Consider the following 50,391-nt stretch of genomic DNA (forward strand, 5'->3'; position numbering starts at 1 on the left):
CCCCCGGTCCGTCCCCCTACCTGCCTCCCGCCACCCAGCCGGTGCGCGGCGTGGTGTGGGGCATCCACCTCGTCCTGCCGCTGCTCGGCCTCTGGCTGCTGCTGAGCCAGCCGCACATCAACATCTCCTGGCAGCACAACGCCAGCCACTTCTGGATGATCGTCCTGGTGGCCGGGGTCAACGTCGTGCTCGGCGTCATGATCAGCGAGGCGTCACGGCGCCGCGACGACGCCCGCCTTTTCCTCGTCTCCATGGTGTTCCTGAGCAGCGCGGGTTTCTTCTTCCTGCACGGCCTGGCCACCCCCAAGATCATCCTGCCGACCGGCTCGCTCGGCTTCGACCTGGGCCAGCAGCTGGGGTTGTCGATCGCGGCGGTGTTCGCGCTCGGCTCGGCGCTGCCGATGGGTGAGGCTGCGGCCAAGTCCGTGCTCGGCGCCCAGCACTTCATCCGCGGCGCGCTCGCCGGCGTCATGGTGTTGTGGGGTGTCACGTCACTCGTTCCCGGCCTGACACCGCTCAGCGAGCCGCCGATGGTCACGCCGATCGGCTGGCTGGTGTGGGCGTCCATTCCCGGTCTGCTGCTCTACGGCGCGGCGAGCGTGCTGATGTTCCGGCTGCACCGCCGCCGTCCGTCGGCCATGCTGATCAGCCTCATCACGGCGTACGCGCTGCTGGCCGAGAGCATGGTCGCCGGGATGTCGCAGCTCAACTGGCACCTGTCCTGGTGGGAGTGGCACCTGCTGCTCACGTTCGCCTTCGTGTTCGTGGCCTACAGCGCCTACCTGCAGTTCAGGCGTGAGGGGGCGAGCGGCGGGCTGTTCGACTCGGTGGCCCTGGCCGCGACCGTCCGCCGCATCCAGCAGGACTACGACAAGGCGCTCGAAGAGCTGGTCGAGCACGTACGCCGCGGCGAACCGCTGGCCGCTGCCCGGCTGGCGGGCAAGTTCCGGCTCAACGAGGGCCAGGCGGCGGTGCTCGACCGGGCCGGCGAGGCGCTGGTCAACGAGCGTGAGCTGTCGGAGCGGCTGGCCGCCCTGGTCTCGGTGAGCGCCCAGACCCGGGTCGGCCTGCCCGAACAGGAGCTGCTGGCCTCGTCGCTGGAGCGGGTGCGGCAGGCGTACGGCGACGTCAAAATCGGGCTGGTCGCCGACGGGAGCACGCAGATCGGCTCGCGCGACTACCGCTTCGACGGTGACGCCCCGATCCGGCGCGACCGCCTGCTCGCCTTCCCCCTGACCGTCAAGGGCAGGCTCGCCGGTGTGCTGGAGGTGCCGATCGGCCGCACCAGCCAGGACGAGGCGCTGGCCGCCACGCTCGCGGGGCAGCTGTCCATCTCCCTGGAGAACGCCCGCCTCTACCAGGAGCTGCACACCCTGTTCCACCAGTACATGTCGCCCGACGTGGCGCACGCGCTGCTCGCCGACCCGGGTCAGGCCGCGCTCGGCGGTGAGGTGAAGGAGCTGAGCGCGCTCTTCGCCGACCTCAAGGGCTTCACGACGTTCTCCGAGAAGGTGGCGCCCGGCGAGATCGTCGAGATGCTCAACCGCTACCACACGGCGGCCGTGCCCTGCATCCTGAACAACGGCGGCACGATCGTGCAGTTCGTCGGAGACGCGCTGCTCGCCCTGTTCAACGCGCCCGCCCTGCAGGCCGACCACGCCAGGGCCGCCTGCCGGGCCGCGCTCGACATGCAGCGCGCCGCGGCCGAGGTGGCCGAGGAGATGGCGTGGAAGCGGGTCGACGACGTCGAGTGGCCGACGTTCCGGGTGGGCGTCAACACCGGCCCCGCCCTGGTCGGCAACATCGGCAGCCCCGAGCTGCGCGGCTTCAACGCGATGGGCGACTGCGTCAACGTGGCCGCCAGGCTCCAGGGCGTCGCCGAGCCCGGCACGGTCGTCATCGGCGAGACGACGTACAGGCAACTGGGCCGTGACGCGACGGTGCGGTCCCTGGGGCGGCTCAACCTCAAGGGCAAGGAGGAGCTCGTCGCGGCGTACGTTCTCACCGATCTGCCGTAGAAGGTCGTCCTCTATACCGACATAATCGGGCCATGAACGCTGAGCCCGGCGAGTTCCTGTCCCTGCTCACCGACGAGGAGGTGGCGGCGCTGCGCGCGGCGGGACGGCGGCGCCGCTGGGACCGCGGCACGACCGTCATCACCGAGGGCGACACGTACGACTGGGTGCTCGTGCTGCTGGAGGGCCGGGTGAAGGTCTCCTCGCACACGAGCAGCGGCAACGAGGTGGTGCTCGCCGTACGCGGCCCCGGCGGGCTGATCGGCGAGCAGTCGGCCATCGACGGCTCACCGCGCTCGGCCACGGTCACCACGCTGGAGCCCGTCACCGGCCTCGTCGTGCGCGACTTCGTCTCCTTCCTGGAGGCGCACGGGCGCGTCGCGGTGCTGCTCATGAAGCTCGTCAGCGAGCGGCTGCGCGACTCCGACAGAAAGCGCATCGAGTACGGCGCGTTCGACACCACGGGCAGGGTGGCGACGCGCCTGCTCGAACTGGCCGACCGGTACGGCGAGCAGACCACCAGCGGCCTACGCGTCGCGCTCCCGCTGTCGCAGGACGAGCTGGCCGGCTGGACAGGCTCGTCCCGCGAGGCCGTCAGCAAGGCGCTGCGCACGCTGCGCGACCGCGGCCTGATCGAGACCGGGCGGCGGCGCGTGACCATTCACGACGTCGAAGGGCTGCGCGCACGTGCCCGCTAACCTCGGCGCGCGCTGAACACGACCTCCTCGGTGAAGCGCTCGGGCCCCAGGTAGAAGGAGGTCGACAGGGTCCGCTCGGCGGTGTCGAAGAAGGTGCTCCAGAGCGTGGGGTACGGCGTGGGTTCGGAGGGCCGCACCGCTTCCAGGCTCTCCCGCAGGTCGCGGCCCGACAGCGTGACGCCCTTGCTGCGCTCGTACAGGGTGCGCAGCCGCCCGTACGTGCCGAACGTGGTCTCGGTGTCGGCGGGCAGCACCATCGGGTCCGAGTGACGGCGCAGCGAGTGGTTCGTGACGCAGAGCGGCGCGTCGCCGAACTGCACGATGTGCTCGGCGCCGTCCCGGCCGCGCTCCCACACGAACGCCTCGCCGTGCGCGTCGGCCACCAGGTAGTGCAACGGCGCACCGTGGTCGTACTGCTTGGCGCCGAGCAGCGCCTGCTTGGCCTGTTCCACGTTCTCGCAGGTCTCCACCAGGAACCGGGGCAGTTGCACGCTGCTCAGCCCGACCTGCGGGGAGACGTCCTCCGGCGGGGATCCCTGGTCGAGGTCGGCGTTGAGCAGCGTCACCGCCAGCCCGGCCTCATTCATCCCGTCCATGCAGCCGTCCAGGTCGGACATGGTGATCACGGTGGAGGCGAGGCCCTCGTCCGGAATCGTGGTGATCACGTACGGGCGCGACGCCATCGGCAGTTCGCCCGGCACCGGCTCGGTCGCCATGACCTCGCTGGTGGTCATCGTGAAGAAGTCGTAGTTGCGCCCGATCCTGCCGTGCCCGTCCGCCGACGCGGACGGCGGGACCCACAGGGCCGAGCAGCCGAAGCCCGCCGGGATGTACCACAGCCCGTCGAGGGCGAGTTCGTCCTGGCCCGGGTCCAGGCCGAGCGCCTCGGCCGCGCCGTCCATCCGGGCGTGATGCTGCGGCCAGTGCCGCTCGAACCAGGCCCGCCTGGCCCTGTTCACGGTGGGGTCCGACGGCTGCGGCCGCCAGCCGAGCCGCAGCGCCTCCTCGGTGAGCCGCCGGCCGATCTCGGCCTGGCCGCCCTCCAGGGTCATGTGACGGACGAGCTGGAAGTCGTCCCTGCTCCCCGCGATCTGGGTGATATTCATGCCGGCGAGACTGCCGCCCCCCGCTGACCGGGCTCCTACCGGCCACTGACCGACCGCTGGTGGCGCTCTGGCACATGTCTCATCCGAGGGCGGGGGCGAGCAGGCGTTCGACGTCGCGGTAGCGGGAGACGGGGATGAGGTGCACGCCGTCGAAGGCGCCGGAGTCGCGCAGGGCGAGCACCTGCTCGCAGGCCGCCTCCACACCCGCCTGGCGGTCGCCGGTCACCTGCTCCACCAGAGCGTCGGGCAGCGCGATGTCGGGGATCGTCGTGGCCAGGCTGCGGGCGTGGCCGGCGCTGGCCAGCACCATGACGCCCGCGTAGACCGGCGCGTCCACCGGGTGCGCCTCGCGCCAGCGCAACTGGGCCTCCACTGAGAAGGAGACCTGGAGGAAGAGGAAGTCGGCCGCGCGTTTCCAGGCCGGCAGCGGACGCAACCCCGCCGCCGCTCCCAGGCGGGAGCCGGGTGAGAACTCCCTGGCCTCCTCGATCATCGATCGCACCGTGAGATCGCTCGTACGGTTGCCGCTCGCCGGCTTGTCGCCGTAGACGAACAGGAACTGGTCGACGCCGTACGCGGCCGCCGTCAGCAGGTCGCGGCGGAAGCCGAGCAGGTTCCGGTCGCGCGAGTTGAGGCAGGCGATGCCTCGCCCGCCCATCGCCTCGACCTCGTGCGCCACCGCGACGCTCGACACGGTGGCGCGGCCGATGTGGTTGTCGGGGATGAGGAAGGCGTGGGCGACCTTGCTCATGGTGCCGATCTGGTGCCTGACGTGCTTCATGTCGGGCTTGGTCGGCGGTTCGATCTCGCAGATCAACTCAAAGGCCATGAACCACGACCCTAACGCCGGGCAGCCAGTGCTTCTATGCCGCTGAGCACCAGGTCGACGCCGAACGTGTCGTACAGGTGCGGGTCTTTCCGCTCGACCAGCGGGCCGGCCATCTCCACCAGGTGCGGGTAGCTGTCGGCGGGCAGTGACTGCAGAGAGAGCCGCTTGCGCCTGACCCGCTGCGCATCGTCCTCGCCGGACGGGGACGCCTGCTGGATGACCGGGGCGTCGGCGATGGCGATGGCGCTGTGCAGCAGGTACTGCGTGATCAGGCAGCTCTCCTCCACGCTGAACCCCGCCGCGCGGGTCAGCCTGAGCGCCTGGTCCCAGACGGCCAGGAAGTTCGGCACCGCGACGGCGTCGATCTGCTCGATCACGTCCTTGGCACAAGGGTGAGCGCGCAGGGTCCTGATCAGGCCCTCGACCAGGTCGCGCAGTTGCTCCTGCCATGGGCGCTCGTCGGCAGGCTTGGGCGCGAAGCCGCGGATCAGATGGTCGGCCATGCCGATGATCAGCTGTTCCTTGTTCTTGTAGTGCCAGTACAGAGCCATCGGGGTGACGCCCAGGTCGGAGGCCAGCCGCCGGATCGTGACGGCGTCGAGTCCTTCGGCGTCGCCGATCTCCAGGGCTCGATCCGCGATCGCCCCCGCGGTCAGTTTTCCCATCACGGTTGACAACTGTACAACGTACACGCTCAACTGTACATCGTACAAGTACGGCGTATAGGAGGAAATATCATGCGATGGTGGGCGCTTGGCGCGGTGACCCTGGGGACGTTCATGACGTACCTGGACAACAATGTGGGCAACGTCGCCCTGCCGACGATTCAGCGCGAGCTCGGGTTGTCGATCAGCGGCCTGGAGTGGATCGTGAGCTCGTACATCCTGCTCTTCGCGGGGCTCATGCTGGCGGGCGGCCGCCTCGCCGACGTGTACGGCGCCCGCAGGGTGTTCCTGACCGGCCTGACGATCTTCACGTTGTCGTCACTGGCCGCCGGCCTGGCCACCACGGGCGCGACGCTCATCGCGGCGCGGGCCGTCCAGGGCGTCGGCGCGGCGCTGCTCACGCCCACGGCGTTGGCGCTGATCGGCCAGATCTTCCCCGACCCCGGCGAGCGCGGCCGCGCCGTGGGCGTCTGGAGCTCCGCGGGGGCGCTCTCCATGGCGCTCGGCCCGTTCGCCGGCGGCTTCATCAGCGAGCACCTGCACTGGGGCTGGATCTACCTGATCAACGTCCCGATCGGACTGGTGACCTTCGGCCTCGCGCTCTGGGCCGTCAGGCCCGCCTTCACGCGAGTACGGCGCAGCCTCGACCTACCCGGACTGGCCACCTCCGCCGTCGCCCTGTCCTCCCTGACGTACGCGCTCATCGAAGGAGAGGCGGCGGGCTGGACCTCGCCTCCGATCCTGGCCGCGTTCGGCGTCGCCGCGGCGGCGGCCACGGCGTTCGTGCTGGTGGAGTCCCGGGCCGCGGAGCCGATGGCGGCGATGGTGTTGTTCCGCTCGCGGGTGTTCAGCGGCGGGCTGCTCACCAGCGGGATCTGGTCGTTCGGTGTGTTCGGCATCTACTTCTTCAGCGCGCTGTGGCTGCAGAACGTGCTGAGCTTCTCCCCCACCGAGGCCGGCGCCGCGTTCGTGCCGATGGCGCTCGTCATGGCCGTGGTCGCGATGTCATCGCAGCGCATCACCTCCTGGCTCGGCATCGGACGTACGGTGGCGCTCGGGATGGCGCTCATGGGCGTCGCGATCTACCTGATCTCCCGCGTCGGCGCCGACGGCGGCTACACGGACGTCCTGCCCTGGTTCCTGCTGTACGGCCTGGGCGGCGGCATGCTGGTGCCCCTGACGGCCGCTGTGCTCAACGGCATGCCCAAGGACAGGGCGGGCGTGGCCTCGGGCATGTTCAACGTGTCACGTGAGGTGTTCGGGCTGCTCGGCGTCACAGTGCTGGGCGCGGTCCTGAGCGTCAGGCAGGCGGCCGGAGACCGGGCGCCGCTGCTCGCCTTCCTCGACGGCTACCGGTTCGCCCTGGTCGTCGCGGCGGTCGTGATGCTCGTGGGCATCCCGGTCGCGCTCCACTCGCTGCGCAAGCCGGCCCCAAGCGACGAAGCCGCCGAGCCCGCCGAGCCCGCCGAGCCTCAGGCCACCGCCTCGGCCACCGCCGGCTCGGCGAACTGAGTGCGGTACAGCTCCTCGTACCGGCCCCCGGCTTCGAGCAGCTCGGTGTGCGTGCCGCGCTCGACCACCCGCCCGTCCTCGATCACCAGGATGACGTCGGCGGCGCGGATCGTGGAGAGCCGGTGCGCGATCACCACCGCCGTACGCCCTTCCAGCGCCTCGCCGAGCGCCGCCTGCACCGCCGCCTCCGAGGTGGAGTCGAGCGCCGCCGTGGCCTCGTCCAGGATCACCACCCTGGGCCTGGCCAGGAGCAGCCGGGCGATCGTCAGGCGCTGGCGTTCGCCGCCCGACAGCCGGTAGCCGCGCTCGCCCACCACCGTGTCGAGCCCGTCGGGCAACGACTCGATCAGCGTGGCCAGGCGGGCCCTGGTGAGCGCGTCCCACAGGTCGTCCTCTTCCGCCTCCGGCCTGGCCAGGAGCAGGTTGGCCCTGATCGTGTCGTGGAACAGGTGCCCGTCCTGCGTGACCATGGCGAGCGTGTCGCGGATCGAGTCGGCGGTCAGGTCGCGTACGTCCACCCCGCCGAGCCGTACGGAGCCCGCGTCGACGTCGTACAACCTGGGCAGGAGCTGCGCGATCGTGGACTTGCCCGCGCCGGACGAGCCGACCAGCGCCACCATCTGTCCGGGCTCGGCCCGGAACGAGACGCCGTGCAGCACCTCGACGCCGCCGCGCGTGTCCAGCGTGGCCACCTCTTCCAGCGAGGCGAGCGAGACCTTGTCCGCCGACGGATAGCCGAAGCGCACGTCGTCGAACTCGACCGACACGGGGCCCTCGGGCACCTCGCGGGCGTCGGGCTTCTCCTGGATGAGCGGCTTGAGGTCGAGCACCTCGAAGACGCGCTCGAAGCTGACGACCGCGCTCATGACGTCCACGCGGGCGCTGGCCAGCGCGGTCAGCGGGGCGTACAGGCGGGTGAGCAGCATGGCCATCGACACCACCGCGCCGGGGGCGAGCTGGGCGCGCAGCGCGTAGAAGCCGCCGAGCCCGTACACGAGGGCCAGCGCGAGCGCCGACACCAGGGTCAGCGCGGTCACGAAGACCGTCTGCGTCATGGCGGTGCGTACGCCGATGTCGCGCACCCGGCGGGCCCGGGAGGCGAACTCGGCCGACTCGTGCGCGGGCCGGCCGAACAGCTTGACCAGGGTCGCGCCCGGCGCCGAGAACCGCTCGGTCATCTGGTTGCCCATGGCGGCGTTGTGGTCGGCCGCCTCGCGCCGCAACCTCGCGATCCGCGTGCCCATGCGCCGTGCGGGCACGATGAACACGGGCAGGAGCACCAGCGCGAGCAGCGTGATCTGCCAGGAGATGGCGACCATGGCGACGAGCGTCAGCGCGAGCGTCACGACGTTGCCCGCCACGCTGGACAGGGTGTCGGTGAACGCCCGCTGCGCGCCGATCACGTCGTTGTTGAGCCGGCTGACCAGCGCGCCCGTGCGGGTTCTGGTGAAGAACGCGATCGGCATCCGCTGCACGTGGTCGAAGACGGCCGTACGCAGGTCGAGGATCAGGCTCTCCCCCAGCCCCGCGGACAACCAGCGGCTGAGCAGCCCGATGCCCGCCTCCGCGACCGCGAGGCCCGCGATCATCAGCGCCACCACGACCACCACGCTGAGCGGCTCGGCGTTGAAGATCGCGTCGACCACCCGTCCCGCCAGCAGCGGCGACCCCACCGCCAGGCCCGCCATGACCACGCTGAGCAGCAGGAACAGCGTCAGCATGCGGCGGTGCGGGCGGGCGAACGCGGCGATGCGCCGGAGCGTCGCCCTGGAGACGGAGCGACGCTCCTGCCGGTTGTTCATCGAGTACAGCTGGTGCCACGCGGTCATTTCCATGCTCATGGCGTGGAGACTAGATCCTCAACTTAACTTGAGGTCAAGAGCCGATCTTGAGGCCCTTCCTGTGCCAGACCACGGCCACCGACGGGCGCGGCTGGTCGCCGTCGGGCCAGCGGCTGCCCGGGTTGTCCGGGCTCGCGCCGTCGACCTCGCCCGGGTGCTGCACCGCGACGAACACGCTGCGCTGGTCCTTCGTGACCATCGGGCCGCAGGTCTCCGCGCCGAGCGGGACCGTGAGGAACTGGCGCAGATGGCCGCGTTCCCTGCCGCGTACCGGCATCACGAACAGGCCGTCGTTCGTGCCGAGCGCGTTGCCGTCCGTCGAGATCCAGAGGTTGCCGTCGCGGTCGAACGTCACGTTGTCCGGGCAGGAGATCGGCGAGACCTTCTTCTTGTCGTAGCCCGCGAAATAGGTGTTCGCGTCGTCGGGGTCACCGCAGACCAGCGGCACCGACCAGGAGAACCTCCTCGCCCCGGCGTCGTCGCGCCGCTCGACGATCTCCAGGACGTGGCCGTGCTTGTTCGAGGCGCGCGGGTTGGCCTCGTCCGCCTGGGCCGGGGTGCGGTCGGAGTTGTTGGTCAGCGCGACGTACACGCCGCCCGTGACCGGGTTGCGCTCCATGTCCTCAGGGCGGTCCATCTTGGTCGCGCCCACCTTGTCGGCCGCCACCCGCGTGTAGACGAGCACCTCCTCCGCGGTCATGCCCTTCACGTACGACCTGTCGCCCGAGACCAGCGGGATCCACTCGCCCGAGCCGTCGAACTCGCCGTCCTTCGGCAGCTTGCCCGACCCGTCGATCTCCTTCTCCGGGCTGTCGCCGGTGAACTTGGCGACGTAGAGGGTGCCCTCGTCGAGCAGGTCGCGGTTGTGCCGGTCGGCCCCCTGCCGGTAGCGCTCCTTCGAGACGAACTTGTAGATGTACTCGAAGCGCGAGTCGTCACCCATGTAGACGACCAGGCGGCCGTCACGGGCCAGCGTCGTGGTCGCCGCCTCGTGCTTGAACCGGCCGAGCGCCGTACGTTTGACCGGCGTCGAGTCGGGGTCGAACGGGTCGATCTCCACGATCCACCCGAACCGGTTGCACTCGTTGGGGTGCTTGGCCAGGTCGAAGCGCTCGTCCACCCGGTCGAACCTGCGGCTGATCTCCGGAGTGCCCTCCGCGATCGTGTAACGCTTGACGTACGGCCGCTGCTTCGCCGGCACCTTGTCGGCGTTGACGAAGTACTGGTCGAAGTTCTCCTCGGCGGTCAGCACCGTGCCCCACGGGGTCGTGCCGCCCGCGCAGTTGTTCAGCATGCCGACGGGCTTGCGGCCCTTGGGGTCGGCATCCGTCCTGAGCAGGGCGCTGCCCGCCGCCGGCCCGGAGAACATCATCGGCGTCTCGGCCGTGATGCGCCGGTTGTAGCGGCGACGCCCCTTGGTGACCAGTTTCCACTCGCCGGCGCCGCCCTCCCGCTCGATCTCCACGACCGAGCCGCCGTGCCCCGCCAGGCCGATCCTGATCTGCTCCTCGGTGGCCTCCGCGCCGCCGGGGTAGCCGCGGAACATCAGGTTCTCGTCGGTGTACTCGTGGTTCACCCAGAGCAGCGCCCGGTCGCGGCCCATCGGGAACATCGTCACGTAGTCGCAGTTGTACCCGAACTGCTTGCTCTGCGCCTCGGCGCTCTGGTTGTCGAAGTCGAACTCCGGCGCGTCCGGCAGCACCGGGTCTCCCCAGCGCACGACCACCGAGGAACGGTAGTTTTCCGGAATGGTCAGCTTGTCGTCCTTGTTCGGCCGCACCGGCGTGAAACGCAGGTCACCGCCCCGTCCGCCGTGCCGCTCGGCGGGCGCCGGCCTGGACGCCTCGGCAAGCGCCGGCGCCGCCCCCGCCGCGCCCACTCCCGCCACGAGAGCGCCCAGCGCCCCGGCGCGCAGCACGCCGCGCCGCGACAGCGCCTCCTTCACCACATCGCCGAAATAGGCATTGCCAGTGGTGTTGGCCACGTCATGCGCGCACGCGTTGCCGCAGCGGAACTGACAGGTCAGCGCGGATCGGCCACCACTGTGCGGGGTGGAGATCAGCGGAAGCAGCCGACCTCCCGCTTCGGGGTTCGACACAGGTCCTCCATCGAAGTGCGATCGTACGGCGGGGACGCTACGGCCACCGGCGAAACCTCAGGTGAACGAAGACCTCCGCCTTGATGAACGCTTCCCGGGAGACAATGGTCGCGTGTCACCACGCAAGCTCGACCAGGAAAAGCTCAGATCGGCCCTCGACGGCCAGCTCGTCGCCCTCGACGAACCTCCCTACGACGGGCCCCCTTCCGCCCTGCCCGACGCGCTCGTGTCCGCCGTGCTGGCCGCCTACGACCGCGGGCTCAAGCCCGAACGCGACGCGGCCAGGCAGGCGGTGCGCCACCTGCTCGACCGGCTGACGAGCGCCGCGCCAGGCAGGACCGTGGAGGTGCGCGTGCCACCATACGCGGCCGTGCAGGCCATCGACGGGCCCCGCCACACGCGCGGCACCCCGCCCAATGTGGTGGAGATGGACGGCCGCACATGGATCGAGCTCGCGCTCGGCCGCCTCACCTGGGACGAAGCCCTGGCCAGCGGCGCCGTACACGCCAGCGGGGCACGCGCGGACCTGTCAGCGCACCTGCCGCTCTAGGCGCCGCCGCCCATCCAAGGAAAGTGGCTCTCGAAACAACGGTCGGCGAGCTGGGGCGGCAGGCCGGCGCACTCCTGCGCCACGTTCCACAACCAGAAGGCCACGACCGCGAACAGGACCAGCGACAGGGCGCTCAGCACGATGCCGGCGATGGCGCGGCCCTTGCCGGCGCGTTTGGCGAGGGCCACGCAGCCGAAGACTATCGACAGAATGGCCGTGATCACACCCGTAAAACACACGAACACCAGGAACGGGCTCGCCACGCCCAGCACCAGCGAGGCGGTGGCCAGGCCGCTGCCCGGCCTGGCCTGCTGGTAGCCCGGCATGCCGTACGGCGATCCGGCGCCTGGACCGTAGCCGGGCGGACCGCCGTACGGGCTGGAGGGGACCGTACCGGGTACGGTCGGCTCGTCGTCACGCGGCCCCCCACCCGGGTACGCGCCTTCCTGGCCCTGCCGCTCCTCGCCCGGCCGCCCCTGCCGGCTCTGCCACCCTTCGTGGTAGCTCTGACCGAGGCCACCCTGACCGGAGCCGCCCTGCTCTTCCTGACCGCCCTGACCCTCCTGACCGCCTTGGCCCTCCTGGGGGTTCTGGCCTACCGGGTCCCGGGGGGCCTCATGAGCCGGGGTGCCGCCCCCGGGTGCCGGGGACGCTCCGGGCGTGCCGCCTCCCGGCGGTTCGAAGCTCGGCTGGTCGCCCTGCTCGTAGCGTGACGGCGCGGGTCTGCCCGGCCGGTCCCCCTCCGACGGGGTCGACGTCCAGCCCGGGTACGGCGGAGTGCTCCCAGGGACCGGGAACGCCCGGGTCTGCTCGGCGTCGCTCCCCGTCGGCTGCGGCACCTCCGGTGAGGTGGGCAGGTCGGGATGACGAGGTTCGCCGACCGGCTCGTGCGGGGGCGGCACGTCCGGGCGCGGCACAATGGGCGGCGCGGGAGCGATCGGCTCCTCACCCTCCCCACCAGCACCCTTCTCGGGCTCTGCGTGAAGGTCCGGGGCCGCTGGGTCCGGTGCCGCGGGGTCCGGGGCCGCGCCACCCGTGGGGCCGGCGCCGGGCAGGCCGCCGGCGGACCACTCCTCCGGTGGCTGGTCCCCGCCCGTCGGCCCCGGCTCGTACGGCCGGAGCACGGGTCCCCGTTCCTCTTCGTCCAGCGCGCCCTCGCGCCACCACTCGGGCTCGTGGTGCGGCGGAGCTTGGCGGGGCGCGTCCTCTTCCGGACGGCCTTCGCGCGGATCCTGCCCGCGGCGGGTTTCGTCCGGGTCCCCAGGTGTGGTCACGTCTGCGTCTCCCGACGGGTCTACATGCCGGATACTTCACCCTTTCGCGCAGGGCGACGCCTAAACCGCGCGACACGGTAAGAGGCCGCTCATCCTTGGGTCACCGTGCGCCAAAAATCCTGGCCGCAGGCAAGATGGGAGGATGCTGGACGAGACCCTGTCGTATGCGCTGATCAAGGTCGTCAAGACGCAACGCAACCGGATGGCCGCCGCGCTGGCCCCACTCGGCCTGCATGTCGGGCAGGAGATGTTCCTCAACCAGTTGTGGAAGGAGGACGGCCTGACCCAGGGCGAACTGATCGCCCGGCTCGGCGTCGAGCCTCCGACCGTCACCAAGACACTCCAGCGCCTGGAGCGTACGGGCTTCGTCCACCGGGTCCCGGACCCCGACCGGCCGCGGGTGAGCCGGGTTCATCTGACCGACGCGGGCAAGGCGCTGCGCGAGCCCGTGGAGGAGATCTGGACGACGATGGACGAGGACCTCCTGCGCGGGTTCGATCCCGGCGAGCGCGACCTGCTCGCGCAGCTGATCCGCCGCGCCATGCCCTGACGTTTTCACTACCGGCGAAACCGCCTTGCGACCGGACCCGCTTCTCTAGTTAGCTGGCTAATTAGTCGGCTAATCAAGGGAGGGGCTCTCATGCACGCACTGGTCACCGGCGGCTCGTCCGGCATCGGCGCAGCCACCGCACTCGCCTACGCCCGTGCCGGCGCGCGGGTCACGATCACGTACAACAAGGGGACTGACCGCGCCGCCGAGGTGGTCGCGCGGATTGAGGAGGAGGGCGGCGAGGCGGCGGCCGTACACCTGGACCTGGAGGACCACGCGACCGTCGCGCCGGCCGTCGCCGCGGCCGGGCCGGTGGACGCGCTCGTGGCGAACGCCGTCCGCTGGGGCACCGTCATGCCCGGCAGCGTGGCGTTCGAGGACGTGCCTGCCGCGGAGTGGTCCGCCGCGCTGCACGCCAACGTGGTCGGCAACGCCCTGCTGATCCAGGCGGTGCTGCCCCAGATGCGGCGCAGGAGGTTCGGCAGGATCGTCCTGGTCTCGTCGGGGGCGGCCGAGGAGGGGCAGCCGGGCCCCGGCCCGTACGGCACCGCGAAGATGGCCCTGCACGGCCTGGCCCGCGCCCTGGCGTGGGAGGCGGGCGGTGACGGCATCCTGGTCAACGTGGCCGTGGCCGGGCTCACCGTCACCGGCGGCCGGCACCCGATCCCGCAGCACGTGTTCGACGAGGTCGCGTCCAGGACCCCCACCCGCAGGCTGAGCACGGCGGACGACCTGGCGGCGCTCATCGTCTTCCTCGGTTCCGCGGACAACCGCAACCTCACCGGAGAGATCATCCGCGACGGCTCTAATGCGGGCAGGTCAGTCCACATAGGCTGACCTCCGACCCGGGTGTGCGAGCACGGAAGCCGCCGACCTAGACTGAGGCATGTGCTGAAGGGCGACGGCCGGCTCGGCCATGACCTGGACCCCCAAGACCAAGCTCCCAAAGACGCCTGTGGCGTCTTCGGCGTCTGGGCGCCAGGCGAGGAAGTTTCCAAACTCACCTACTACGGGCTGTACGCGTTGCAACACCGCGGCCAGGAGTCCGCAGGCATCGCGGTCAGCGAGGGCAGCCGCATCCTCGTGTACAAAGACATGGGCCTGGTCGCCCAGGTCTTCGACGAGTCGGTGCTGGGCACCTTGCGCGGCCACCTGGCCATCGGCCACTGCCGCTACTCCACCACCGGCTCCAGCGTGTGGGAGAACGCGCAGCCCACGCTGAGCTCCACCGAGGTCGGCGGCCTCGCGCTCGCCCACAACGGCAACCTGATCAACACGCCGGAGCTGGCGCAGCGCCTTGTCCCCGGCTCCACCAGGGCGACCACCGACACGGAGGTCCTGACCTCGCTGCTCGCCCAGGACCGCACGCGCACCGTCGAAGAAGCCGCCGCCGAGCTGCTCCCGCAGGTCAAGGGCGCCTACTCACTGGTCTTCATGGACGAGACGACGCTCTACGCCGCCCGCGACCCGCAGGGGGTGCGCCCGATGGTCCTGGGCCGCCTGGAGCGGGGCTGGGTGGTGGCCTCCGAGACGGCGGCGCTCGACATCGTGGGCGCCACGTTCGTCCGCGAGATCGAGCCGGGCGAGCTGCTCACCATCGACGAGCGCGGCGTGCGCTCGCGCAGGTTCGCCCTGGCCGAGCCGAAGGGCTGCCTGTTCGAGTACGTCTACCTCGCCCGTCCCGACACCAGCATCGCCGGTCGCGGCGTCCAGGTCACCAGGGTCGAGGTGGGCCGCGTGCTGGCCCGCGAGCACCCGGTCGAGGCCGACCTGGTCATCCCCACGCCCGAGTCGGGCACGCCGGCGGCCGTCGGCTACGCGCAGGAGAGCGGCATCCCCTACGGCCAGGGCCTGGTGAAGAATTCCTACGTCGGCCGCACGTTCATCGAGCCCTCGCAGACCATCCGCCAGCTCGGCATCCGGCTCAAGCTCAACCCGCTGCGCGAGGTCGTGGAGGGCAGGCGCCTGGTCGTCGTGGACGACTCGATCGTGCGCGGCAACACCCAGCGCGCCATCGTCAGGATGTTGCGCGAGGCCGGCGCGGAGGAGGTGCACGTCCGCATCTCCTCGCCGCCCGTGGCCTGGCCGTGCTTCTACGGCATCGACTTCGCCACCAGGGCCGAGCTGATCGCGGGCTCGCTGACGGTCGAGGAGATCCGCGCCTCGCTGGGGGCCGACTCGCTCGGCTACATCTCGCTGGAGGGCCTGACCAGGGCCACCACCATTCCCGCCGACCGCCTCTGCATGGCGTGCTTCACCGGCTCCTACCCGATTCCCATCGACGAGGACAACGTGGGCAAGTTCGTCCTGGAGAGCAAGGCATGAGCACCTACGAGGCCGCCGGGGTCGACATCGAGGCCGGTGACCTGGCCGTCGCGCTGATGAAGGACAAGGTGGCGCGGGCCCGCCGGCCGGAGGTGGTCGACGACGCCAGCGGCTTCGCGGGCCTTTTCGACGCCTCGGCCCTGCTGCGCTACCGGCGGCCGCTGCTGGCCTCCTCCACCGACGGCGTCGGCACCAAGGTCATGATCGCGCAGCGCTACGGCAGGCACGACACGATCGGCATCGACCTGGTCGGCATGGTCCTCGACGACCTCGTGGTCTGCGGGGCCGAGCCGCTGTTCATGACCGACTACATCGCCTGCGGCAAGGTGGTGCCCGAGCGCGTCGCCGAGATCGTCGGCGGAGTGGCCGAGGGCTGCCGGCTGGCCGGGGCCGCGCTGGTGGGCGGCGAGACCGCCGAGCACCCGGGCGCGATGGGGCCGGACGAATACGACCTCGCGGGCGCCGGCACCGGCGTCGTCGAGGCGGCCGGACTGCTCGGCCCTTCGCGGGTGCGCGCGGGTGACGTGGTGCTCGGGCTGGCTTCCTCGGGCGTGCACTCCAACGGCTACTCGCTGGTGCGCCACGTGCTGCGCGAGGCCTCGCTCTCCCTCGACACCGAGCTGCCCGAGCTGGGGCGGCCGCTGGGCGAGGAGCTGCTGGAGCCCACCCGGATCTACTCCCTCGACTGCCTGGAGCTGGCGCGCTCGGCCGAGGTGCACGCCTACGCCCACATCACGGGCGGCGGCATCGAGAACAACCTGTCCAGGTCGCTGCCCGGTCACCTCGACGCGCTGCTCGACCGCTCGTCGTGGACGCCGCCGGCGGTGTTCGGGGTGCTCGCGGGCCTCGGCTCGATCGCGCAGCACGACATGGACCGTACGTTCAACCTCGGCGTCGGCATGGCCGCCGTGGTCGCCGCCGGCTCGGCCGACGAGGCCGTCAGGATGCTGGCGGCCCGTGGCCTCGACGCCTGGGTGCTGGGCGAGGTCGTGCCGGGCGAGGGCCGGGCGCGCTACCGCTGAGCGGTCACTTGTGCCGCTGGTAATAGCGGGCCACGCGGACGCGGTTACCGCACAGGTCGGGCGAGCACCAGCGCCGCCGAGGATGGGCCGGGAGGAAGAGCAGACGGCATCCCGGCCCTTCGCAGCCGCGCACCTTGCCCACGTCGGGGTCGGTGAGCAGGGCCACGGCGGCCTCGGCCAGTTCGGCCAGCAGACGGTCGAGCGGTGTGCCGTCGCGCGCCGTGCCGCGCCGCAACACCGCGCCCCGCACTTCCAGGCGGGGAGACCCTGTTGGCGAAGTAGATAAGACGGAAGCGGCCCCGTGATCACCACTGTGACCACGGGGCGTATCACGTGTCGGGGGACGTGTGCCTGGCCCGGTTTCACCGCTGAGATCACACATACCAAGAACGTTGGGACGGGGATCCTAGAGATCATTTCTCCCTGGACATGTAATCGAGGGGCTGTTGAGGTCATTACCAGGCGTGGACGATTCACAAGCGCGACTCACCGCGCTGTATGAGGAGCACTACCGCAGCGTGCTCAGCTACGTGCTGCTGCGAGCCGATCAGGAGACGGCTGAGGACATCGCCAGCGAGACCTTTGTGATCGCGTGGCGAAAACTCAGCCGCCTACCGGAGCCACCGCTGCCGTGGCTGCTCGGCGTGGCTCGCAACTTGGTACGGACGCAACGTCGCACCACTGCGCGCCGGCACAACCTGGTCGCGCGGCTCGCCGAACTTGCCCCTGCCGACGACGTGGCCGAGCAGGTGGCCGAGCGGCAGGCGGCGCTGACAGCGCTCGCGGAGCTATCCGAGCTCGATGCCGAGGCCGTGCTGCTGGCCAGCTGGTACGGGCTCACCCCGGCCGAGGCCGCGAAGATCGCCGGTTGCTCGGCTCGCACCTTCAACGTACGGCTGCACCGCGCCCGTCGCCGTCTCACCGACGCGCTCAACCTCATCCAGCCCACGTTCCTGGAGCAGTCATGAACGACCTCAACGGCCTGATCACCTCCTTGCGCCCCAACACCGAGGACGCCTACCAGCGCCGCCGCGAAGCCGACCTCGCGCGCGCCTTCGCCACCCGTCGCCGTCGCGGTATCTCCCTCCGGTTGCGGCTTATGGCCGTGGCCGCACCTGTCGCCCTCGCCGGCATCGTGGCCGCGGTCGCACTGGCGCCCAATGCTGCCCCGTCACCGGATCACAGTGCCGCAACGGATCACGACGTCAGGACATCAAGCCTGCACCAGTTCGTTCTCATGAGCTCGAAAGAGCCGGGAATCAGGGTCTTTCTATGCAAGCAGGACTCCCCATGGCCCGCGTGCGGAGGCATCATGGCCGACCCACCGGGGAGGGGTACCGCGATCACCGAACAGCAAAAAGCAGACGTCGAGCGAACGCTGGGCGAACTGCCAGGGGTCGTGAGCGTCACCTTCGAGGACCAGGCCGCCGCACTCGCCAGGTTCCGCAAATTCGCTCCTCAAATGACCGACGTAGAGACCGAGGACATGAACGAGTCGTTTCTCGTCATCATGGAGCCCGGCGCGGACTACAGTCCAGTGATCACAAGGGCGAAGAGCATGCCCGGGGTCTCGAACGCCTTCGAACAGGTTCCTGCTCCGCAGACGCCACCGGCATCCACAAGCCGGCCTGCAGAGTGAAGCCGTCCTCACTGCGCTTGCCGTGCAACCTTCACTTCCCGGGAGAAGGCAGACGAAAACGCCTACGCATCATGCTGCTGGACGCAGAGCGGCAAAGTGAGAGGTGCGGGTCGGGGCCAGTGGCGTTCCGGTCAGCCAGGCGTCGAGCCTGGTGAGGTTCATCGCCGCGGCGATGAGTAGGTGCTGGAGATGGGTCTTGGCGGTCCCGCGGTAGCGGGACCGCCGCAGGCCGAAGCCTTTGACACCTTGGGCGATGGTGCCCTCGATACCTGCCCGGTGAGCGTAGCGTTGCTGCCATTCGTCGGTGCTTTGTCTCCGCCGGGCACGTTGCAGAGCTTCATGCTCCTCTCGCGGGCGCAGGGTGATACGTCGGCCTTTGGTACCACGGGTGCAAAGGTCCCGGCTGGGACAGTCCCTGCAGTCACGCATCGAAAAGCGCACACGAATGACCGGAGTCCCGCCTTGATCGATCTCGCTGGCCCAGGGCAAGCTGGTGGCTCCGGTCGGACAGGTCATGACACGGTTGTCCCAATCGATGGTGAAGTCACTGACGGCGAAGCCGTTGCCCTCGGCACTTTGCCAGGCATTGTCGGGCATCATCGGTCCCAGCAGTTCGATGCCGCGACGATCGGCGCGTGCGAGGTTGTGCGCGCTCATGTAACCCTTGTCGGCCAGATGCACCGCCGGCGTCAGCTTCCGTGAAGCCAGGCACTCCTGAACCTGGCCGGTGGCCTCGTAGTCGCTGCCGGGCGACGGTGCGGTGATCACGTTGGTGATCAGATGTGGGGCGTCGGTGTCGCAGGTCTCGGTGAGGTGAACCTTATAGCCGTCCCAGTGCGAGTCGCGCTTGGTTCCGGATCGGGCGTCGCCGTCGTAGGGCGAGATTTGGCGGAGAGTGCCTGGCGGCTGCTCGTCAGGGGTTCGCCAACGCAGTTGCTCCTCGATGGTGACATACTGCTGGATCCATACGTGGCGCAGGACCTGAACCGCGGGGATGTCGCGCAGCCATCCAGGAGCGCTCTGTGAGTACACCGCACGCAGGACGCCGTTCCCGTCGGCGCCGATCTCGTGGCCGAGCTGGATGCGCTCAGCCTTGTTCTTGGGTAGTCGATAGTCCTCAACGCGGGCCTCGTAGCGCTCGAACCATCCGGGTTCGGCCTGGGCCAGCAGCCAGCCGGGGGCTGCGGCGGCCAGCGCGTTGAGCGCGGCGCGCACCGTTTCATGCACCTGCTCCAGCCGATTCATCGTACGCATGGCCATGAGCACGTGGGTGGAGTCGGTCCGCTGCCGACCGCCAGCGCGAAGCAGCCCGGCAGTTACCGCTCGCTCCAGGATCGTGTCGAGCAGGCTTTGTTCAAGCGACCCTACGACCAGGCGATCCCGGAACTCGCTGAGCACGGAGTAGTCAAAGCCCGCGTCGGTCAGCTCCAGCCCGAGCGCGTACTTCCAATCGATCCGCGCTCGCACGGCCTCGGCCGTCTGCCGGTCGGACAGCCCTTCACCGAACTGCAGGATCGACACCAACGCCAGCCGGGCAGGTGACAGCGCCGGACGGCCACGAGTGGAGAAGGCTACGGCGAAGTCCTCGTCCTGGAACAGGACACCCAACGCATCTCGGATACGGATCGCCAGGCTTCCTTTCGGGAAGGCAGCTCGCGCTACCGCCAGGGTGGCTGCAGGGATCTGATCTGACCCAGTCGAACGTAGCGACACCCACGACTCCATCCGCGAGCGAGAACAACAGAAGCGGCCCCATGATCACATCTGTGATCATGGGGCCGCTTCTGTTTAATCTATTTCGCCAACGGTGTCTCCAGGCGGGGATAGGCGGGGACGGCGCGAAGCGCCTGGTTGAGCGCGGCGATCGCCTCGGGCGGCGGAGGTGTGGCCTGGCGCACCGCCTCCAGGGCTCGCTCCACGTGGCCGCGCAGGTCACGGACGGCGGCCAGGTCGGCGGGCCCGAGAGAGATCTCGGGCAGGGCCAGCTGGCCGGCCTGCTTCGCGAGCCAGGCATGAAGGCCCTCCGCGGTGGCCAGGGCGTCGTGATCGACGCTCGACGGGGTGTGGAAGCGTGTGTTGACCAGGTCGAGTGCGAGGGGCTCGCCCGTCAGCAGATCCATACGCTAATGCTACGGCCCGGCCGTTGACGCATTAGCCGCTTCGTGTCCCGGACCCCGGCGCTGATCGTGCGGTGCGCCGGCGACCCGGCGCCCTCAACGAGGGGGCCATTCACAAGCGGCCCACGTGACGAAAGCCCCACGGTTGCCCGTGGGGCCCGACGAGTGCGGGCGAGGATCCGGCGCGTACGCCGGGCCCTCCACCCCGTCACCCAGGAGAACGGCTATCGGCGGCCGGCACGGCCGTCGTCGTCTTCTCCTGCGCCATAGTCATCGGCGTAATCGGCATAGCGATCCGCCAGCTCATCGTTGAGGTCGTCGGCGTCGTCGTTGCGGCTGGAGTCTCCGACCCCGAGTTCGTCGCGAAGACGGTCAAGATCCGTGCCACCGCTGTTGTACTTCAGCTGGCGAGCAACCTTGACCTGCTTGGCCTTTGCTCGGCCGCGCCCCATTGGCTCGACCCCCTCGTGTGGGGTCGTCCCCGACCCCTCGTCGCTAACGCACCACACACTGACGCCGCCTGACTCCGGGCGTCAGCCTATCGTTCGCCTATTACCGTACCTGTTTTGTGCCCAGCTCGGTACGTCGTATGGGCGCGGGGCGTCACTGGCCCAGCCAAATGGCCCTTATCCGCCCGACTTCCGACATTCTGCGCTCCGCCAGCCTATCTGCTGCAACAGCAGGAGGAACGCCCTCGTCGGCCGCTATCGCGAAAATTTTCAGCGTTGTGTCATAGATCTGAGTCGCCTTGGACCGTGCCCGTTCCATGTCGAAGCCCTCGATCTCGTCCGCGACCTGGATCACGCCGCCGGAGTTCACGACGTAGTCGGGCGCGTAGAGGATCTCACGTTCGGCGAGTTGTTTCTCCACGCCGGAATGCGCGAGCTGGTTGTTGGCCGCTCCGCAGACGATCTTCGCGCGAAGCTCCGTGACCATGTCGTCGTCGAGCACCCCGCCCAGCGCGCAGGGCGCGAAGACGTCGATGTCGCAGCGGGCCAGGGCCCGCGCGTCGGCCACCACGTCGACCTCGGGGCGGCGCACGCGCACGCGCTCGACCGCCTTGGGGTCGACGTCGCAGATCACGACCTCGGCGCCGTCCTCGCGCAGGAGCTCGACCAGGCGGTGACCCACCTTGCCGACCCCTTCGACGCCGACCCTCCTGCCGTGGAGCGACGGCGTGCCGTAGACGCGCTCGGCCGAGGCACGCATGCCCTGGAACACGCCGAAGGCCGTCAGGATGGACGAGTCGCCGGCCCCGCCGTGGGCCTGCGTGCGGCCCGTCACATGGCGCGACTCACGGGCGATGACGTCCATGTCCTCGCTGTAGGTGCCCACGTCGCAGGCGGTGATGTAGCGTCCGCCGAGCGACTCGACGAACCTGCCGTAGGCGCGCAGCAGCGCCTCGCTCTTGTCGCGCGCCGGGTCGCCGATGATGACGGCCTTGCCGCCTCCGAGGTCGAGGCCGGCCAGCGCGTTCTTGTAGGACATGCCCTTGGCGAGGTTGAGCACGTCGGCCAGGGCCGCCTGCTCGTTCTCGTACGGATAGAAGCGGGTGCCTCCCAGCGCCGGGCCCAGCGCCGTGTTGTGGATGGCGATGATGGCACGCAGGCCGCTCTGCTCGTCGGCGCAGAAGACGACCTGCTCGTGCACGTCCTTGTGGGACGCTCCAAAGACGTCGGTCACGGTAGTGACTCCCTGTCCGGTCCACCGCACCTTCGCGGCGGAGATCGCCTAACAGCCTAGTCTCGACAGTGCGCGCGGGTTCGCTTCGTGACACGATGCCTCCGTGCTGCCCTATGCCGCCTACCTCCGCGTCTATGAGCCACTGACCGCGTTCGCCGAGCCCGAGCGCAAGGTATGGGCCGACTACGCCGACTCACGTGACCGCCCGCGGCGCGCGACCGCACTCAATGCGGAGCACGGCGAGTCGGTTCTCCGTCTGCTCGGCATGCCTCCCCAGCCCGTGCCCGCCCAGGAGAGCCCCAACGCCTATCTGCGGCGCGTTGAGGACCGCCTCTACGTTTGCCCATGGCAGACCCGCCTGCGTTCGTGGCTGGCCTTCTCAAGGCTGCGCGGCACCACACCGGCGAAGCTGATGGACCGTCTCGTGCCCAAGGCGATCGCCGAGCAGACCGCCGACGACTTCGATCGCTACAAGCGCAAGGCGGGGTCGTCCGCGCTGCGCACGCACATCCGCACGACGACGTGGCACGTGCCGCCGGCGTGGTTCGTGCCGTTCGACGGCAACGAGCGCTGGCTGGTGCTCGGCGCCGCCGCCCCGGGGCAGGACGTGACGACGACTACGGGGCGTAACCTCATCTACGTCACCTCCATGGCACAGGCCAGGCGGCGGGCGGCGCGGGCGCTCAACGTGCTGCGCCGGCACCTCGGCGACGTCGCCTCCAACTTCGACGTCGAGGACATCGCCAGGTGGTTGGAGGAGTTCCATCCCCACTCGCTGGTGGAGCTCGACTACGGCGGCCTCGTGCGCCTCATGGACGACGACGCGCTGCAGGCGGACCAGTCGGTCGCGGAGCTGTCCGCGGCCCTCACGGGCCTGGACACGGGTCAAGAAGAACTTGCCTACGCCATGTATCAGAGGGTCATCCTGCGGTGGAAGTCAATGCAACAACTGGAATCTGCCAACTGAACCCCAATACGGCCGTCTGACCTGCATAAGTAGGTCACGTCTCGCGGCTGCTCTCTTCTGCGAACTGAGTAGTTTGCCGTTTTCACTGCGATACCACGAACCGTGTCGCTAGAATCACCGAGCGTGACATGGCCACGGGGGCGGGCAGTTGGGTCAAAGAAGGGCTCGCCAATCGCTCTGCGTGGCGGTATGGTCACATCGGGTGATGCCGCATATGGCTCAGAAAAGCCGCACGCTCTGCGCCATAGGGGGACATCCGTGACACGCGCAAAGGCAGTCACAGGATCGCTAAGCCGGTCCACACGGAGGAGAGGCCGCACAAATGTCAGCTCGTACACCCGAGGCCGAGCCGCTGCTCACGCCCGCTGAGGTCGCGACCATGTTCAGGGTCGACCCCAAGACCGTTACGCGGTGGGCCAAGGCGGGCAAGTTGACGTCGATTCGTACCCTCGGCGGTCATCGGCGTTACCGGGAGACCGAGGTCCGCGCACTGCTCGCGGGAATCCCGCAGCAGCGCTCGGAGTAGCCGAGAGGGTCGTCACGGACCTCAGGGGGGTTGAGGGTGGACCAGGCGCGCAACGGGGCCCGGTCCACCGTGTGACGACGTGACGTCGCATGGGAAGTTGGCGCCGCCCGCCCGGCGCCACTCTTCCCCGTTTTCGTCCCCCGACCTTTACGCCAGCCGCTCCAGCAGCCTGGCGACGTCGCCGTCATATGTCGCGGCGACACCGAGCAGCGCGACCATGTGATCGACCAGCATCTTCTCGAGCGTCGGTCGCTCCACGTCGCGATGCTCGAGCCAGTCGAGACCGGCCGTCTCCACGGAGGCGATCCACGACCTCAGGGTCGTGCGCAGCACCGGGCTGGGCTCCTCGACGTGCATCTGCTTCTGGATGAGGCGGAAAAGGCGCCGGCGCACGCCGTCGACGATCTCTCCCACCTCGCCCGCCCTGTTGGCGGGACCGCCGCGCAGGAGCGCGGCGAATCCGGCCGCGTGCTCCTCGACGAAGTCGAAATACCGTTTGAGCCCGGAGGCCAGCTCGTCGAGCGGACTGCCTCCGTCATGCGGCCGCAGCCGGGACTCCAGCTGCTCCGCCGCGCTCCTCAGCGCGGCCACGTAGAGCTCCTGCTTGCCGCCGAAATAGTGGTAGACCAGGGCCCGCGAAGCCCCCGCGGCCGCCGCCACGTCGTCGATCGAGACGTCTTCCGCGTCGCGCGTGCTGAACAGTTCCAGAGCCGCCGCCATGAGCTCCTCGCGCCGCCGGTCGACGCTGAGCCTGCGCCGAGCCGGACGCGCCTTCTCGGCCGACCTGCCTGGTGTCACACCTGCACAGTATCCGACCTGTGCTCCCGCCGATGGCGGCGGTTATTCGGCCAATATCGGGCTCTCTGTAACGGAGGCCGTACCCTGCGGCTAACTCGATCGTTTGGTCAGACAGGTGCCCATATCCGCATCGCGGGGGAGACACATGTCAGGACCGCCCGTCAACACGTCATCCATCGCCGAGCTCAGAGAGGTAGATACCCTGCCTCGGCCCAGACCCACCATCCGCAACGTCGCCGAACGAGCCGGCGTCTCGAAATCGCTGGTCTCACTCGTGCTGCGCGGATCCCCGCACGTGAGCGAGCACCGGCGCCAGGCCGTGCTGCAGGCCGCACGTGAACTCGGCTACCGGCCCAACGCGGTCGCGCGAAGCCTGGTCGAAGGGCGTACCCACCTGGTGGGGGCGCTCGTCGCCAACCTGCACAACCCTTTTTACGCCGAGTTCCTCGACGGACTGCAGGAAAGCCTGCACGGCGACGGTCTGCGCATGCTGATCGGGAACAGCCAGTGGGATCCGGCGTTCGAGGACGAGGCCGTGGAGGCCTTCCTTGAGCTCAGAGTCGACGGGCTGGTCCTGCTGGGAATCGCGCCGACCAGCGAGACGCTGATCGAGGCGACCTCCTACACGCCCACGGTCGTCGTCGGGGAACGTGACATCGAGCTCGACGGCGTCGACATCGTGGTCGACGACGACCAACTGGGCGCCCGCCTGGCCATCGACCACCTGGTCGATCTCGGCCACAAGCGGATCGCGCACATCGAGGGCCCCCGCTCGTCGCGCTGCGAGGGTTACCTCGTCGCGATGCGCAGGCACTCGCTGGCGCCGTACATCATGGTCGAGGCCGCGGACGCGACCGAGGACAGCGGCAGGGAGGCGGCGCTCGCCCTGCTGACCCGCGACCCCAGGCCCACGGCGATCTTCGCGGCCAGCGACGCGGTCGCGCTCGGTGTGCTGTCGGCCGCCGGAGACCTGGGCCTGCGCGTGCCCGAGGACCTGTCGGTGGTCGGCTACGACAACACGCACCTCGCGGCCTCCCGCCACATCTCGCTGACCTCGGTCGACCAGCCCCGCCGAGCCATGGGCAGGTCGGCGGCCGCGCTGCTCAGCGACCGCATCGGAGACCCCGCCAAGAGCTCCCGGCTGCGGGAGGTGCGCTCGGAGCTGATCGTGCGACGGAGCACGGCCCCCGCCTGAGGCGAACGGGTGACCTGCCGCGGCGACCCGGAGCCGCAGCAGGTCTCCTGTTGCCCAAACCTGGGTCAAGCCGCGTGGCGGCGCGCTGACGCGCCGGTTTACTCGTCAGCGTCATGCTAAGAGTGGCCGGTTCGATCCGGTCACTGTCTGATCCGGGGGAACAGTCATGCGTGATCCGGAACTGGTGTCCTGCGCCCAGCGCGCCGCGGCGGAGCTCGAACGCGCCTGGGGCCACTGGCGAACGGGCCGTGGGCGGGGCGGCGACGCCACCGCCGAGTCGGTCGCCAGCTACGTCGCCCACTCGCTCGACCACCCGTGGGGCCGTCCCCGCGTCGTGCTCGGCCTAGACGCCGAGGACGCGCGGGAGCTCGCCGCCCTGCTCGAACGGCAGGAGGTCGGCGAGCGCGTCTGGTGAGAGCACGCCCGGCGAGGACGCGGCACGCAGGCGCCACACTCGGCATATCGGCCGTCCCGGGCGCGGGCCTCGCGTAAGTTGGACGGCATGCGTGCTCTTCCCGTCACGATCCTCGCCGTCTGCGGCCTGATCGCCTCCGCGTGTGGCGGCACCGGCACCGGTGACGCCGCCACAGGTCAGGCCGCCACCACGAGCACGGAGGAGGAGGCTTCCTCCACGGCCCCCGCCAAGACGCTCGATCCCGCCGAGACCGCGGGGCCCGCCGGAACCGCGGGAAGCGCCGAGCGGGCGCGGGAGGCACGGCCGCTCGATGGGAAGGTCGTCGTCATCGACCCGGGACACAACGGCGGCAACTACCGCGCCCCCAAGCAGATCAACCGCCAGGTCGACGTGCTGACCAAGAAGAAGGCCTGCGACACCACCGGCACCGCCACCGACAGCGGCTACAGCGAGGCCGCGTTCACCTGGGACGTGTCCACCCGGATGGTCAGAATCCTCGAGAGGCGCGGCGCCACGGTCAAGCTGACCAGGTCGGGCAACGACGGAGTCGGCCCCTGCATCACCCGTCGCGCCGCCATCGGCAACAAGGCGAAGGCGGACGCCGCGATCTCCGTGCACGCCGACGGGTCCGCGCCCGGCAACCACGGCTTCCACGTCATCATGCCCAAGAAGATCAACGGACCGGTCGACAAGGTGGTCGGCCGTTCGAGCAGGCTCGGCCTCGCCGTACGCGACGCCTTCGCCAAGGGCACGGGCCTGCCCTACTCCACCTACATCGGCAAGAAGGCGCTCGACTACCGCAGCGACCTCGGCGGGCTCAACCTGTCGACGGTGCCGAAGATCTTCGTCGAGTGCGGCAACATGCGCAACGCCGCCGAGGCGGCCAAGTTCAGGCGCCCGAAGTTCCGGCAGAAGATCGCGCTGGCTTTGGCCAACGGTTTGCAGCACTATCTCAAAGCATGATTCCTCACCCTGCGCTGCACAGTGATCTCTCTGTTTCCTGCGATCTGGCCACGGGCGCCACGGTGTCCGGTGACCTGGCCGACGCCGTACGCCTCGCCCTTCCCATGCTCGACCTGCGGCCGGGTGACTCGGGTGAGATCGACGTCCGGCAGGACGCCGCGCTCGGCGAGGAGGCCTACCGGCTGACGACGGGCTCCAGGGGTGTCGAGATCGTGGCCGGCGGGCGCGCGGGCGCGTTCTACGCCGCGCAGTCGTTGCACCAGTTGCTGCCCGACACCTCCTACCGGTTCTCCGAGCAGGCGTCGTGGCCCGTCCCGGGGGTGCGCATCGAGGACGCGCCGCGTTTCCCCTGGCGCGGGCTGCACCTCGACGTGGCCCGGCATTTCTTCCCCAAGCGGGAGTTGCTCCGCCTGATCGACCTCATGGCGGTGCACAAGCTCAACCGGCTGCACCTGCACCTGGTCGACGACCAGGGGTGGCGGGTGGAGAGCCGGGCCTACCCGCTGCTGCACGAGGTCTCCTCGCACCGGCCGCGCACGGCGGTCCACGCCCACGACGAACCGGCGGAGTACGACGACGTCCCGCACGGCGGCTACTACACGCTCGACGACCTGGCGGAGATCGGCGCCTACGCCCGCGCCAGGTGCGTCACGGTCGTGCCCGAGATCGACGTGCCCGGTCACGCCTCGGCGATCCTGGCCGCCTACCCCTCGCTGGGGGCCACCGGCGAGCGTTACGACGTGCTCGACCGGTGGGGCATCTCCCCCGCGATCCTGTCGCCGCTGCCGCCGACCGTCGAGTTCCTCACCACGATCTTCGACGAGCTGATCGGGGCGCTGGGCGAGACCCCCTACGTGCACATCGGCGGCGACGAGGTGGTGCTCGACCACTGGGGCGCCTCCGCGGAGATCACCGCCTACCGTGGCTCCCTCGGCCTGTCCACGTCGGTCGAGCTGCAGGCGTGGTTCCTGCGGCGGCTGGCCGACGCGCTGGCCGAGCGGGGCGCGCGGGCCGCGGTGTGGGACGAGGCGTTCGTCGGTGGCGAGCTGCGCCAGGACACGATCGTCATGCCGTGGCGCGGCATGGGCGTGGGCCGCCGGGCCGCCGCCGCGGGGCACGACGTGGTCGCCACCCCCGTGTTCCCGCTGTACTTCGACTACGCCGAGTCGGGCTCCCCCGACGAGCCGAGGGCCATCGGCGACGCCATCACCGTCGAGGACGTCGCCGCCTTCCGCCCGGCGCCCGGCGACTGGACGGACGACGAGCGGGCCCGGGTCGTGGGCGCGCAGGCGCAACTCTGGAGCGAGCGGGTGCCCGACGCCCGTACGGTCGACTACAAGCTGTGGCCGCGGGCCTGCGCCCTGGCCGAGGTGGCCTGGTCGGGCGGGACCGACGACGGCTTCACGGGCCGCCTGGAGCGGCACCTGGGCCGGCTGGACGCCATCGGGGTGGAATACCGGCCGCTCGCGGGGCCGCACCCGTGGCAGCGGCGGCGCCCGCACCGGCCGAGTCGGATACCGATGTCCGAGCGGATGGCGCACATCGAGGCCATGACGCACGACCCGGAGTCGACCCGGCCCAGCCTGTGAGCGTCGTCGGGTCGTCAGGTCATCGGGGCGCCGGTCTCAGAAGGCCGGGCGGTCGTTGAGTACGCGCTGGAAGAGCCTGTGGTCCTGCCAGCGCCCGTCGATCTCCAGGTAGCGCGGCGCGGTGCCGACAAGTTCGAAACCGGCCTTGCGGAGCACGGCCTGCGAGGCCGCGTTGCCGACCAGGGTGCCCGCCGCGACCCTGTGCAGGCCGAAATCCTGGTCGGCCATCCGGCACACCTCCACGACGGCGCGGGTGGTCAGGCCGCGACCCGCGTAGTCGGCGTCGATCCAGTAACCGAGGTCGCCGTTGAGCCACGGGCCGCGGACGATGTTGTTGAGCGTCATGCGGCCCACGACCCGCTCGGCGTCGGTGAGCAACCACGGCATCGCCCGGCCCTCGCCCTGCTGGGCCAGCAGGTCCTTCAGCCGGTGGAGCTGGCCGGGGAGGGTGAAGAACTCCGCCGGCCTGCGCGGCTCCCATGGCCGCAGGTATTCGCGGTTGCGGACGTAGGCGCGCAGCAGCGGCTCGGCGTCACGGTCGGTGGCCGGGCGCAGGACCACGCCGCCTGGGAGGGGTACCTCTTGGATCACCGTCCCACCTTAGGAGATCCCGCTCACACAGCGGTGTTCTTACGGCGTCAGGAGCGCGTGCAGGCGGTACGGCCGACGGCCTCGGCGATCGAGCTCATGCCGTGGCGGCGCACCCGGCGGGAGAGCTGCCGGTGGATGCGCGAGGCCCACAGCGGGCCGCCGTAGATCCAGCCGGTGTAGCCCTGCACCAGCGTCGCCCCGGCCAGGATGCGCTCCCAGACGTCGTCGGCGTCCTCGACGCCGCCCGCCGACACCAGCGTGAGGCGGTCGCCGACCTTCCCCCGCAGCCGCCGCAGCACCTCCAGCGAGCGGGCCTTGAGCGGGCGGCCCGACAACCCGCCGGTCTCGCCGCCGTGCCTGATCGTGGTGTTGGTCGCGATGATCCCGTCGAGGCCGAGCTCCACCGCCAGGTCGGCGACCGCGTCGACGTCCTCGTCGGCGAGGTCGGGCGCGATCTTGACCAGCAGCGGGGTGCGGCGCGGCGTGCCGTCGGCGACCTCCTTGACCGCGGTCAACAGCGGCCGCAGCAGCTCGACCGCCTGCAGATTGCGCAGGCCGGGGGTGTTGGGCGAGCTGACGTTGACCACCAGGTAGTCGGCCATGGGGGCGAGCTGCCTGGCCGCGGCGACGTAGTCGGCCACCGCCTCGGACTCGGGCACCACCTTGGTCTTGCCGATGTTCACCCCGATGACGACCGGGACGCCGCGCGTGCGGCGCAACCGGCGGGCCGCGGCCGCGGCTCCGGCGTTGTTGAAGCCCATCCGGTTGATCACTGCCCGCTCGCGCACCAGCCTGAACAGGCGCGGGCGCGGGTTGCCCGGCTGGCCGTGCGCGGTGATGGTGCCGACCTCGACGTGCCCGAAGCCGAGCGCGGCGACGCCCTCGGCGCACGCGGCGTCCTTGTCGAACCCGGCGGCCAGCCCCAGCGGGCCGGGGAAGTGCACCCCGAACGCCGTCATCCGCAGGGCCGGGTCGTGCGGTGCGAACGCCCGGTGCAGCAGCCGCTTGAGCAGCGGCAGCCGCGCGAGGAGCGCGAGGGCGCTCACGGTGAGGTGGTGCACGGCCTCGGCGTCGAAACGTCGCAAGACCTGCGTGAACACGAGGCGATACATCACGGGTCAGGCTACCAACCCGGCCTCGTAGGCGATGATCGCGGCCTGCACCCGGTTGCGGACGTCGAGCCGGTTGAGGATGGCGCTCACGTACGCCTTCACCGTGCCCTCGACGATGTGCAGCCTGCGGGCGATCTCGGCGTTGGACAGACCGGCTCCGAGCAGGGCGAGCACCTCCCGCTCCCGGTCGGTGAGGCTCTCGACGCGCTCACGCGCCTCGGCGCCTTTCGCCATCCGGCCGCCCGACAGCTGGGTGATCACCCGCTGGGCGACCTTGGGCGACAGGTACGCCGCCCCCTCGGCCACCGCGTGGATCCCGGCGATCAGCTCGCGCGGGTCTCCCGACTTGAGCAGGAACCCGGCGGCTCCCACGTCGAGCGCCTTGGCGATGTAGTCGTCCTCGCCGAACGTGGTCAGCATCACCACGGCCGCGCCGGGCGCCACCTTGCGCAGCTCGGCCGCGGCGGCAAGCCCGTCGAGCCTGGGCATCCGGATGTCGAGCAGCACCACGTCGGGCCGGTGGCCGATGGCCAGGTCGACGGCCTGTCTGCCGTCGGCGGCCTCGGCCACCACCTCGAGCGACGGGTCGGAGGCGAGGATCGCCCGGACACCAGCCCTGATCATGGCCTCGTCGTCGGCGAGGAGTATGCGGATCACACCTTCTATATTGGCCCCCATGGCACAGGTGAAGGTGTACGGGCGCAGGGACGTGTGGGCGGGCCGGCAGTGTGAGGTGTCGGACCTGATCCAGTCGTGTCTGGTGAGCGCCTGGGGGCTGCCCGAGGACAAGAGGTTCCACCGGTTCCTGCTGCTGGACGCCGACGACTTCGTCTGCCCGCAGCGCGGCGAGGGCTATCTCATCATCGAGGTGGTCTGCTTCACCGGCCGCAGCGACGACGCCAAGCGGGCGCTGATCCGGGAGATCTACGCGAGATCCGGCTATGATCCGGAAAACGTCGAGATCACCATCATCGAGATGCCCAAGGTCAACTGGGGCATCCGGGGAGTTCCCGCCGATGAGCTCGCCCTGCCGTACAACGTGGAGGTCTGACGTGTGGGGTGACGGCGGCCGGACGGTATCGTCCGACTCATGAGCACTCACTATGACGTCGTCGTTCTCGGCGCGGGTCCAGGAGGATATACGGCCGCCGTCCGCGCCGCCCAGCTCGGACTGCGGACCGCGGTCGTCGAGGAGAAATACTGGGGTGGCGTCTGCCTGAACGTGGGCTGCATCCCCTCCAAGGCGCTGCTGCGCAACGCGGAGCTCGCCCACATCTTCAACCACGAGGCCAAGACCTTCGGCATCAGCGGCGAGGTCAGCTTCGACTACGGCGCGGCCTTCCAGCGCAGCCGCAAGGTGGCGGACGGGCGGGTCAAGGGCGTCCACTACCTGATGAAGAAGAACGCCATCACCGAATATGACGGTCGCGGCACGTTCCTGGACGCCAACACCCTCCAGGTGAACGGCGAGACCATCACGTTCTCCCACTGCATCATCGCGGCCGGGGCCACCACCAGGCTCATCCCGGGCACGCAGCTGTCGGATCGCGTGGTGACGTACGAGGAGCAGATCCAGACCGAGAAGCTGCCGGGCAGCATCATCATCGCGGGCGCCGGCGCGATCGGGGTGGAGTTCGCGTACGTGCTGCACAACTACGGCGTCAAGGTGACGATCGTCGAGTTCCTCGACCGGGTGGTGCCGCTGGAGGACGAAGAGGTGTCGGCCGAGCTGGCCAAGCGGTACAAGCGGCTCGGCATCGAGGTGATGACCTCCACCCGCGTCGACGGCATCGACGACTCCGGTTCCTCGGTCAAGGTCACCGTCACCAAGGGCGGCCAGACGCAGGTGCTGGAGGCCGACAAGGTGATGCAGGCCATCGGCTTCCAGCCCCGCGTCGACGGCTACGGGTTGGAGAAGACGGGCGTGGCGCTGACCGACCGGGGAGCGATCGCCGTCGACGGGCGCTGCCGGACGAACGTGCCGCACATCTTCGCCATCGGCGATGTCACCGCCAAGCTCATGCTGGCGCACGCCGCGGAGTCCATGGGCGTCATCGCGGCCGAGACGATCGGCGACGCGGAGACCATGGAGCTCGACTACGTGATGATCCCGCGGGCGACCTACTGCCAGCCGCAGGTGGCGAGCTTCGGCTACACCGAGGCGCAGGCACGCGAGCTGGGTTACGACGTGAAGGTGTCGAAATTCCCGTTCACGGCGAACGGCAAGGCGCACGGACTGGGCGACAGTGCCGGCTTCGTCAAGATCATCAGCGACAACACGCACGGCGAGCTGGTCGGCGCCCACCTGATCGGGCCCGACGTGACCGAGTTGCTGCCCGAGCTCACCCTGGCGCAGCAGTGGGACCTGACGGTGCACGAGGTCGCGCGCAACGTGCACGCGCACCCGACGCTCGGCGAGGCGGTCAAGGAGGCCGTGCACGGCCTCGCCGGACACATGATCAACATGTAGGTCCACGGGGATCGGTACGGCGGGCCGCCGTACCGATCGGCCCGGCCCGGCGGTCTTTTCTCACCAGATCTTCAGAAACCATCCATTTTTCTCCCAGGATGCCTGGAGAGTTTGAAGTCGACCGAAGACCCCCTTCGCATCGGACGGTGTCCCGTATGACCTCCACCCCCGCCGAAGACACCACTGTGCAGGCGGCCCACCGCCGGCGTGCCCCCGCCGGACCCTCGATGCTCAGGCTCGGCCTGCTCGCCCTGGTCGCGATCGGCATCGCGGGCGCGGCGGCCGAGCTCGCCTTCGAACGCCACTGGGGCACCCCGACGCAGCTGATCCCGTGGGTGACGCTGGCGCTGCTGACGGTCGCGCTGCTGCTGGTCGCGCTCGGCGACGCCGCCGGCACGCTGACCGTGGTCCGTGTGCTCGCGCTGGTGGTGCTGCTCGCGGCGGCGTACGGCGTGTTCACCCACGTGTCCGTCAACCACGGCATGGGCGCGATGGACCCCGCGTGGGACTCCATGTCGGCGCCCGCCCAGTGGTGGTCGGCCCTGACGAAGTCGGTCGGGAACGCGCCCCCGCTCGCGCCCGGCATGCTCGCCCAGAGCGCGCTGCTGCTCCTGCTGGCCTCGACGGTCCGGCGGCCGGCGAAGTGAGCCGCCGCTAGCCGAACGGCGCGATGATCTCGCGTACGGCCTCGGCGCACTCGGCGGCGTAGTCGTCGTGCGCGATGCTGCTCAGCAGCTCCCGCAGGTGGAACAGGGACAGGCGGTCGCGCCAGCCCGCCTCGAGACCCGCCGCGTCCGCGTACACCTCGAAGAACCGGTCCGAGGCGGGCGGGCGCGGCGAGCACCACAACATGCTGAGGTCGGCCTCAGCCCAGCTGTAGGAGACAGCGGGGTCGATCAGCGCGGCGCCGCCGGCCCGGCCGGACAGGACGTTCTCGCGCCACAGGTCGCCGTGCGTCAGCACCGGCGGCCGGGGCGGCAGCAGGTCGGGCAGCGCGGCGCAGAGGCGTTCGAGCGCGCGCCGTTCGGCGGCGTCGAAGGCGGCTTCCACCAGTGGTTCGGGGAGCCAGCGCAGGATGCGGCGCTGCGCGAGGAAGGCGTGACCGTCGGAGTGCCACGTGTTGTCCTGCCTCAGGCGCCCGAGCCAACCGTCCCGGTGCCAGCCGAACCGGTCGCCGCGCGTGGTCGTGTGCAGGCGGGGACGTCGCGGGCCAGCTCTTCCCAGAACCGCTCGTCGTCGTCGCGGCGCGGCGGTAACGGCTCCAGCACGAGCAGCCGCGGCGTCACCGCCAGCACCTCGGGCGTGGCGACGCCGGCGACGCGCAGCGCGCGCAGCCCCTCCGCCTCGACCTCGAACAGGTCATCGGCTCCCGCGCGCAACGTCTTGGCGAACACGCGGGAGCCGTCGCGCAGGGTTGCCAGCCCGGCCAGCGCCACCACCCCGCCGTGCGCGGCCTGCGCCGTGACCGCGTCGAACCCGGCCGCGCGCAGCCGGTCGAGAAGGAGGTCCATGAGCGCCCATCCAACCACCCCGGCCGGGTCAGGGTTTGCGGTAGGCGAGCAGGTATCTCCAGAACAGCAGCCGCCGCAGGCGGAAGCCGGGCAGCAGCACGTCCGCCTCCTGGCGGATCTCGGTCAGCGTCATCCGGGACTGCGCGACGGGCGCGGGCGACGGCTCGCCCCTTCCGGTCATGGCGAGCCTGGCCACCGCGTTCACGGGGATGGCGGCCAGGCTCCAGGCCAGGTCGGCGGGCGTCGACTCGCGGTAGCAGCCCAGGATGGCGAGCATGCCGCCGGGAGCGAGCGCGTCGCGCAGCGTGGCGACCGTGCCGAACGGCACGTGGTGGATGCTCGCCAGGCACGAGATGTAGTCGTAGTGGTCCTTGGGCAGCTCGGTCTCCGTGATGTCGGCACAGCGGAAACGCGGCCCCCCGCGACCCGGCGACGCCGCGACGGCGGACTCGATCACCCGCGCCGACAGGTCGACGGCGTCGACCTCCATGCCGAGCTGCGCGAGCCGCAGCGCGAATCGTCCTGTGCCGCATCCGACGTCGAGCGCGGTGCGGCTCTCACGGGGCACCAGGCGGAGGAGCATCCCGTGATAGTGATCATTGTGATCGAAGGCCATGAATGAACTCTGCCAGATTCTCTGGAACGTGAGGAACAGGTTCGCCACGAGACGCGATGCACATGTGGTCAGCATTTTTCCGCGCTTTCCCCGCGAGCGAAAGAAGGGAGTCGGGAAAGACCATTCGAAATCACCGCAATGGCGATGATTTATCAGAGGGTGGCATCGCGGAGCAGCAAGGCGGCCTGGACCCGGTTGGCGCAGCCGAGCTTGGTCAGGATGCGGCTGACGTAGGTCTTGACCGTCGCCTCGCTCATGTGGACGCGCCTGCCGACCTCTGCGTTGGACAACCCTTCCGCCACCTGCCGGAGCACGTCCAGCTCGCGCGGGGTGAGCGCGGCCAGCCGCCTCCCGGCGTCGCGGCCGCGTTCGCCCGCGTCGAAGTCGAAGGAGACCATGCCGAGCACGTGCCGGGTGACCTCGGGGGACAGGTACGCCTGCCCCGCGTGCGCGGCCCGGACGGCCCTGATTAATTCCCCTGGCTCACAATTTTTGAGGACAAATCCGGAAACATTTCGCTGGAGTGCCCGGCGTACGTTCTCCTCGTCCCCGAACGCGGTCAGCATCACCACCCGCGTCTCCCCCATTTCCGCCGCCGCGGCCAACCCGTCGAGCACCGGCATCGCGATGTCGAGCAGCGCCACGTCCACGTGCCGGCGACGGGCGGCGAGCACGGCCGCGCGCCCGTCGCCCACACACTCCACCACCTCGATGTCGCCCGCCGACTCCAGGACGGCGCGGATGCCGGCCGTGATGAGCGGCTCGTCGTCGGCGACCAGCACTGCGATCACGCCGACGCCTCCACCGCGTCCCGTGCCAGCGGCAACATCGCGACCAGCCGGAACTCGTACGGCTCCGCGTGCACGCGCAGCAGCCCGCCCGCCGCGCGCACCCGCTCGGCCAGCCCGGCCAGCCCGGTGCCGCCGGGCCGGCCGGGCGCCGCCGGCGGGGCGGGGTCGGCGTCCGGGTTGTCGGCCCGGTTGTCGGCCGGGTTGGCCACGCCGACCAGAAGGGCGTCCGGCTGCCAGTCGAGCGACACGCGGATGGGTGCGCCGGGCGCGTGTTTGGCGGCGTTCGTCAGGCCTTCCTGGACGACCTGGTGGGCGGCGTGCCCGGCGTCCGGCTCCGCGAACGGCGCGGCCGGGCCCGTACGTTCGACCGTCACCGTGAGCCCCGCCGCGCTGGCCCTGGCCACGAGCTCGTCGATGCCCGCCACGCCCGGCCGGTCCGCGTGGCGCAGCGCGCCGACCACCTCGTGCAGCTCCGCCATCGCCGTACGGGCCGTGCCCGCCAGGCCTCGTACGGCGCCGCGCTGCTCGGCGGGCAGGTCGGCGACCTCCAGCGCGGCCGCCTGCACCGAGACCAGGCCGAGCAGGTGGCCGAGCGAGTCGTGCATGTCGCGGGCGATGCGCAGCCGTTCGCGCAGCCGCTCGCGCTCGGCGGTGAGCTCCCGTTCCCTGCGCTGGTGTTCGCGCTGCTGGGCGAGGTAGCGGCCGGCCAGCACGGGCAGCGCGGTCAGGACCACGACGCGGGCCAGTACCACGAACGGCTCGGCCGCGAGCGAGGCGCGCTGCGCGACCGTCAGGAGCACTCCGAGGTAGGCGACGGTCGCGAGGGACGCCAGGATCAGGCCCCGCCGCGCGGAGATGCGATGACCGGCCTGGTAGCCGGTGCAGACGAGCAGCGCGTACGAGCCGCCGGTCTGCAGGGCCAGGGTCAGGGCGACCAGGAAGGCGGCGAGCGGCCTGCGCGGGGAGGCCGCCATGGCGAGGGCCGTCACCACGGCGTACACGGCCAGCGCCCAGTCGTGCGCCCTGTCCAGCCACAACAGCGCCGTATCGGCGGCCACGACCGCTACAAACCAGGCCATGAACCTCACCCTACTCACGCCCTCGGGTCAACTTTGGAGAACAACCTCCGGCGACTTCCGGCGGCAGACGGGCGGGCCGGCCGCTCCGTAGCGTGTCGGCGTGATCCGTACATTTCTGGCACTCACCGTGCTCACCACACCCGCCCCGGCCGCGCAGAACCTCACGTGGGCGGCCTGCCCCGGGGACACCGCCTCCGAGCTGCGATGCGCGGACCTGCCCGTCGCGCTCGCCCCCGGCAGTGACAGGAAGCTCACGCTCAAGGTGGCCCGGCTGCCCGCGACCGGCGAGAAGAAGGGCACCGTGATGATCAACTTCGGCGGTCCGCAGGGCGACCAGATCGCCATAATGCGGTCCGTGGCGAAGATCTTCACCAGGATCCGGCAGTCCATGGACGTCGTGACATGGGACCCGCGCGGCTACCCCGGGCTCAGCACGCCGGTGCTCCAGTGCGACTGGAGCCTGCTGCGCACCCCCGCCTTCCCGCGTGACCAGGCCGGGCTCGACCGGCTCGCCGCCGCGAACAAGGTCAGAGGTGACCGGTGCCGCGACACGGACCCCGTGCTCTTCGACCACATGGACTCCGCGAGCGACGCCCGCGACGCCGAGGCCATCCGGCGGGCACTCGGCGAGGAGCGGATGAACTTCATCGGCACCTCGTACGGCGGCACCATCGCCCAAGCCTACGCCCGGCAGTTCCCCGCGCGGGTGCGCACGATGTACGTCGACGGCACCGGCAACCACAGCGCCGCGAACTGGGATCGTGAGCTCACCGCCATGGCCCGCGACCGCGAACACCAGATGGACCGCTTCTTCGCCTGGGCGCCCAAGGGCGTGGAGCAGCGCTGGCGCAGGCTGGTCGCCAAGGCCGACAAGGAGCCGATTCCCGCCCCGGAGGTGGACGCCCGCTACGACGGCACGCAGTTGCGCGCTCTCGGCAGCCAGAAGGCCGGACGCGGCCCCGCCGGGTGGGACGCCCTGCTCGCGGCGATCAAGGTGGCGGAGGGCGGCGACGCCTCCGGGTTCGCGCCCGGCGGGCGGAACCCGTACCCCAGTCTCATGGGCGGCGGCGTGAAGGAGTGTCTCGACTTCCCCCGGACCGAGAGCCAGCGGGACCTGGCGCGCACGGTCAGGCGGCTGCGCCAGGTCGCTCCCAACACGGGGGCGGCGTTCCCGATGGCCTGGCACGCCCCGCTCACCTGCGCGGGCTGGCCCGCGCCGGTCGCCAACCCGCCGTCGCCACTGCCCGGGAAAGTGCCGCCGATGCTGGGCGCGGGCACGTGGCTGGACTATGCTCCGACGTCGCGGGTCGTCGAGCAGGTCAAGGGCAGCCGGATGATCAGGTTCGACGGTCCTGGGCACAACCTGTTCGCCGCGATGGCCAACGCCTGCGTCATCGGCCACGTCAGCGCGTACGTCACCACGGGCAAGCTCCCGCCCCGCGGCACCGAGTGTTCCTGACCGGTTGTCGTTTTCACGACATGTCGTTGTTTGCTCACCCGGACCAGCCCTTATGAGCAGGCGCGATGCTCCATTCTCTTGAACGAGTGAAGCCTGGGCCACCCCCACAGACAGATCGGTTCGTTCATGCGATGGATCACCCGCCTGGCCGCCATCGGCGCGGGCCTGGCGATGATTGCCGTACCGGTGCCCGCGCACGCCGTGGCGCCCGAGCCGGCAGCAGGTTCTGACCCGCGCCGGGTGACACTGATCACCGGTGACGTGGTGACGGTCCAGGAGTTCGCGGGCGGCAAGCGCGCGGCGACCGTACAACCAGGCAAGGGCCGCGAGGACGTCAGGTTCTTCACCAAGGAGGAGAACGGCGACCTGGTGGTCACCCCCGCCGACATGGTCCCCTACCTCTCGCGGGGGCTCATGGACGAGCGGCTGTTCTCGGTCAGCGACCTGATCGAGCAGGGGTACGACGACGAGAGCAGCGACGTCCTGCCGCTGATCCTGGCGTACAAGGAGAGCCGGCAGGCCGTCACGCTGAAGAGCGTCAACGCGCGGGCCCTGCGGGCGGACAAGGACGCGCTGCCCGTGCTCTGGGGAGCCGAGCGCTCCGGTGACGAGCCGCGGCTGCGCGACGGGCTGGCCAAGATCTGGCTCGACGGGAAGGTCACCGCGTCGCTGGAGCACAGCGTTCCGCAGGTGGGGGCGCCGCAGGCCTGGCAGGACGGGTACGACGGCAAGGGCGTGAAGGTCGCCGTCCTCGACACCGGGATCGACGAGTCGCACCCCGACGTCGCGTCCAAGGTCACAGGGACCCGCAACTTCACCGACGACCCCTCGGCCAAGGACGAGCACGGCCACGGCACCCACGTCGCCGCCACGGTAGCGGGCACCGGCGAGGCGTCCGGCGGGCTGCGCAAGGGCGTCGCGCCCGGCGCGGAGCTGGTCATCGGCAAGGTGCTGGACGCCAACGGCAACGGCTCCGAGTCGCAGGTGCTCGAAGGCATGGAGTGGGCCGCTCGGGAAAGCGGTGCCGACATCGTCAACATGAGCCTCGGCGGCGGCCCCACCGACGGGACCGACCCGCTCAGCAAGGCGGTGGACGTGCTGACGGAGGAGACCGGCAGCCTGTTCGTCATCGCGGCGGGCAACGAGGGCGACGACTACACGGTGGGCTCGCCGGGAGCCGCCACCTCCGCGCTGACCGTCGGCGCGGTGGACGCGAACGACGCGCTGGCGCCGTTCTCCAGCCGCGGCCCGCGCCTGGACGAGGCGCTCAAGCCCGACATCACCGCCCCGGGCGTGGACATCGTCGCCGCGCGGGCGGCGGGCACCGAGCTGGGCACGCCCGTCGACGACCGGTACACCAAGCTGTCGGGCACGTCGATGGCCACCCCGCACGTGGCGGGCGCGGCGGCCGTGCTGGCGCAGCGCCATCCCGAGTGGAAGCCCGGGCAGCTCAAGGACGCGCTGGTGTCGACGGCGAAGACCGTCGAGGGGCAGACGCCGTACGAGCAGGGCGGCGGCCGTCTCGACGTGGCCCGCGCCGTACGGCAGGCGGTCACGGCCACGGCGTCGCTCAGCATGGGCGTGTTCGAGGACGACGGGACCGACATCCCCGGCGGCACCATCACCTACACCAACACCGGCGAGGAGCCCGTCTCGCTGACCGTCGCCGCGACCCTGGGCAACCTGGACGGCGACGCCCCCGGAGAGGGCGCCGTGAACCTGTCGGCGACGACCCTCACCGTGGACGCCGGGGCGAGCGCCACCGTCGAGACCACCGTGGACCTGACCAAGCTCGTGCACGGCAGGCACGTCGGCCACGTCACCGCCACCGCGGCCGACGGCTCGGTGGCCGCGCACACCACGCTCGCGCTGACCCGGCGCGGCAAGATGCACAAGGTGCACTTCACCGGCATCGAACGGGACGGCAGTCCCGCCCGCGTGCCGCTGATCACGATGTACGGAGCCGCCGCCAGGGACGACGCCTACGGTTACATCCTGCGCGAGCACGAGGGCTGGACCGTGGAGGTGCCGGAGGGCACCTACCACATGCAGGCGATCATGGGCGAGACGCACGACGAGTTGCCCGTCGACTCCCTCGTCGTCAACCCCGAACTGCCGGTCACCTCGGACATGGAGGTCGTGCTCGACGCCAGGACCGCCGTACCGATCGAGATCAGAACCTCCCAGGAGGTGATACAGGAGGGCATCTCCACCTACTTCACCCACCGCACGTACGGCTCCCGCAAGATCACGTCGAGCGCGATGAACTTCCCCTCGGTCGACGGGCTCGCGGTCACCCCCACCGCGCCGGTGCGCAACGGCACCTTCGAGTTCTCCTCGCGCTGGCAGCTCGCGGCGCCCCGGGTGAGCGCCCGGCTGGGCCGCGACCCGCTGGTGGTTCGCCCCACGATCCGCTCGCCGGAGATCGACGGCAGGAAGCGCTGGAAGCTGGTCGACGGCGGCACGGGCGACGTGGGCGGGATCGACGTCAAGGGCAAGGCGGTCGTCATCACCAGCGCGACGTTCGGCGACTGGACAAGCAAGCTGAAGGACATCGCCGCGGCCGGCGCGGCGGCGGTGGTCGTGGTCGGGCCCGACGGCAGGGCCATGTGGCAGCCGTGGACGCCGGTGGGCGACCGCGACCCGCTGCCCACGCTGATGATCACGCACGACCGCGGCCAGGTGCTGCTGGACGAGGCCCGCGCCGGCCGTGCCACGCTCGACGTGACCGGCCAGTTCGCGACCCCCTACCTGTACGAGGTCATGCAGGTCTCCTCGGGCCGGGTGCCCGACCGGATCGTGCACGAGGTCAGCTGGCGTAACACCGCCAGGGTCGACACGAGCTACCAGGAGTCCGGCGGCGGCTCGTACGGCAAGGACCAGCGGTTCGGGTGGCGGCCGTGGCAGACCTACGACCTGGGCCGGCAGATGGAGACCCAGCGCGTGGTGCGCACGCCGCTGCGCAGGGCCGAGTACGTCAGCTCGGGCGACACCCAGTGGCAGCACGTGGTCCAGCACACGCTCACGTGGGAGTCGTCGAGCCGGCTGCGCGGGGGCCTGACCGACCGGCCCAGGACGTACCGGGCGGGCGAGATCGCCAGGGAACGGTGGTTCGCCCCCGTCGTACGCCCGGCCGCCACGGAGGCCACGCGCACGGGCGACGCCCTGTCGGTGCGGGTGCCGGAGTTCGTGGACGCCGACGGCCACTACGGCTACGCGGGCGACAGCAACGACAAGGACACCACCGCGGCCAGGGTCTACCGCGACGGCGAACTCGTCGAGGAACGCAAGAACCTGCGGGGCGACATCGCCGCCGTCCAGGGCGACGCCGAGTACCGCCTGGAGCTGTCCACGACGCGCACCTCGGAGGAATGGCGCTACGCGACGGCCACCGAGAGCGCGTGGACGTTCAGGTCCGCCCGGCCGGAGGGCACGCAGCGGCTGCCGCTGCTCGGCGTGGACTACGACGTGCCCGCCGACCTTGAGGGCAAGGTGCACCGTACGCTGCCGGTCGCGCTGGGCTTCACCGCTCGCGAGGCGAGGAAGCTCACCGCGGAGCTGTCATACGACGACGGCAGGACCTGGCGCAGGCTGGCGCTGCTCCCCGTGGGGCACGGCCGGTACAAGGCACTGGTCTCCCACCGCAGGACCGGCACAGGAGTGTCGCTGCGGGTCACCGCGACCGGCGCCTCGGGCGAGCGGTTCGAGCAGACCGTCACCCGGGCGTACGGGGTGAAGTAGCTACAACCAGCGCTCGCGGGCCGCATGCCAGGCAAGTTGCATCCTGGTCTGCGCGCCCGCGAGCCGCATCAGGTGGTAGACGCGGCGCTGCACCGTACGCAGGCTGAGCCCGAGCTGGCTGGCGATCGACTTCTCCGGCACCCCGGCTACCAGCAGCGAGAGCAGGTAGAGCTCGTCGGCGTCCAGCGGGCAGCCGGGCGCGGTGTCGGTGACCTGGCCGTCATCGAGGAACCTGATCGGCGTGGCCCGCTCCCACTGGGCCTCGAACAACGCGATGAGCGCCTCCAGCAGGCTGCTCCCCCGTATGAGCGCGGCGGTCGGCTCGGTGGTGCGGCCGGCGTACTGCACGAGGGGCAGCAGGGCGGTGGAGCGGTCGGCGATCATCATCCGCACGGGCAGGAAACGCACGGCCCGCGCCTGCTCGCCCAGTTTGATGCCGAAGGCCACGTTGGCCACCATCCCGGGCTCCTCCAGCAGGGCCCGCTCGTAGATGACCCGGTAGGCCACGCCGCGGCCGAGCGCCTCGAGTTCCTCGGTGTTGTCCGTCGAGGGCATCACGACGTGCCCCGCGCGGCAGAAGTACATGACCTCCTCGCGGGCGCTGTCCTGGAGGTGGCGTACCTGCTCGCGCAGCGCGGCCCGGCTGGGCAGCACCTCGATGAGCCGGTCGGCGTCCCTGCGGCGCAGGCTGGCGCGGTATTCCTCGGCGAGCTGGTCGACCGCCTGCCGGGCCCAGTCGATGGTCTCCTGCCGGCGCACCAGCCGCGGGCCGAGCGCGACCTCCGGCGCCACCGGCGCGAACCTGCGTCCCGTGCTGCCCTCGATCTCGCGGACGAGCCCCATGCCCGCCATCGCCTCCAGCGCGGCGGTCGCGGCCTCCCGGGTGAGGTCCAGTTCCTCGGCCAGGCCGGCCAGGTCCGCCTCACCGGCCCGTACGAGTAACCGGTACGCCCGTTCCTCCACCTCACCCAGCCCGGCAACCTCCAGCATGCCCCCATGATGACATGCCTACCAAAGGGCATATATGCCCACATATGCCGCAGCGGCACGAACGTGCTGCCGTCCGTCTGCCCTTGGCGGGCACCATGACCTGGGCGTCCTAATGAGTGCTCACGGGGGCACGCGTGCCGTACTCATCCCGATGCTCGACAGCCGCTTGACCTGACGGGAGCCCTGCGGCGCGAACGCCTGCCCGGTCGTGCCCTGCGAGATCACGGGGATGTCGGCCCCGCCGGCGTCACCGTACCCCCATTCCAGCAGCTGCGTGACGTCGAACAGCCACCGGTCGAGCACCCCTTGAGCGAGCAGCGGCTCCGCGTCGTCACGGGCGTAGCGCCTTCATCGTGGCAGCTGATCCGTCCACTTTCCGCTATCCCGTTGGGGCCCACATCGCCAGCAGGCTCATGGCCGCCTCGTCCACGCTCAGGTCAGTGGTGTCCAGTCGCAGATCGGCCCCGGCCACCGACTCCTGCTCCTTGTGCAGCAGCGCGAACTCGTCCCAGGTGAGATGGATCGGCCTCCCCATGGCCCGCTCCCGCGCGCACTCGTACGCCACCTCCAAGCGCACCACCAGCACGTCCTCCAGGGACGCGCGATACACCGCCAGGGTCTCCTCGTCGAGCGCGTCGGTCACGACGACGTCCATCCCTGCGGCGGCGAAGTTGCCGGCCAGGCCGCACGCGTTCACCGCGCTGAGCCGCCGCTGCCTGCGCCCCTCGGCGCCCTTCCAAGGGGCGACCGCACCGGCGAGCACGAGCTGACGTACGTCGTCCACGTCGATGAAGGCGCAGCGCGCGCGTGCCCGCGACCCGCCGCCCCAACGTGCTCTTGCCCGCCGCCGGAGGCCCGGACAACACCAGCACCCGCATTCCCGCGTCCTCCTCGGCGCCCTGAGGGGCCAGTAGCATGTCCGCCATGCATCCCCCGGCCTGCACACCCCATGGAACCAGCCACCGCCCGCGCCCCTCCCGCCCGGCGGTCAGGCGCACCTCGTCCTCGACGTGAAGCGGCACTGGGCGACCGTCATGTTCGCCTTGATCACCCCGTGGATCGTCCTGAACGGGCGGCCGACGCAGGGCCGGTGGGGCCGCAACGTGATCCCCCTTCCTCCTGGGCAGTATCACCTTCACGTCCACCTGCCCTACCTGCTCCCGGCGCAGATCGGCCCCGCGGACCTCACGCTCTGGCTCCAGCCCGGGATGGCGTCCGAGCTCGAATATCGCGCCCCCGTATGGGCCTACTCCCGAGGCGCCCTCGGCCCCGCCCCCAACCCTGGAACGGCAAGGGCTGCATGATCCCCCTTGTGGTGGTGGGAGGCGGCATGGTGGTGTTCCTGCTCTTCCTGATCTTCGTCACGGTACTTTCCCTGGTCTAGCCGTCGCGGCCGGGCTCCTGCTTCCGGTCGCCCAGGACCTCCAGGTAGTGCGGGTTGTACATGATGCCCAGCACGTTCCCGAACGGGTCGACCACAGAAGCGGTCACGAACCCCGATTCCCTCGGAGTGATCGGCGTGTACTCCTCGGCTCCCATCGACAGGAGCTTCTGGAACGTCGTTTCCACGTCGTCGACGTGCCAGTACATGACGGCTCCGCCGGGACCGGACGCCGCGCCCACCGGCGCGAACCGGCGGTCGATCAGCCCGAGTTCGTCCTGACTGTCGCCGATGCGGAACTCGACGTAGTCGGGCGGTCCCTCGATCGGGCGCGCGAAGTACGGCTCGACCTTCAGCAGTTCCGCGTACCACCGCGTGGCCGCCTCCATGTCGTCCGCCCAGTAGCTGATCGTGGCAAATCCTCGCAACATTCCCTACGCCTTCCTTCGGTCGGTGACGAGAGAACCATCCTGTCGCCTAAAGTGCTCATCAACTGAGCACTTTTCTGGAGGAAAATGCGCGCCGACCGTCTCGTCGCCGCCCTCTTGATCATGCAAGCCCGCGGCAGGGTGACCGCCGCCGAGCTGGCCGACGAGCTGGAGGTGTCAGTCGCCACCGCCCGCCGCGACCTGGAGGCGCTGTCCGCGGCGGGCATCCCGGTCTATCCCCAACCCGGACGCGGTGGCGGCTGGTCCCTGCTCGGCGGTGCCCGCACTGACCTGTCCGGCCTTTCGGCCGTCGAGGCTCAGGCGTTGTTTCTGCTCGTCGGCCCGGCCGCGGCCGTCTCCGACGAGGCCAAGGCGGCACTGCGCAAACTTCTGCGGGCACTGCCACAAACCTTCCGCGCTGACGCCCAGGCCGCCGCCGATGCCACGATGAACGACCCCACCCGGTGGGGCGACCGCGACCGCCGCCGCCCCACGACGGTCGACCTGCTGCAGGCCGCCGTCATCCGCAGGCGCAAGGTCCGGCTCGTCTACACGGACGGCACCCGAAAGCGAACCGAACGGCTTGTCGACCCCTGGGGCGTCGTCGACAAGGACGACATCTGGTACCTCCTCGCCGGAACCGAACGAGGGCAGCGCACCTTCAGAGTCGACCGGATCATCACAGCCGACCCCACCGACCAGCCCGCCGAACGCCCCGACGACTTCACCCTCCACGACGCCTGGCAACACGTCGTCGACGAGGTGGAGCAGCGACGTTCACGCATCTGGGCGACCGTCCTCATCGAGGCCAAATTCGTACCGGTCCTGCGAAACCAGTTCGGCCGGCATTGCCGTACCGACGCCGAACTCGACCACGGCCGTGCCCGCGTACACCTCGCCGCACCGACTCCACTGGACATCGCCCGGAACCTCGCCGGTTGGGGTGCCGCGATCGAAGTGATCGACCCACCAGCCGTGCAGGCCGAGCTGGCGCGGATCGGCGCCGAACTCACCGCCCGTTACACCGGCGAACCTGCCCCCGGCGGGCCGCATCAGACCACGCACACCCCATGACCGACTCCCGACGCGCTTTCCTTGACCGGCCGACACGCGCTGGGGTCTTACGTGGCCGCGTCCCACGCATACGCATGCCATTGCCTGCTGTCGTCAGCACAACGAAAACGCCCCGGAGCGATCATCGCTACGGGGCGTTGTTGCTGGTCTTATGAGGTGGTCAGGGGCGGGGTCGAACCGCCGACCTTCCGCTTTTCAGGCGGACGCTCGTACCAACTGAGCTACCTGACCCAGAGCGGTCCTGACGGGACTTGAACCCGCGACCTCCACCTTGACAGGGTGGCGAGCACTCCAAACTGCTCTACAGGACCTTGCGTTTCTTGCTGTTTGCGCTCGCTTAGCTTACCAGCTTTCCGGTGATCCTCGACCAGCCGTTTTCCGGTGTTGCCAGGCGCTCGCTGTGCCCCCAACGGGATTCGAACCCGTGCCGCCGCCTTGAAAGGGCGGTGTCCTAGGCCGCTAGACGATGGGGGCTCAGGATTCCCTGTCGCCTTCCGTCGGAGACCTCTGAAGCATAGGGGACGATTGCCTCTGATGCCAAAGCGGCGAACCGGCGGTCGGCGTCTGTGTGCCAGTGACGGATCCCGTTGGCGACGGGGCGTTCGCTGGCTCTGGAGAAATCATACGGTCTGGGTCGGCCTCCACGTGACGTTGGATGTAAACCGACTGCTCCCCCAGCCCGCCGAGGGTGATGTCGTCCCAGGCCTGCAGGCGTTTCGTCTCCTTGTCGAAGTACAGGACCGAAGCCTGGACGGGGGTCGGCTCGGCGTGTTCCAGCGCGCGCAGGCCGGCCCCTCCCGTGGAGCCCTGGACGAGCATGCGGGTGCCGGAGCGGAACATCGTGGTCCTGCGGTCGTGGGTGTGACCGGCGAGGATCATGGGGGCGGCTCCGGAGAAGCCCTTGGCCACGTCGGGGTCGTGGACGGCGATCAGGTCCGGCTCGTCGACGTTGGGCAGGTGGGAGCGGGCGTACTCGTCGAGGGTGCCTGGCTCGGCGGAGACGGGCACGGATTTGTCCGGGGTGAAGCGGGGATCGCCCAGGCCGTAGATGTTCAGCCCTTCGACGGTTTTGGTCTTGTCGTCCAGGACGATGGCGTTCTTCTGTTTGGCGACCGCCTTCTGGGTGGTCATCGAGTCGTGGTTGCCGCGGACGAAGACGTACGGGAGCCCGAGCCGGCCGATCTCGTTGACGAATTTGTTCTCGGCCTTGGTGCCGTGGTCCGAGATGTCGCCCGTATCGATGATCATGTCCACGGCGAACTGGTCTTTGAGTGACCGGATGACGTTCCAGGCGATGGGGTTGATATGGATGTCCGAAACGTGGAGTACTCGAACGGTTTTAGGGTCGGCCTCGTACAACGGCAGCGTCGAGACGGTGTCGTAGAGCTTGGAGACGTTCGTCACCAGTTTGGTGAGCTGCGACCGGTACGACTCGAAACGCGTCACGATCGACTCGGCACTGCCCACCAGGGACGGCGCCGCGGCGACCAGGCCCGAGTAGCGCGGCTCGACGAGCGAGTCGGGGCGGAAGGTGAGCGCGGCGAGCGCTCCCGTGCAGGCGAGCGCCACGGAGGCGGCCAGCAGCCCCACCAGCGCCACGCGCGGCCTCCTGAACACCATCAGGACCGCCACCAGCGCCCCCGCGCCCGCGCACAGCAGGGAGCGGATGACCAGCGCGCGCACGCCGTCCAGCAGGTCGGTCTCGATCAACGCCGGCAGGCGGTCGGCCAGCCGGGGGTCCTCGAGGAGGGCTCGGGCGCGGTCCTGGTCGATGTTCTCGAGCGTGATGCGCAGCCTGAGCGGCGCCGCGTGCGTGCGGAACGTGAGCGTGCCGAGCGGGCTGGCGTCCACGACGGTCTCGCCGCTCCACGCCGGCCGCAGCGACATGCCCGTCTCCACGGGACCGATCTCGGCGCGTACGGTGCCGCTGAAGAAGATGCCCAGCCAGGCGCCCACAGCGGCGACGAAGAGCACCGCGACGGCTTTCGAGGCCCTCGACCGGATGGCTGCCTTTGACCAGTGGACGAACTTCATACCGTTTCTTGCATACCTGAGAGGCGGGGCACAATGGCAAGTGTGATCGAGGTAACCCGGGAGAAGTTCGAGGAACTCGTGGCCGAGGCATTGGACACGATCCCCTCAGACCTCACAGGCACCATGAGCAACATCGTCGTCACCGTCGTCGATGATCCACCAGAGCCCGACCTGCTCGGCCTGTACACCGGCATCCCCCTGACGGAACGTGGCGACTGGTACTCGGCAGTTCTTCCCGACCGCATCGAGATCTACCGCAATGCGATATGCCAGATCTGCGACACGGAGGAGGACGTGATCGAGGAAGTCCGCATCACCGTCGTCCACGAGATCGGCCACCACTTCGGCATGGACGACGCCAGGCTGCACGAACTCGGCTGGTAACCCTTTGCTTCCGGTTGACTTCTTTGGGTTGCGGCTTGCCATTGTGTTCGGCAACCTTAGGTGACATACCGAACACAGTGAGTCAGGCACCGCGGAGTCCAATGGGGGCCATGCGAGCGCGACGGCTGCCAGGACGGCATCGGCGTGCCGAAGGACAACAAGCCACATATCGAGAAGTCATCGCAATCAAGGAGTTCCGGGCACTCTGGTACGGCCAGGGCCTCTCACTCCTCGGGGACCAACTCGCCCAGGTGGCGCTCGCGGTGCTCGTCTACGACCGCACCGGCTCGGCCCTGGCCACGGCCGCGGTCTACGCGCTGACCTACCTGCCCTCGATCGTGGGCGGGCCGCTGCTGGCGGGCCTGGCCGACCGGTTCGCGCGCAGGGGCGTCATGCTGACCTGCGACCTCCTCAGGGCCGCGCTCGTGGCCGTGATGGCCGTGCCCGGCATTCCGTTCTGGGCGTTGTGCGCGCTGGTGTTCCTCGTGGTGCTGCTCAGTGCGCCCTTCTCGGCCGCGCGGGCGGCGCTGCTGCCCGAGGTGCTCGAAGGCGACATGTACGTCATCGGCTCGGCCCTGCAGAACATGACGAACCAGGCCGTGCAGATGCTCGGGTTCGCGGCCGGCGGTGCGGTGATCGCCACCATGGGTCCCTATCGCGCGCTCGCCCTCGACGCCGCGACGTTCCTCGGCTCCGCGTTGATCCTGGTCACCGGCGTACACCGCCGCCCCGCCGCCCACAACGACGGCGCCAGACCGTCCATGTGGACCATGACGAGAGCCGGGGCCCGGCTCGTGTTCGGGTCGAAGAAACTGCGGACGATTGTCCTGTTCGCCTGGTTGTGCGGCTTCTACATCCTGCCGGAGGGCCTCGCCGTCCCGTACGCGGCCACCCTCCACACCGGCGCCCTGCCGGTCCCGGTGATCACCGGGCTGCTCATGGCCGCCATGCCGACCGGGACGGTAGTGGGGGCGTTCCTGTTCAGCAGGTTCGTGTCGCCGCCGCATCGGCTGCGGCTCATGGGGTGGATGGCCATGCTCAGTTGCGCGCCCCTGATCGTGACCGCGCTGCGGCCACCGCTCGCCGTGGTGCTCGCGGCGTGGGTGTTGTCGGGCGTCGGTGGGGCGTACCAACTCGCGGCCAATGCCGCTTTCGTGCAGAACGTGCCGGCCGAACGGCGTGGTCAGGCGTTCGGCCTCGTCCAGTCGGGGCTGATGGCCGTACAGGGGGCCGGGATCCTCGTCGGAGGGTTCGCGGCGGAGAGACTCGGTCCTGAGCCGGTGGTCGCGCTGGCGGGGGTTGCCGGGCTGATCAGCGCCGCCGTGCTCGCCATGGTCTGGACCGAGTCCCCTGGTGAGGCCCGCGTGCCCTCATGATCACGGCTGGGGCTTGTGGTCGCCGCTGTTCCAGTCGGTGTGCGTACTCGTGCTGCGGTTCTGCTGCTTGTTGACCAGGTCCTGGACGATCGAGGTCTCGGCCTGCTCGTCGGGGATGAGGAGCCAGCCGATCACGTACACGCCGACGCCCAGCCCGCCGAACAGCGTCGCGATCGCCAGCGCGATCCGTACCATGTTGGCGTCGATCCCCACATACTCGCCGACGCCGGCGCACACGCCCGCGACGATCCGGCCTTTGTGAGTCCTGCGCAGCTTCTTGACGTTGCCGTAATCGTTCATGCCTCAAGACTGCCCTGCAGGCCGGTGTTAGCACATCCGGATTGTCCCTGGTAGAACCCTGGTAGTCCCTTACGCGACGAGAGGACCCCTGCGATGGACGACCTGCTGCGCCTGGACGACCGGCTCACCGCAGATCAGCGGCTCATCCGCGACACGGTCAAGTCCTTCGTGTCCGACCGCGTCCTCCCGCACGTGGGCGACTGGTTCGAGGACGCCACATTCCCCGCGCGCGAGCTCGCGCCCGCCCTCGGGTCGCTGGGCGTGCTCGGCATGCACCTGGAAGGCTACGGCTGCGCCGGCACGGACGCCATGTCGTACGGGGTGGCCTGCCGCGAACTGGAGGCCGGCGACTCCGGGCTCAGGTCGTTCGTGTCCGTCCAGGGTTCGCTGGCGATGTTCCCGATCTGGCGGTACGGCTCGGACGAGCAGAAAGAAGAGTGGCTGCCCAGGATGGCCGCCGGAGAGGCGATCGGCTGCTTCGGCCTCACCGAACCGGACCACGGCTCCGACCCCGCCAACATGCGCACGTACGCCAAGAAAGACGGATCCGACTGGATCCTGAACGGCGCCAAGATGTGGATCACCAACGGCTCCATCGCCGACGTCGCCGTCGTCTGGGCCCAGACCGACGAAGGCATCCGCGGCTTCGTCGTCCCCCCCTCCGCCCCCGGCTTCTC

General features: G+C 70.1%; 52 protein-coding genes and 3 tRNA genes. 26 read left to right on the forward strand and 29 right to left on the reverse strand.

The features are described from left to right. A partial coding sequence (locus tag GUY59_RS18740) for an adenylate/guanylate cyclase domain-containing protein (protein ID WP_201761037.1) occupies positions 1 to 2,018 on the forward strand: 2,018 nt, incomplete at its 5' end. Positions 2,019 to 2,050: 32 nt separating this feature from the next. Then, positions 2,051 to 2,713: a Crp/Fnr family transcriptional regulator gene (locus GUY59_RS18745; protein WP_138201912.1), complete on the forward strand. Its 663-nt coding sequence runs from the start codon at positions 2,051 to 2,053 to the stop codon at positions 2,711 to 2,713. Here GUY59_RS18745 and GUY59_RS18750 read toward each other — a convergent pair. The 3 genes from GUY59_RS18750 to GUY59_RS18760 form a co-directional block, all read right to left on the reverse strand. Continuing rightward, positions 2,710 to 3,819 (reverse strand): C45 family autoproteolytic acyltransferase/hydolase, encoded by a 1,110-nt coding sequence (locus tag GUY59_RS18750; RefSeq protein ID WP_138201911.1) that lies wholly within the window; start codon positions 3,817 to 3,819, stop codon positions 2,710 to 2,712. The two genes, GUY59_RS18745 and GUY59_RS18750, sit on opposite strands and share 4 nt — an antisense overlap. A 79-nt stretch (positions 3,820 to 3,898) precedes the next feature. Beyond that, complete coding sequence (locus GUY59_RS18755; protein ID WP_138201910.1) at positions 3,899 to 4,648, reverse strand: methylenetetrahydrofolate reductase; 750 nt, start codon at positions 4,646 to 4,648, stop codon at positions 3,899 to 3,901. A gap of 11 nt (positions 4,649 to 4,659) precedes the next feature. Continuing rightward, positions 4,660 to 5,313 carry a TetR/AcrR family transcriptional regulator gene (locus GUY59_RS18760; RefSeq protein ID WP_236667280.1) on the reverse strand — a complete coding sequence of 218 codons (654 nt, stop codon included), beginning with the start codon at positions 5,311 to 5,313 and terminating at the stop codon, positions 4,660 to 4,662. A 72-nt stretch (positions 5,314 to 5,385) separates the two neighbouring features. Between GUY59_RS18760 and GUY59_RS18765 the strand changes: the two genes are divergently transcribed. Further along, positions 5,386 to 6,825: an MFS transporter gene (locus GUY59_RS18765; RefSeq protein ID WP_138201908.1), complete on the forward strand. Its 1,440-nt coding sequence runs from the start codon at positions 5,386 to 5,388 to the stop codon at positions 6,823 to 6,825. Here GUY59_RS18765 and GUY59_RS18770 read toward each other — a convergent pair. Further along, positions 6,786 to 8,666, reverse strand: a complete 1,881-nt coding sequence (locus GUY59_RS18770) for an ABC transporter ATP-binding protein (protein WP_138201907.1) — start codon at positions 8,664 to 8,666, stop codon at positions 6,786 to 6,788. The two genes, GUY59_RS18765 and GUY59_RS18770, sit on opposite strands and share 40 nt — an antisense overlap. Before the next feature lie 34 nt (positions 8,667 to 8,700). Beyond that, positions 8,701 to 10,764: a PhoX family protein gene (locus tag GUY59_RS18775; protein ID WP_138201906.1), complete on the reverse strand. Its 2,064-nt coding sequence runs from the start codon at positions 10,762 to 10,764 to the stop codon at positions 8,701 to 8,703. A gap of 112 nt (positions 10,765 to 10,876) precedes the next feature. On the opposite strand from GUY59_RS18775, the gene GUY59_RS18780 reads away from it, so the two are divergent. After that, entirely contained in the window at positions 10,877 to 11,314 is a 438-nt protein-coding gene (locus GUY59_RS18780; protein ID WP_132332739.1) for a sterol carrier family protein, read from the forward strand. Here GUY59_RS18780 and GUY59_RS18785 read toward each other — a convergent pair. Beyond that, positions 11,311 to 12,588, reverse strand: coding sequence for a DUF4190 domain-containing protein (locus GUY59_RS18785; protein ID WP_138201905.1), 1,278 nt, complete (start codon positions 12,586 to 12,588; stop codon positions 11,311 to 11,313). The two genes, GUY59_RS18780 and GUY59_RS18785, sit on opposite strands and share 4 nt — an antisense overlap. Before the next feature lie 142 nt (positions 12,589 to 12,730). On the opposite strand from GUY59_RS18785, the gene GUY59_RS18790 reads away from it, so the two are divergent. The 4 genes from GUY59_RS18790 to purM all read left to right on the forward strand — a co-directional run bounded on the left by GUY59_RS18790 (position 12,731) and on the right by purM (position 16,485). Next, positions 12,731 to 13,138 (forward strand): MarR family winged helix-turn-helix transcriptional regulator, encoded by a 408-nt coding sequence (locus tag GUY59_RS18790; protein WP_138201904.1) that lies wholly within the window; start codon positions 12,731 to 12,733, stop codon positions 13,136 to 13,138. Between the two features lie 90 nt (positions 13,139 to 13,228). Continuing rightward, positions 13,229 to 13,975 carry an SDR family NAD(P)-dependent oxidoreductase gene (locus GUY59_RS18795; RefSeq protein ID WP_138201903.1) on the forward strand — a complete coding sequence of 249 codons (747 nt, stop codon included), beginning with the start codon at positions 13,229 to 13,231 and terminating at the stop codon, positions 13,973 to 13,975. Between the two features lie 51 nt (positions 13,976 to 14,026). After that, complete coding sequence (gene purF, locus GUY59_RS18800; protein WP_138201902.1) at positions 14,027 to 15,463, forward strand: amidophosphoribosyltransferase; 1,437 nt, start codon at positions 14,027 to 14,029, stop codon at positions 15,461 to 15,463. Beyond that, positions 15,460 to 16,485, forward strand: coding sequence for a phosphoribosylformylglycinamidine cyclo-ligase (purM, locus tag GUY59_RS18805; protein ID WP_138201901.1), 1,026 nt, complete (start codon positions 15,460 to 15,462; stop codon positions 16,483 to 16,485). The genes purF and purM overlap by 4 nt, the downstream gene beginning before the upstream one ends. Before the next feature lie 4 nt (positions 16,486 to 16,489). Here purM and GUY59_RS18810 read toward each other — a convergent pair whose 3' ends face one another. Continuing rightward, entirely contained in the window at positions 16,490 to 16,735 is a 246-nt protein-coding gene (locus GUY59_RS18810; RefSeq protein ID WP_252375002.1) for a CGNR zinc finger domain-containing protein, read from the reverse strand. A gap of 214 nt (positions 16,736 to 16,949) precedes the next feature. On the opposite strand from GUY59_RS18810, the gene GUY59_RS18815 reads away from it, so the two are divergent. Next, positions 16,950 to 17,453 carry an RNA polymerase sigma factor gene (locus tag GUY59_RS18815; RefSeq protein ID WP_132596404.1) on the forward strand — a complete coding sequence of 168 codons (504 nt, stop codon included), beginning with the start codon at positions 16,950 to 16,952 and terminating at the stop codon, positions 17,451 to 17,453. After that, entirely contained in the window at positions 17,450 to 18,124 is a 675-nt protein-coding gene (locus GUY59_RS18820) for a permease-like cell division protein FtsX (RefSeq protein ID WP_138201899.1), read from the forward strand. Before GUY59_RS18815 ends, GUY59_RS18820 begins: the two co-directional genes overlap by 4 nt. Positions 18,125 to 18,193: 69 nt before the next feature. Here GUY59_RS18820 and GUY59_RS18825 read toward each other — a convergent pair whose 3' ends face one another. The 4 genes from GUY59_RS18825 to GUY59_RS18840 all read right to left on the reverse strand — a co-directional run bounded on the left by GUY59_RS18825 (position 18,194) and on the right by GUY59_RS18840 (position 21,924). Then, on the reverse strand, positions 18,194 to 19,837 hold the full coding sequence (locus tag GUY59_RS18825) for an IS1182 family transposase (RefSeq protein WP_138201898.1): 1,644 nt from the start codon (positions 19,835 to 19,837) through the stop codon (positions 18,194 to 18,196). An 80-nt stretch (positions 19,838 to 19,917) separates the two neighbouring features. Continuing rightward, entirely contained in the window at positions 19,918 to 20,244 is a 327-nt protein-coding gene (locus tag GUY59_RS18830; RefSeq protein WP_138201897.1) for an ABATE domain-containing protein, read from the reverse strand. A 221-nt stretch (positions 20,245 to 20,465) separates the two neighbouring features. Beyond that, positions 20,466 to 20,693, reverse strand: a complete 228-nt coding sequence (locus GUY59_RS18835; RefSeq protein ID WP_132332746.1) for a DUF3073 domain-containing protein — start codon at positions 20,691 to 20,693, stop codon at positions 20,466 to 20,468. A gap of 151 nt (positions 20,694 to 20,844) precedes the next feature. Next, complete coding sequence (locus GUY59_RS18840; RefSeq protein WP_138201896.1) at positions 20,845 to 21,924, reverse strand: Glu/Leu/Phe/Val family dehydrogenase; 1,080 nt, start codon at positions 21,922 to 21,924, stop codon at positions 20,845 to 20,847. Between the two features lie 103 nt (positions 21,925 to 22,027). Between GUY59_RS18840 and GUY59_RS18845 the strand changes: the two genes are divergently transcribed. After that, positions 22,028 to 22,891, forward strand: coding sequence for a hypothetical protein (locus GUY59_RS18845; protein WP_138201895.1), 864 nt, complete (start codon positions 22,028 to 22,030; stop codon positions 22,889 to 22,891). Between the two features lie 322 nt (positions 22,892 to 23,213). Further along, on the forward strand, positions 23,214 to 23,417 hold the full coding sequence (gene bldC / locus GUY59_RS18850; RefSeq protein WP_013133571.1) for a developmental transcriptional regulator BldC: 204 nt from the start codon (positions 23,214 to 23,216) through the stop codon (positions 23,415 to 23,417). A 147-nt stretch (positions 23,418 to 23,564) separates the two neighbouring features. Here bldC and GUY59_RS18855 read toward each other — a convergent pair whose 3' ends face one another. After that, positions 23,565 to 24,215: a TetR/AcrR family transcriptional regulator gene (locus GUY59_RS18855; protein ID WP_246063834.1), complete on the reverse strand. Its 651-nt coding sequence runs from the start codon at positions 24,213 to 24,215 to the stop codon at positions 23,565 to 23,567. Between the two features lie 145 nt (positions 24,216 to 24,360). Between GUY59_RS18855 and GUY59_RS18860 the strand changes: the two genes are divergently transcribed. From GUY59_RS18860 to GUY59_RS18875, 4 genes are all read left to right on the forward strand, one after another. Further along, a complete protein-coding gene (locus tag GUY59_RS18860) occupies positions 24,361 to 25,410 on the forward strand; it encodes a LacI family DNA-binding transcriptional regulator (protein WP_236667276.1) in 1,050 nt (349 codons plus the stop codon). Positions 25,411 to 25,576: 166 nt separating this feature from the next. Then, on the forward strand, positions 25,577 to 25,825 hold the full coding sequence (locus GUY59_RS18865) for a hypothetical protein (protein ID WP_132332749.1): 249 nt from the start codon (positions 25,577 to 25,579) through the stop codon (positions 25,823 to 25,825). Positions 25,826 to 25,912: 87 nt separating this feature from the next. Continuing rightward, complete coding sequence (locus tag GUY59_RS18870) at positions 25,913 to 26,788, forward strand: N-acetylmuramoyl-L-alanine amidase (RefSeq protein WP_138201894.1); 876 nt, start codon at positions 25,913 to 25,915, stop codon at positions 26,786 to 26,788. Continuing rightward, a complete protein-coding gene (locus GUY59_RS18875) occupies positions 26,785 to 28,377 on the forward strand; it encodes a beta-N-acetylhexosaminidase (protein ID WP_138201893.1) in 1,593 nt (530 codons plus the stop codon). The genes GUY59_RS18870 and GUY59_RS18875 overlap by 4 nt, the downstream gene beginning before the upstream one ends. A 36-nt stretch (positions 28,378 to 28,413) precedes the next feature. Here GUY59_RS18875 and GUY59_RS18880 read toward each other — a convergent pair whose 3' ends face one another. Genes GUY59_RS18880 through GUY59_RS18890 form a run of 3 tightly spaced genes read right to left on the reverse strand, consistent with a single transcriptional unit; the run spans position 28,414 to position 30,737 of the window. Next, positions 28,414 to 28,968, reverse strand: coding sequence for a GNAT family N-acetyltransferase (locus tag GUY59_RS18880; protein WP_138201892.1), 555 nt, complete (start codon positions 28,966 to 28,968; stop codon positions 28,414 to 28,416). A gap of 47 nt (positions 28,969 to 29,015) precedes the next feature. Beyond that, positions 29,016 to 30,080, reverse strand: coding sequence for a quinone-dependent dihydroorotate dehydrogenase (locus tag GUY59_RS18885; protein WP_138201891.1), 1,065 nt, complete (start codon positions 30,078 to 30,080; stop codon positions 29,016 to 29,018). Positions 30,081 to 30,086: 6 nt separating this feature from the next. Continuing rightward, on the reverse strand, positions 30,087 to 30,737 hold the full coding sequence (locus GUY59_RS18890; RefSeq protein WP_138201890.1) for a response regulator: 651 nt from the start codon (positions 30,735 to 30,737) through the stop codon (positions 30,087 to 30,089). 19 nt (positions 30,738 to 30,756) lie between these two features. On the opposite strand from GUY59_RS18890, the gene GUY59_RS18895 reads away from it, so the two are divergent. The 3 genes from GUY59_RS18895 to GUY59_RS18905 all read left to right on the forward strand — a co-directional run bounded on the left by GUY59_RS18895 (position 30,757) and on the right by GUY59_RS18905 (position 33,197). Continuing rightward, positions 30,757 to 31,131, forward strand: a complete 375-nt coding sequence (locus tag GUY59_RS18895) for a tautomerase family protein (RefSeq protein ID WP_138201889.1) — start codon at positions 30,757 to 30,759, stop codon at positions 31,129 to 31,131. Positions 31,132 to 31,170: 39 nt separating this feature from the next. Further along, the gene (gene lpdA, locus GUY59_RS18900; protein WP_138201888.1) at positions 31,171 to 32,550 is read left to right on the forward strand and encodes a dihydrolipoyl dehydrogenase; all 1,380 of its coding nucleotides are present in this window, start codon (positions 31,171 to 31,173) and stop codon (positions 32,548 to 32,550) included. Positions 32,551 to 32,705: 155 nt separating this feature from the next. Next, positions 32,706 to 33,197 (forward strand): hypothetical protein, encoded by a 492-nt coding sequence (locus GUY59_RS18905; RefSeq protein WP_236667277.1) that lies wholly within the window; start codon positions 32,706 to 32,708, stop codon positions 33,195 to 33,197. Between the two features lie 7 nt (positions 33,198 to 33,204). Here the strand turns inward: GUY59_RS18905 and GUY59_RS18910 are convergent, their stop codons facing one another. From GUY59_RS18910 to GUY59_RS18925, 5 genes are all read right to left on the reverse strand, one after another. Then, complete coding sequence (locus tag GUY59_RS18910) at positions 33,205 to 33,774, reverse strand: fructosamine kinase family protein (RefSeq protein WP_201761051.1); 570 nt, start codon at positions 33,772 to 33,774, stop codon at positions 33,205 to 33,207. After that, on the reverse strand, positions 33,681 to 34,061 hold the full coding sequence (locus tag GUY59_RS47530) for a hypothetical protein (protein ID WP_201761041.1): 381 nt from the start codon (positions 34,059 to 34,061) through the stop codon (positions 33,681 to 33,683). Before GUY59_RS47530 ends, GUY59_RS18910 begins: the two co-directional genes overlap by 94 nt. 28 nt (positions 34,062 to 34,089) lie before the next feature. Continuing rightward, complete coding sequence (locus tag GUY59_RS18915; RefSeq protein WP_236667278.1) at positions 34,090 to 34,644, reverse strand: class I SAM-dependent methyltransferase; 555 nt, start codon at positions 34,642 to 34,644, stop codon at positions 34,090 to 34,092. Positions 34,645 to 34,829: 185 nt separating this feature from the next. Continuing rightward, positions 34,830 to 35,468, reverse strand: a complete 639-nt coding sequence (locus tag GUY59_RS18920; protein ID WP_138201886.1) for a response regulator — start codon at positions 35,466 to 35,468, stop codon at positions 34,830 to 34,832. Continuing rightward, positions 35,465 to 36,547, reverse strand: coding sequence for a sensor histidine kinase (locus GUY59_RS18925; RefSeq protein ID WP_138201885.1), 1,083 nt, complete (start codon positions 36,545 to 36,547; stop codon positions 35,465 to 35,467). The genes GUY59_RS18920 and GUY59_RS18925 overlap by 4 nt, the downstream gene beginning before the upstream one ends. 100 nt (positions 36,548 to 36,647) lie before the next feature. Here GUY59_RS18925 and GUY59_RS18930 point away from each other — a divergent pair, with 100 nt between their 5' ends. Together GUY59_RS18930 and GUY59_RS18935 are read left to right on the forward strand one after the other, a co-directional pair. Next, entirely contained in the window at positions 36,648 to 38,006 is a 1,359-nt protein-coding gene (locus tag GUY59_RS18930; protein WP_138201884.1) for an alpha/beta fold hydrolase, read from the forward strand. 126 nt (positions 38,007 to 38,132) lie between these two features. Next, positions 38,133 to 41,747 carry a S8 family peptidase gene (locus GUY59_RS18935; RefSeq protein ID WP_138201883.1) on the forward strand — a complete coding sequence of 1,205 codons (3,615 nt, stop codon included), beginning with the start codon at positions 38,133 to 38,135 and terminating at the stop codon, positions 41,745 to 41,747. On the opposite strand, the gene GUY59_RS50040 is transcribed toward GUY59_RS18935, so the two are convergent. From GUY59_RS50040 to GUY59_RS18950, 3 genes are all read right to left on the reverse strand, one after another. Further along, complete coding sequence (locus GUY59_RS50040; RefSeq protein WP_132332763.1) at positions 41,748 to 42,737, reverse strand: helix-turn-helix domain-containing protein; 990 nt, start codon at positions 42,735 to 42,737, stop codon at positions 41,748 to 41,750. It lies immediately after the preceding gene. A gap of 120 nt (positions 42,738 to 42,857) precedes the next feature. Continuing rightward, positions 42,858 to 43,040: a hypothetical protein gene (locus GUY59_RS18945; RefSeq protein WP_138201882.1), complete on the reverse strand. Its 183-nt coding sequence runs from the start codon at positions 43,038 to 43,040 to the stop codon at positions 42,858 to 42,860. A 76-nt stretch (positions 43,041 to 43,116) separates the two neighbouring features. Continuing rightward, on the reverse strand, positions 43,117 to 43,521 hold the full coding sequence (locus GUY59_RS18950; protein WP_138201881.1) for a hypothetical protein: 405 nt from the start codon (positions 43,519 to 43,521) through the stop codon (positions 43,117 to 43,119). Positions 43,522 to 43,747: 226 nt separating this feature from the next. On the opposite strand from GUY59_RS18950, the gene GUY59_RS18955 reads away from it, so the two are divergent. Further along, positions 43,748 to 44,041 (forward strand): hypothetical protein, encoded by a 294-nt coding sequence (locus GUY59_RS18955; protein WP_201761042.1) that lies wholly within the window; start codon positions 43,748 to 43,750, stop codon positions 44,039 to 44,041. Between the two features lie 76 nt (positions 44,042 to 44,117). On the opposite strand, the gene GUY59_RS18960 is transcribed toward GUY59_RS18955, so the two are convergent. After that, a complete protein-coding gene (locus GUY59_RS18960) occupies positions 44,118 to 44,549 on the reverse strand; it encodes a VOC family protein (protein WP_138208451.1) in 432 nt (143 codons plus the stop codon). A gap of 84 nt (positions 44,550 to 44,633) precedes the next feature. On the opposite strand from GUY59_RS18960, the gene GUY59_RS18965 reads away from it, so the two are divergent. Continuing rightward, positions 44,634 to 45,620, forward strand: a complete 987-nt coding sequence (locus tag GUY59_RS18965; RefSeq protein ID WP_138208452.1) for a helix-turn-helix transcriptional regulator — start codon at positions 44,634 to 44,636, stop codon at positions 45,618 to 45,620. 157 nt (positions 45,621 to 45,777) lie between these two features. Here GUY59_RS18965 and GUY59_RS18970 read toward each other — a convergent pair. The 4 genes from GUY59_RS18970 to GUY59_RS18985 all read right to left on the reverse strand — a co-directional run bounded on the left by GUY59_RS18970 (position 45,778) and on the right by GUY59_RS18985 (position 47,654). Then, a tRNA-Phe gene (locus GUY59_RS18970) sits at positions 45,778 to 45,851 on the reverse strand. A gap of 5 nt (positions 45,852 to 45,856) precedes the next feature. Beyond that, a tRNA-Asp gene (locus GUY59_RS18975) sits at positions 45,857 to 45,931 on the reverse strand. Positions 45,932 to 46,021: 90 nt separating this feature from the next. Then, positions 46,022 to 46,094 (reverse strand) — tRNA-Glu (locus tag GUY59_RS18980). Continuing rightward, positions 46,095 to 47,654, reverse strand: coding sequence for a metallophosphoesterase family protein (locus GUY59_RS18985; RefSeq protein WP_138208453.1), 1,560 nt, complete (start codon positions 47,652 to 47,654; stop codon positions 46,095 to 46,097). It abuts the tRNA gene before it with no gap. Between the two features lie 33 nt (positions 47,655 to 47,687). On the opposite strand from GUY59_RS18985, the gene GUY59_RS18990 reads away from it, so the two are divergent. Next, positions 47,688 to 48,038, forward strand: coding sequence for a metallopeptidase family protein (locus GUY59_RS18990; RefSeq protein ID WP_201761043.1), 351 nt, complete (start codon positions 47,688 to 47,690; stop codon positions 48,036 to 48,038). Between the two features lie 110 nt (positions 48,039 to 48,148). Then, on the forward strand, positions 48,149 to 49,414 hold the full coding sequence (locus tag GUY59_RS18995) for an MFS transporter (RefSeq protein ID WP_330849177.1): 1,266 nt from the start codon (positions 48,149 to 48,151) through the stop codon (positions 49,412 to 49,414). Here the strand turns inward: GUY59_RS18995 and GUY59_RS19000 are convergent, their stop codons facing one another. Further along, positions 49,415 to 49,714, reverse strand: coding sequence for a PspC domain-containing protein (locus tag GUY59_RS19000; RefSeq protein WP_132332771.1), 300 nt, complete (start codon positions 49,712 to 49,714; stop codon positions 49,415 to 49,417). A 93-nt stretch (positions 49,715 to 49,807) separates the two neighbouring features. Here GUY59_RS19000 and GUY59_RS19005 point away from each other — a divergent pair. Beyond that, the coding region (locus GUY59_RS19005; RefSeq protein ID WP_201761044.1) for an acyl-CoA dehydrogenase family protein at positions 49,808 to 50,391 on the forward strand (584 nt) is incomplete at its 3' end.

It is taken from the genome of Nonomuraea sp. K271, from assembly GCF_009908215.1.
Taxonomy (GTDB): domain Bacteria; phylum Actinomycetota; class Actinomycetes; order Streptosporangiales; family Streptosporangiaceae; genus Nonomuraea; species Nonomuraea longispora.

Excerpts from the sequence above, each read along its gene's own strand:
- lpdA (WP_138201888.1), top strand. The coding sequence starts at position 31,171 with ATGAGCACTCACTATGACGTCGTCGTTCTCGGCGCGGGTCCAGGAGGA.
- GUY59_RS19000 (WP_132332771.1), bottom strand. The coding sequence starts at position 49,714 with ATGAACGATTACGGCAACGTCAAGAAGCTGCGCAGGACTCACAAAGGC.
- GUY59_RS18750 (WP_138201911.1), bottom strand. The coding sequence starts at position 3,819 with ATGAATATCACCCAGATCGCGGGGAGCAGGGACGACTTCCAGCTCGTC.
- GUY59_RS18765 (WP_138201908.1), top strand. The coding sequence starts at position 5,386 with ATGCGATGGTGGGCGCTTGGCGCGGTGACCCTGGGGACGTTCATGACG.
- GUY59_RS18865 (WP_132332749.1), top strand. The coding sequence starts at position 25,577 with ATGCGTGATCCGGAACTGGTGTCCTGCGCCCAGCGCGCCGCGGCGGAG.
- GUY59_RS18795 (WP_138201903.1), top strand. The coding sequence starts at position 13,229 with ATGCACGCACTGGTCACCGGCGGCTCGTCCGGCATCGGCGCAGCCACC.
- GUY59_RS50040 (WP_132332763.1), bottom strand. The coding sequence starts at position 42,737 with ATGCTGGAGGTTGCCGGGCTGGGTGAGGTGGAGGAACGGGCGTACCGG.
- GUY59_RS18830 (WP_138201897.1), bottom strand. The coding sequence starts at position 20,244 with ATGGATCTGCTGACGGGCGAGCCCCTCGCACTCGACCTGGTCAACACA.
- GUY59_RS18960 (WP_138208451.1), bottom strand. The coding sequence starts at position 44,549 with ATGTTGCGAGGATTTGCCACGATCAGCTACTGGGCGGACGACATGGAG.
- GUY59_RS18870 (WP_138201894.1), top strand. The coding sequence starts at position 25,913 with ATGCGTGCTCTTCCCGTCACGATCCTCGCCGTCTGCGGCCTGATCGCC.
- GUY59_RS18835 (WP_132332746.1), bottom strand. The coding sequence starts at position 20,693 with ATGGGGCGCGGCCGAGCAAAGGCCAAGCAGGTCAAGGTTGCTCGCCAG.
- GUY59_RS18760 (WP_236667280.1), bottom strand. The coding sequence starts at position 5,313 with ATGGGAAAACTGACCGCGGGGGCGATCGCGGATCGAGCCCTGGAGATC.
- GUY59_RS18875 (WP_138201893.1), top strand. The coding sequence starts at position 26,785 with ATGATTCCTCACCCTGCGCTGCACAGTGATCTCTCTGTTTCCTGCGAT.
- GUY59_RS18770 (WP_138201907.1), bottom strand. The coding sequence starts at position 8,666 with ATGAGCATGGAAATGACCGCGTGGCACCAGCTGTACTCGATGAACAAC.
- GUY59_RS18905 (WP_236667277.1), top strand. The coding sequence starts at position 32,706 with ATGACCTCCACCCCCGCCGAAGACACCACTGTGCAGGCGGCCCACCGC.
- bldC (WP_013133571.1), top strand. The coding sequence starts at position 23,214 with ATGTCAGCTCGTACACCCGAGGCCGAGCCGCTGCTCACGCCCGCTGAG.
- GUY59_RS18820 (WP_138201899.1), top strand. The coding sequence starts at position 17,450 with ATGAACGACCTCAACGGCCTGATCACCTCCTTGCGCCCCAACACCGAG.
- GUY59_RS18915 (WP_236667278.1), bottom strand. The coding sequence starts at position 34,644 with ATGCTCCTCCGCCTGGTGCCCCGTGAGAGCCGCACCGCGCTCGACGTC.
- GUY59_RS18755 (WP_138201910.1), bottom strand. The coding sequence starts at position 4,648 with ATGGCCTTTGAGTTGATCTGCGAGATCGAACCGCCGACCAAGCCCGAC.
- GUY59_RS18935 (WP_138201883.1), top strand. The coding sequence starts at position 38,133 with ATGCGATGGATCACCCGCCTGGCCGCCATCGGCGCGGGCCTGGCGATG.
- GUY59_RS47530 (WP_201761041.1), bottom strand. The coding sequence starts at position 34,061 with ATGGACCTCCTTCTCGACCGGCTGCGCGCGGCCGGGTTCGACGCGGTC.
- GUY59_RS18790 (WP_138201904.1), top strand. The coding sequence starts at position 12,731 with ATGCTGGACGAGACCCTGTCGTATGCGCTGATCAAGGTCGTCAAGACG.
- GUY59_RS18925 (WP_138201885.1), bottom strand. The coding sequence starts at position 36,547 with ATGGCCTGGTTTGTAGCGGTCGTGGCCGCCGATACGGCGCTGTTGTGG.
- purM (WP_138201901.1), top strand. The coding sequence starts at position 15,460 with ATGAGCACCTACGAGGCCGCCGGGGTCGACATCGAGGCCGGTGACCTG.
- GUY59_RS18860 (WP_236667276.1), top strand. The coding sequence starts at position 24,361 with ATGTCAGGACCGCCCGTCAACACGTCATCCATCGCCGAGCTCAGAGAG.
- GUY59_RS18990 (WP_201761043.1), top strand. The coding sequence starts at position 47,688 with ATGGCAAGTGTGATCGAGGTAACCCGGGAGAAGTTCGAGGAACTCGTG.
- GUY59_RS18995 (WP_330849177.1), top strand. The coding sequence starts at position 48,149 with ATGCGAGCGCGACGGCTGCCAGGACGGCATCGGCGTGCCGAAGGACAA.
- GUY59_RS18985 (WP_138208453.1), bottom strand. The coding sequence starts at position 47,654 with ATGAAGTTCGTCCACTGGTCAAAGGCAGCCATCCGGTCGAGGGCCTCG.
- GUY59_RS18885 (WP_138201891.1), bottom strand. The coding sequence starts at position 30,080 with ATGTATCGCCTCGTGTTCACGCAGGTCTTGCGACGTTTCGACGCCGAG.
- GUY59_RS18895 (WP_138201889.1), top strand. The coding sequence starts at position 30,757 with ATGGCACAGGTGAAGGTGTACGGGCGCAGGGACGTGTGGGCGGGCCGG.
- GUY59_RS18965 (WP_138208452.1), top strand. The coding sequence starts at position 44,634 with ATGCGCGCCGACCGTCTCGTCGCCGCCCTCTTGATCATGCAAGCCCGC.
- GUY59_RS18745 (WP_138201912.1), top strand. The coding sequence starts at position 2,051 with ATGAACGCTGAGCCCGGCGAGTTCCTGTCCCTGCTCACCGACGAGGAG.